A 42,080-nucleotide genomic window follows, 5' to 3' on the forward strand; every position below is an offset into this window, starting at 1 on the left:
GGAGGTGCGCACCTCCCGGGGGCCGGGTGCCGGGGCGGGGCTCACGCGCCGCAGCACGCCCCGCTGTCCGCGCCGCCGGTGAGCTGGGCACCGCTCGGCACGCCCAGCGCGGGGTTGCGGTCGAAGAACCCGACGGGCTTCAGCGCGAAGCCCGAGCGGTCGACCGGCATGACCGGCCAGTCCTCCGGCCGCGGGAAGTGGGTCAGCCCGAACGTGTGCCACAGGACGACGTCCTGGCCGTCCAGGTCGCGGTCCGCGGCCGCGTAGGCGGGCAGCCCCGCCCCGCCGGGGTTCTGGTTGACGAAGTCGCCGGCCGGGTAGCGCTCGGCCGGGTCGTAGCGGGTCACCCACAGGTGCCTGGCCGCGAACGTCGCCCGCTCGTGCACCGAGGAGGACTCGTCGGCCAGCAGCAGCGGCTGGTGCTGCGGGTGCAGCGCGTACCCCGTGGGCTGCCCCAGGCGGTTGGTCCGCTCGGTGCTCAGCACGTGCCACACCCGCCCGCGCGCGCCGTCGGCCTCCCGCTGCGCCCGCGACTCCGACGTCAGGCGCGTGGCGCGGCGCCCGAACGCGTTGCCGCGCGGGTTGCCCGGCCCGACCGGGACCCGGACGGCGTCGACCTCCTCCACGGCGTTGACGACGCCGTCGACCGTCATGTCCAGCCGGGCGGAGAACAGGTGCTGGTGGAACGGCGCGGCCAGGCCGGGGGCGATCTCGGTGGAGTGCTCCAGCCCCTCGGGCGGGTACGCGGCCGTGAACACCACCCCGGTGGCCTTGGCCTCCAGCTCGATCGTGCCGTCCAGGTACAGGTACCAGTAGAACCCGTAGTCGTAGTTGCCGATGGTCGTGAAGAACGAGATGACCATGCGCCGCTGGCGGCGGGTCTCCGACATCCCGTTGAACATGTCGGTGTGCTTCCACAGCACGCCCGCGTCCTCCTCGTGCAGGCAGATCGCCTGCGGGACCGTCTTCGGGCGCCCGTGCTCGTCGGCGAACACCGCGTCGAGGTAGTGGATCTCCCCGAGGCAGTCGCAGCCCAGCGCCAGGGAGTTCGCGAACCGCCCGAACAGGTACTCGCCGGTGTCGAAGTAGTTCTGCCACGAGCGCACCGGCGCCGGGTCGGCGTACGGGACGACCATCTCGGCGATCGAGGCGCGGTAGACGACCGGGCGGCCGTCGACGCTGAGCTGGTGCAGCGTCAGGCCCTCGCGGGGGTCGAAACCCACGCGCACGCTCCAGCCCGCCCAGGTCACCACGTCGTCCTCGACGGTGAAGCTCGGCCCGTCCGGCTGGGTGATGTCGATGCGCCGCAGCGCCGACCGGGCCGACGGCTCGCCGTCGGTGTGCGGGGCGGCGTCCCAGCGGCCGGACTCGGCCGGCACGTCGAAGCGCCGGTGGTCCAGCACGTGCAGGACCTCGCGGCGGGTGGGGTCGACGTAGGCGACCAGGCCGTCGACGGGGTGCGCCCACGGCAGGTCCTCGGGGGTGGGCTGGTGGAACCCGAAGACGCGCATGACGCGGCGGCCGGAACCGCGCGGCGCGCCGGGCACGTCGTCGTAGCTGCCCGCGGACAGCGGGACGGTCCGCACGTCCGCGGCGTCGAGCCCGCGGGCCGCCAGGGCCGCCGCCCACCGCGCGTCGGCGGGCACGACCTCGTCGACGAGCGCGAACTCCTCCTCCAGGATCGGCAGCTGACCCTCCGCGGCCCCGTCGACGGTGCGCCGGGAGACGACCCGGGAGCCGGTGAGGGACACGACGACGTCCTCGCCGGTGCCGGTGGCGGTGTCCAGCAGCAGCGCGCGCACCCGCCGGTCCACGGCGTCGCCCGGCGCGAACGCCAGCACCCGCTCCTTGGGCGGTTCCTCCAGGCCGAGGTAGGCGAACCGGGTGGCGGCGGTGACGGCGCCCGCGGCCACGAGGACCTCGCGCGCGGCGTCGACCTCCGCGGCGCTCAGGCGCGCCAGGGGGTGCGCGGGGGCGGCCGGGGCGGTGGTCGCGACGGGGGTGTCGAGCAGGCTCATCGGTCGGTCTCCGTGGTGGTGGGGGTGGTCCGGTCGGTGGGGGCCGCGGTGGCGGCCAGGGACTGCGCGGGCCCGCCCACCTGGTGCGGGACGGTCGCCACCTGCAGGTGGGCGGCGGCCGCGGCGTCCGCGCCGGGGCGCAGCGCCGCGACGAGCGGGCCGAGCAGGTACGAGCCGGCGGTGAGGACGAGGAACACGACGGCCACCGTCCAGCCGCCCACGAGCAGGTCGAAGTTCGAGGCCGTCAGCCACGCGGCCAGCGCCAGGCCGGCCACGCCCAGGGACGGGGCGACGACGGTGTTCCAGCGGCGCGCGTCCACCCGGGTGCGGCGGAAGAACACCAGCACGGCCACGCAGGTCAGCAGCATGAGCAGCACGAAGCCGAGGGTCGCGATGCCCGCCATCCACGTGTAGACCTCCATGACCGGGTCCAGCGCGAACACCGCGAACAGGACGACCATCGCCAGCGCCGAGGCGGTCTGCAGCAGCGAGGCGGTGTGCGGGGAGGAGTGCCGCGGGTGGCTGGCGCCCCAGGCGTGCGGCAGGACGCCGGTGTTCGCCAGCGAGAACACGTACCGGTTGACGACGTTGTGGAACGACAGGACGCAGGCGAACAGGCTCGTCAGCAGCAGGACCTGGACGAGGTCGCCCACGACCGCGCCCGCGAACCGGGTGGCCGTGTCCACGACCATCCCCTCGGGGTCCTCCAGCGCCGCGGCCACCGCCGGGCCGTCGCCCCAGGCGCTGACCACCGCCCACGCCGACAGCGTGTAGAACAGGCCGATCACCAGCAGCGACACGTACGTCGCGCGCGGCACCGTGCGGTCGGGGTCGCGCGCCTCGTCGCGGAACACCGCGGTCGCCTCGAAGCCGATGAACCCCGCCAGGGCGAACATCAGGCCGATGCCGGGCGCCCCGGTCGCGATCCCCGACGGGGTCAGCGCCGCCGTCGAGAAGCCCTCCGGCCCACCGCCGGCCAGCACGACCGCGGCGTCCACGACGAGGACGACGCCGATCTCGCCGACGAGCAGGACGCCGAGGACCCGGCTGGACAGGTCGATGTGCCGGTACCCCAGCACCCCGACCGCCGCGATCGACAGGCCCGCCCACACCCACCACGGCAGGTCCGGGCCGCCCAGGTCCGCGACCACCCCGCCGAGCGCGGCCCCCAGGTACCCGTACACGGCCGCCTGGATCGTCTGGTAGGTCAGCAGCGCCAGGAACGAGGCGCCCAGGCCGTGCGGGCGGCCCAGGCCCGCCCCGACGTAGGTGGAGAACGCGCCCGCGTCCGGCACGTGCCGCGTCATCGCCGTGAACCCGACGGCGAAGAAGAACAGCACCACGCCGCCGAGCGCGTACATGGCCGGGTACCCGGCCCCGTTGCCGATCGCGATGCCGAGGGGGACGCTGCCCCCCACGACGGTGAGGGGCGCCGCCGCGGCGACGACCATGAACACGATGGAGCCGACGCCGAGCCTGCCGCTCAGCCGGCGCTGTCCCGCGGGGGGAGCCGTCGCCGGCGAGCTCGTGGAGTTCGCCATGACCGCGAGCCTGGACCGCGCGGGTTTCCCTCCCGTTCCCCGCGCGTGACGTCCCGCGACCAGCGGGTGGGACGGACCCGCGCGGGCCGTCCCACCCGCGGTCGCGCGCCGGAAACACGGGGGAAACGCGCGCGTGACGCGGGGCGGTCACCGTGTGCCGGTGCCCGGACCCGCCGACCTGCGCGCCCTGCGCCGCACCTCGCCCGTCGACGGGCTGCGCCGCCGGCGCCTGGGGCCCGTGCAGGTGCTGGCGCAGTCGGTGTCGGCCACGGCGCCGGCGGCGGCGATGGCCACCGCGCCCGCCCTGGGCACCGCCGGCGGCGGCACCCCGTCCGTGCTGGCCTACGTCCTCGCCACCGCCGTCGTCCTGCTCGTCGCCTCCGGCGTGCGGCAGTTCGCCCGCCGGATGGTCGCGCCCGGGTCGCTGTACAGCTTCACCGCCAAGGGGCTCGGCCCCGTGCCCGCGCTGCTGGGCGGGACCGCGCTGGCCGTCGGCTACGCCTGCCTCGTCGCCGCCTCGCTGACCGGGGTGGCCCTGTACGCGGGGGCGCTGCTGGCCGGTGCCGCGGGCGCCGTCCCCGGCCCGGCCGCCACCGCGGCCGCCGTCGTCGTCGCGGGCGCCGCGGTGGCCGGGTGCGCCGCGCGGGGGGTGGGGCTGTCGGCGCGCCTCGTCCTCGCCCTGGAGGCGGCCTCCATCGCCGTGGTCGCCGCCGTGCTGCTCGTGCTCGTCCTGCGCGCCGGGCAGGTGGGCGCGCCGGGGCCGGTCGCGGGCGACCTGCTGGCCCTCGGCGGCGGGGACGGCGTCCTGCTGGCCGTCACGGCTTTCGTCGGGTTCGAGAGCGCCTGCTCCCTGGGCACCGAGGCCCGCCGCCCCCTGCTCGTCGTGCCGCGCGCCGTGCGCTGGACCGCCCTGGGCGCCGGCGGCCTGTACGTGGCCGCCGCGCTCGCCCAGGCCGTCGTGCTCTCCGCCGTCCCCGGGCCCGGTGGCACCCCCCTGGCGGACGTGGCCGCCGCGCGGGGCGGCCCCGTGCTCGCCGCCGCCCTGGAGGTCGGCGTCCTGGCCTCCTTCCTCGCCTGCGCCGCCGGGTCCCTCACGGCCCTGGTGCGGCTGCTGTTCAGCGCCGGGCGCGAGGGCGTCCTGCCGGCCGCGCTCGGGCGCGCGCACCCCCGCCGGGCCACCCCCGCCGTCGCGGTCGCCGCCGGCGGCGGCGCGGCCGTGACCGTCCCCGCCGTCCTCCTCCTGGCGGGGGCGGACGCGGGGGAGCTGCTGCGCGGGCTGCTCGTCGCCGGCACCTGCGGCTACGCCACCGCCTACGTGCTGGTGTGCGTGGCGGCGCCGGTCTTCCTGCACCGGATCGGGGAGCTGACCGCCTGGCCCGTGGTCGCCGGCGGTCTGGGGGCCGCCTCGCTCGTCGCGGTGCTCGCGGCCGTCGCCGGGTGGGCCGGTGGTGCCGACCGGGCGTGGCCGGCCGTCACCGCCGCCGCCGTCGCGCTGGGCGGCGCCCGCGCCTGGTGGCTGGTGCGGCGCCGGCCGGCCGTCCTGGCCGCCGTCGGCCTGTACGACGAGACGCGGCGCGAGGACGTCCTCGGCGCGGGGACGGCGTGACCCCGGACGCCGGTGGCCGGCAGCCGCGCGCCGTCGGCACGGCCCTGCGGCTGCTGGAGGAGGTCGCCCGCGCCGGGCCCGGCGTGAGCGCCGCCGAGGTCGCCGAGTCCGCCGGGGTGCCGCGCGCCACCGCCTACCGGCTGCTCAACCTGCTCGTCGCCGAGGAGCACCTCGTGCGGCTGCCGGACCTGTCCGGCTTCGCCCTCGGTGCCCGGCTGGGTGAGCTGGCGCGCGCCGCTGCGCCGCCGGTGCTGCCCACCGCGGCCCGCGACGTGCTGGCCGCCGTGCGCGGGCGGGTGCGCGCGGCGGTGCACCTGTTCGCCGTCGTGGAGACCGGCGGCGCGGCCGGTCGCGCCCTGCGGGTGGCCGACGCCGACCCCGACCTCGGCCTGCCCGTCGGCGAACGCCGCCTCAACCGCTGCCTGGCCGACTCGGCCGCCGGGCGGGCCCTGCTCACCGGCCGCCCGGCGGGGCACGAGGACGGGGTCGCGCCGGGCGTGCGGTGCTGGGCGGTGCCCGTCCTGGCACCGCCCGGCGCCCCCGTCCACGGGGTCGTGGCCGTCCTCGCCGCGTCCGCCCCCACCAGCGGCGCCCACCCGCCCGCCGGTCACGCCGAGCGGCTGGCGCGGGCGGCGGGCGCCCTGGCCCCGCTCCTCGCCTGAGCGGGGCGCGCCGCGCGCGTCAGCCGGCGGCGATCAGCCCCAGCAGGCGCGGCCCGCCGTCGGGCAGCCGCACGACCCGCCCGGTGCTCGTGCGCCACGCCCAGCTGCCGTCGGCCTGCAGGGCGCGGAAGCGCGCCCGGTACTCGCCGCCGGAGGCCAGGGCCCGCGCCAGGGCCTCGCGCACCCCGTCCCGGTCCTCCGGGTGCACCTCCACCTCCAGCTGGTGCGACAGCGGGGCGCCGGAGGTGCTGGAACCCAGCAGCTGCGCGCACCGCGCGTCCCAGGAGACCCGCCCGGTGGCCGGGTCCAGCTCCCACGCGCCGACCGCCGGGTCCAGCAGCGGCGCGGACACCCGCAGCTCGTCCCCGTCGGGCGCGTCCAGGCGGCCCAGCAGCTCCGGGGGCACGAGCTGGCGGGCGGTGGCGGCCGGGACCAGCCGCAGCAGGGCCGTCAGCGTCTCGTGCGACAGGTGGTCGCCCTGGACGACGACCCGGCGGGCCCGGCCGCCCTCGTCGTCCACGGCGACGGCGTCCTCCAGGAGCGTCAGCGCCGGGTCGGCCGTCCGGGGCAGGTCGTCGCCCCAGATGCCGCGCAGCAGGTCCGCCACCTCGCGGGCGCGCGCGGACCGCCCGTGGTGCGGCGCGTCGCCCACTGCTGACCTCCGTCACGTCGACAGGCGGAGCGCGGTGATCGTCCCACGCCCCGCTCCGGGCCGCACGCGCGCCGGGACCGCGCTCGGCGTGGCCCCCCCGGGGGGTGCAGGCGCGCTCACGCTGCGGCATGGTGGTCACCGACACACGCGGTGACGTCCGTCGAAGCGACTGCGGACGCGCGACCCGGGGAGGACGGGGCAGGGTGCGCGAGACGGACGAGCGGATGGCCGGTGCGCTGTGGCCGCACCTGCTCGACGCGGTCGCCGCTGGTGACCAGCGCGTCTACCTGGACAGCCCCCACCGCGGCCGCGTCGTCCTCGTCGCCGAGGAGGAGCTGCAGCGGCTGGAGGCCGCCGCCCGCGAGGCCGAGGCCCGCGCCGGCGGCGTCCTGCCCACCGCCCGCGAGGCCGAGGTGCTGCAGCTGATCGCCGAGGGGCTCAACGGCAGCCAGGTCGCGGGGCGGCTGGGGGTGTCCGCGCACACCGTCGCCCAGCACCTGGCCACGGTGCGCCGCAAGTACGGCGTGCGCAGCAGCACCGCCGCCGTCGACGCCGCCCGCCGCGCCGGCCACCTGCCCGGCTGACCGCGGCACCACCGCACCGGCACCGCTCTCGTCGCGCACTGTGACCGGCGTCATCCCCGCCGCTGGCGGGCGGGCCGCGGCGCGGGTCTAGGGTGCGAGGCGGCCCGGTGCCGACCCGACGCGGGGTCCCGACCCGCTCGGCCGGCACCTCCCGAGGACCGACCGACGACGAAGACGAGGGAGCTCGTGGACCTCTTCGAGTACCAGGCGCGCGACCTGTTCGCGGCGCACGGCGTACCCGTGCTGGACGGCAAGGTGGCGACGACGCCCGAGGAGGCGGTCGCCGCGGCCGAGGCGATGGGCGGCGGCACCGTCGTCGTCAAGGCCCAGGTGAAGACCGGCGGCCGCGGCAAGGCCGGCGGCGTGAAGCTGGCCCACTCCCCGGCCGAGGCGGGTGAGAAGGCCCGCGAGATCCTCGGCATGGACATCAAGGGCCACACCGTCCACCAGGTGATGATCGCCCAGGGCGCGAAGATCGCCGAGGAGTACTACTTCTCCGTGCTGCTGGACCGCTCCAACCGCACCTACCTGGCGATGGCCAGCGTCGAGGGCGGCATGGAGATCGAGCAGCTGGCCGTGGAGCGCCCCGAGGCGCTGGCCCGCGTGAGCGTCGACGCGCTCACCGGCATCGACGCCGCCAAGGCCGCCGAGATCGTCGAGGCCGCCGGGTTCGCGCCCGAGCTGCGCGACGAGGTCGCCGCCGCGATCGTCAAGCTGTGGGACGTGTTCGTCTCCGAGGACGCCACCCTCGTCGAGGTGAACCCGCTGGTGCGCACCGAGGACGGGAAGGTCGTCGCCCTCGACGGCAAGGTCACGCTCGACGAGAACGCCGAGTTCCGCCACCCCGCGCACGCCGACCTGGCCGACGCCGCCAGCGCGGACCCGCTCGAGGCCAAGGCCAAGAGCATGGGCCTGAACTACGTCAAGCTCGACGGCGAGGTCGGGATCATCGGCAACGGCGCCGGCCTGGTCATGAGCACCCTCGACGTCGTCGCCTACGCCGGCGAGGCCCACGGCGGCGTCAAGCCCGCCAACTTCCTCGACATCGGCGGCGGCGCGTCCGCGCAGGTCATGGCCAACGGCCTCGACGTCATCCTGAACGACGCGCAGGTGAAGAGCGTGTTCGTCAACGTCTTCGGCGGCATCACCGCCTGCGACGAGGTCGCCAAGGGCATCGTGTCCGCCCTCGGCATCCTCGGCGACGAGGCCACCAAGCCGCTCGTCGTCCGCCTGGACGGCAACAACGTCGAGGAGGGCCGGCGCATCCTCGCCGAGGCCGACCACCCGCTGGTCACCCTCGTCGACACCATGGACGGGGCGGCCGACAAGGCCGCCGAGCTCGCCGCGACCGGGAGGGCCTGACCCATGGCGATCTTCCTGAACTCCGACAGCAAGGTCATCGTGCAGGGGATGACCGGCTCCGAGGGGCGCAAGCACACCCAGCGGATGCTGACCTCGGGGACGAACGTCGTCGGCGGCGTGAACCCCAGCAAGGCCGGGCAGAGCGTCGACTTCACCGGAGCCGACGGCTCCACCGTCGCGGTGCCCGTCTTCGGCACCGTCGCCGAGGCCCGCGAGGCCACCGGCGCGGACGTCAGCGTGATCTTCGTGCCCGCGAAGTTCACCAAGGCCGCCGCGATGGAGGCCATCGACGCCGACACCCCGCTGGTCGTCGTCATCACCGAGGGCGTGCCGGTGCACGACACCGCCGAGTTCTACGCCCACGCGGCGGCCAAGGGCGGCGTGCGGCTCATCGGCCCCAACTGCCCCGGCCTCATCAGCCCCGGCAAGTCCAACGCGGGCATCATCCCGGCGGACATCACCCCGCCCGGGCGCATCGGGCTGGTCTCCAAGTCCGGCACGCTGACCTACCAGATGATGTACGAGCTGGCCGACATCGGCTTCTCCTCCGCCGTCGGCATCGGCGGCGACCCGGTCATCGGCACCACCCACATCGACGCGCTCCAGGCCTTCCAGGACGACCCGGAGACCGACGTCATCGTGATGATCGGCGAGATCGGCGGCGACGCCGAGGAGCGGGCGGCCAAGTACATCGAGGCCAACGTCACCAAGCCCGTCGTCGGCTACGTCGCCGGGTTCACCGCCCCCGAGGGCAAGACGATGGGCCACGCCGGCGCCATCGTGTCCGGCTCCGCCGGCACCGCCCAGGCGAAGAAGGAGGCCCTCGAGGCCGCGGGCGTGAAGGTCGGCAAGACGCCGTCCGAGACCGCCCGCCTCGCCCGGGAGATCGTCAAGAGCCTCTGAGCAGGCTCTGAGCAGGTCCTCCCGGGGCCGTCCGGGCGTGGGAGCAGCGCCCGGGCGGCCCGGTGGGAGAAGGTGGACGGCGATGTCCACGACCGTCGACCGCCCCACCGCCGCGCGCCCCACCGCCGCCGACCTGCTGCCCCTGCTGGGCGCGGCCGCGCGGGCCGTGCTGCACCTGCTCGTCCCCCTGGCCGTCGTCACGGTCGTCGCCTGGCTGTCCGCCGTGCGCTCCACGTCCTCGCTGGCCTCCGTCGTGCGCGTCGGCGCCGACCTGTGGCTGCTCGGGCACGGCGCCCCCGTGGCCGTCGTCGGCGGCGCCGTGGGCGTCGCGCCGCTGGGGCTGACCCTGCTGGCGGCGCTGGCCTGCCGCCGGGCCGTGCGCGTGTGGGTCCGCGACCAGGCCGAGTCCGAGCGGCCCGTGCCGCACCTGCCCGCCGTCGGGGTGTTCACCGCCGCGTACGGCGTGCTGGTGGGCGCGGTGGCGCTGCTGTCGCGCAGCTCCGTGGCTGCTGCGCCCGCCCTGACCGCCCTCGCCGGCGGCTGCCTCGTCGGCGCCGCCGGCGCGCTGTGGGCGCTGCACCCGCACCGCGCGCCGCTGCCGCCGTGGGTGCCCGCCCCCCTCGTGCGCGCCCTGCGCCCGGCCGGCGGGGCGCTGGCCGGTCTGCTCGGCGCCGGGGCGCTCCTGCTGGCGGTGGCCCTCGTGGCCGGGCGCGAGCGCGTCCTGCTGCTGCACACCTCCCTCGACCCCGGGCTGGTCGGCGGTGCGCTGCTGACCCTCGCGCAGGCGCTGCTGCTGCCCACCCTGGCCGTGTGGGCGGCCGCCTGGCTGGCCGGGCCCGGGTTCGCCGTGGGGGTGGGCACGTCCGTCGCGCCCGGCGGCACGAGCCTGGCGACGCTGCCGGCCGTGCCGGTGCTGGGGGCGCTGCCCGTGCAGGGCGCGATGCCCGCCGTCGCGTGGCTGGCCGTCGCGGTCCCCGTGCTCGCCGGGGCGGGGGCGCTGCTGCTGCACGAGCGGCGCGCGGCCGCCGGGCCGGAGCGGGGGCTGGGCCCGCGCTGCGCGACGGCCGGGCTGGTGGGCCTGCTGGCCGGGCTGGGCGCGGGGCTGCTGTCGGCGGCCGCCGCGGGCGGGGCGGGGGCGGGACGGATGGCGCAGCTGGGGCCGACGCCCTGGCTGGTCGGCCTCGCGGTGGCCGGGGAGGTCGCCGCCGGCGCCCTGCTCGCCGTCCTGCTGCACCGCGCGTGGCGGGCCCGGCGCCCGCAGCCGCTGCCCGTGGGCCTACCCGACGGGCCGGCCCGCGCGGGGCTCATCGGCGGGGCGCGTCCCGCCGCCGGGGCGACCGCGGCCCGCGCCGCCGCCGCGCCGGAGGGCTCCCCGGAGGAGACCGTCCCCGGGCGCCTGCGCCGCGCCGGTGGCGCCACCGCCGCCACCGCCCGCCGCGCCGCCCGGGCCCTGCGCCTGCCGGGCCGCCGCTCCTCCTGACCCCCGGGCCCCGGCCTGCTCCTCCCGGCCTCAGCCGGGCCGACCCGACCCCCGCCGTGATCATGGATGGGTGAACGCTCAGCCGTCCATGATCACGGCGGGAGGGGCGGGGGAGCGGACGGTGTGCGGGGAGAGCGGCAGCGGGAGGAGCGAGGTCAGGGGGTGCGGGTCCAGGGCAGGTCGAGCTCGCGGAACAGCGCGCGCCGGGACAGCGCCAGGGCGACGGCCTCCTCGACGCCGCGCAGGCGCCGGTGCTCGTCCCCGCCGGGCAGCGGCACCCGCTCCACGAAGCGCTCGGCGACCCGGTGCGGGGCCGGTGAGCGCGTCACGGCGTCCAGCACGGCCGTGAACGCGCCGGTGCGCTCCAGCGGCGAGAGCAGCGGCGCGCCCGTGCGCAGGTGCGCCAGCAGGTCGTCCAGCAGGTCCGCGCGCGCGTGCCGGGTGACCAGCGGCGGGCGCCCGGGCACCTCCTCCACCACGACGTCCACGGCGTAGTACAGGGTCGCCCGCCCGGCGGTGCCCTCGACGACGACGGCCGGCTCGCCGCGCTCGCCCGCGCACAGGGTGACCGCCGCCAGCAGGTCCGGGGACTCCCGCAGCCGCACCCGCAGCGAGGAGGTGTCGTCGGCCTCGACGTCGTTGACGCGGTACAGGTCCGGGTCCACCGCCAGGACGTCGCCGGCCGCCTGCCGGCCCGCCACCGCGAGCGCCGTGGCCAGCGAGTGCGCCAGCGGGTTGGTCAGGACGCCGTCGGCGACGACCCGGCCGTCCAGGACGCGCCGCCCGGCCCACGAGGAGCGCTGCCAGTAGCTGCGCGGGCGGGTCCAGCAGCCCGTCGCGGCCCAGCCGGTGACCTCGCCGAGGCGGCCGTCCGCGACGCGCCCGCGGACGTGGTCGACGGCCCGCGAGCCCAGGCTCTGGAAGCCGACCTGGCAGGGGCGCCCGGTGCGCCGGGAGGTGGCCAGCAGGGCGTCCAGCTCGGCGGGCGTGGCGGTCGGCGGCTTCTCCAGCAGCACCGCGGCGCCCGCCTCCATCGCCGCGGTCGCCAGCTCGGCGTGGGTGTGGATCGGGGTGCTCAGCACGACGACGTCGGGCACGCCCGCGGCGAGCAGGTCCTCCAGCGAGGCGTGCCGGGCCACGTCCGCGGGCACGTGGTCGGCCTCGGCGGCGCGCGGGTCGGCCACGGCCGTCAGCCGGGCCCGGCCCTCCGCCCGGGCCTGCAGGGCGCGCGCGACGTGGGAGGCGCCGTGACCGTGGACCCCCACGACCGCGACCGCGGGGACGTCCGCCGTCGAACCGGTCATGGGCGGAACCTACCGGCTCTCCGAACTGATGGACAGCGTCCACGCTGACGGACGACGTCCAGTCGAGTGGCTGGGCGGGGTCGTGGTCGGGGCGCCCCCCGCGCGAGGGCTATCGTCCGTGCACGTGCAGACCGGACCCGCGCGCGTCGTCGTCCTCGCCTCCGGCTCCGGCTCCCTGCTCCAAGCCCTCCTCGACGCCGGCGACCCCGCCTTCGCGGTCGTCGCCGTCGGCTCGGACAAGCCCGCCGCCCCCGCGCTGGAGCGCGCCCGCGCCGCCGGGACCGCCGCCTTCGCCGTCCCGCCCCGCGAGCACCCCGACCGCGCCGCCTGGGACGTCGCGCTGGCCGCCGCCGTCGCCGCCCACGAGCCCGACCTCGTCGTCCTCGCCGGGTTCATGCGCGTGGTCGGCGCGCCCCTGCTGGAGCGCTTCGGCGGCCGGCTGGTCAACTCCCACCCCGCGCTGCTGCCGTCCTTCCCCGGCGCCCACGGCGTGCGCGACGCCCTCGCCCACGGGGTGAAGGTCACCGGCTGCACCGTCCACCTCGTCGACGCCGGGGTGGACACCGGCCCGATCCTCGACCAGGTCGCCGTGCGCGTCGCCGACGACGACGACGAGGCGAGCCTGCACGAGCGCATCAAGGTCGCCGAGCGCCGCCTGCTCGTCGACGTCGTCGCGCGCCTGGCCCGCGGCGCCGCCGCGACCACCACGACCGACCCGACCGCCCCCGCCGCCCCGCAGGAGAGGACCAGCCCGAGCTGATGGCCGAGCAGACCACGACCGTGCCCGTGAAGCGCGCCCTGGTGAGCGTGTACGACAAGACCGGGCTGGAGGAGCTGGCCACCGGGCTGCACGCCGCCGGCGTCTCGATCGTCTCCACCGGCTCCACCGCCGCGCGCATCGCGGCCGCCGGGGTGCCCGTCACCCCCGTCGAGGAGCTCACCGGGTTCCCCGAGTGCCTGGACGGGCGGGTGAAGACGCTGCACCCGCGCGTGCACGCGGGGATCCTCGCCGACCGGCGCCTGGACGACCACGTGCGCCAGCTCGCCGACCTCGGTGTCGAGCCGTTCGACCTCGTCGTCGTCAACCTCTACCCGTTCGCCGCCACGGTCGCCTCCGGCGCCGGGTTCGACGAGGTCGTCGAGCAGGTCGACATCGGCGGGCCGTCCATGGTGCGCGCCGCGGCGAAGAACCACCCCAGCGTCGCCGTCGTCGTCGACCCCGCGCGCTACGGCGACGTCCTGGACGCCGTGCGCGCCGGGGGTTTCGACCTCGCCCAGCGCCGCCGCCTGGCCGCGGCCGCGTTCGCGCACACCGCCGCCTACGACACCGCCGTCGCCGGCTGGTTCGCCGAGCAGACCTTCGAGGACGCCGACGCCGGCTGGCCCGCCGTCACCGGCGTGGCGCTGGAGCGCGCCGACGTCCTGCGCTACGGCGAGAACCCCCACCAGCGGGCCGCCGTCTACGTCGACCCGACGTCGGCGCCCGGCATCGCCCAGGCCGTCCAGCTGCACGGCAAGGCCATGTCGTACAACAACTTCGTCGACGCCGACGCCGCCCTGCGCGCCGCCTTCGACCACGACGCCCCGGCCGTGGCGGTCATCAAGCACGCCAACCCGTGCGGGATCGCCGTCGGCGAGGACGTCGCCGCCGCGCACGCCGCCGCGCACGCCTGCGACCCCGTCTCCGCCTACGGCGGCGTCATCGCCGCCAACCGCGTCGTCACCCGCGCGATGGCCGAGCAGGTCGCGCCCGTGTTCACCGAGGTCGTCGTCGCCCCCGGTTTCGAGCCGGAGGCGCTGGAGGTGCTGCGGGAGAAGAAGAACGTGCGTCTGCTGCAGCTGCCCGAGGGGTACGGGCGCGGCGGCGCCGAGTGGCGCTGGGTCTCCGGCGGCGTGCTCGTGCAGGACCTGGACCGCCTCGACGCCGACGGCGACGACCCGGCCGGCTGGACCCTGGCCGCCGGCGAGCCCGCCGACGAGCGCACCCTGGCCGACCTCGCGTTCGCCTGGCGCGCGGTGCGCGCGGTGCGCTCCAACGCGATCCTGCTGGCCCGCGACGGCGCTTCCGTCGGCGTCGGCATGGGCCAGGTCAACCGCGTCGACTCCTGCCGCCTGGCCGTCTCCCGCGCCGGCGCCGAGCGCGCCCGCGGCGCGGTCGCGGCCTCCGACGCGTTCTTCCCCTTCGCCGACGGCGCGCAGATCCTCCTGGACGCCGGGGTGCGCGCGCTCGTGCAGCCGGGCGGCTCGATCCGCGACGCCGAGGTCGTCGAGGCCGCGGCCGCCGCCGGCGTGACGATGTACTTCACCGGCGCCCGCCACTTCGCGCACTGAGCGGACGCGCGCGGTCCGCGGGGCTCAGCCCCCGCGGACCGCGCGCAGCACCTCCTCGGCGACCACACCCGCGTGCCGCTCGGGCAGCCAGTGCCCGCCGTCCACCGTCACGTGCCGGTAGGCGCCGCGCACGTGCGCGCCCGTCCCGGCCACCGAGGAGCGGGCGAAGAACGGGTCGCGCGCGCCGGAGACGAACGTCACCGGCACGTCCGCGGGCACCGGCCCGGTCGCCCGCCCCGCCCACGGCAGCGCCCGGTACCAGCCCAGCCACGCGCTCAGCGCCCCCGGCTCGGCCGCGCGCACCGCGTAGCGCTGCGCGTGCGCGGGCGGCAGCCCCGTGGCCTCCAGCCGCCGCCGCAACCGGTCTCCGCCCAGCAGCGCCTCCGGCACGCGCGGCAGCTGGAAGAACCCCACGTACGACGAGCGCGCCACCTGCGCCGGGCTGCGCCCCGGCAGGCCCGCCGGGTGCGGCGTGGACACCGCCGTCAGCGACGCCACCCGGTCCGGGTGGTGCGCGGCCACCCGCCACGCCACCGCGCCGCCCCAGTCGTGCCCCACCAGGTGGCAGCGGCGCGCGCCCACCGCGTCCAGCAGCGCCAGCACGTCGCCGACCAGCTCGTCCAGCGCGTACGCGCGCCGGCCCGCCGGGCGCGCGCCGGGGGAGTACCCGCGCTGGTCCGGGCGCAGCACCCGCAGCCCGTGCGGGACCAGCAGCCCGGCCACCTCCGTCCACGACGTGCGGTCGGCGGGGAAGCCGTGCAGGCACACCACCGGCTCGTGGCCAGGTCCGCTCGACAGCCCGCCCGCCGGCGCGCCCACCGGCCCGGAGTCGTCCACGTCGAAGACCAGCCGCCCGGCCGCGCCCGTGCGCTCGTACCGCTCCAGCCGTCCGTCCCCGGCTCCCCGCCCGCTCACCCGGCCACCCTCGCCCGCGGCCGCCGGGCGCGCACCCGGGCCCGCGCCCGCCCCGCTCGGCGCGCCCGGCTCGGTAGGGTTGGCGCCGTGCCGCAGCGGACCCGACAGACCGCCGCCGCGGGCACCCCCCGCCCGCCCGGCGCCGCCGTCCTCGGCGCCCTCGTCGCCGGCGCGGCGCTCGCCCTGCTCGTGACGCTCGTCGCCGGCGCCACCGCCGGCGGGATCGTCCTGGCCGCCGACCTGGCCCTGGCCGCCGTCCTGCGCCTGGTCCTGCCCGTGCGGGTGGCCGGGGCGCTGGCCGTGCGCTCGCGCGCCGTGGACGTCGCCGTCCTGCTGGTGCTGGCCGCCGGCTGCGCCGGGCTGGCCTGGCTGCTCCCGTACGCCCGCTGACGCGGGTACGCTCTCCGGGACCATCCAGAGCGACCGAGAGACCTGGCTCGACGACGTCGCAGCAACCCCGTGGGGGTGCTACCGCCAGGACCGATGGGAGTGAGCATGTCCGTCAGCCCTGCCCCCGCGCCCGTGAAGTTCGCGTACTGGGTGCCCAACGTCTCCGGCGGCCTCGTCGTCTCCACGATCGAGCAGCGCACCAGCCACGACCCCGCGTACAACGTCGAGGTCGCCCGCGCCGCCGAGCGCGCCGGCTTCGAGTACGCACTCACCCAGGTGCGCTACCTCGCCTCCTACGGCGCCGACGCCCAGCACGAGTCCACCTCCTTCTCGCTGGCGCTGCTGCTGGCCACGCAGCGGCTGAAGGTCATCGCGGCCGTGCACCCGTACTTCTGGCACCCCGGCGTGCTCGCCAAGTTCGCCGCCACCGCCCAGGACCTCACCGGCGGACGGCTCGCGCTGAACGTCGTCTCCGGCTGGTTCAAGGACGAGGCCGTGCAGCTCGGCGTCGACTGGCCCGAGCACGACGAGCGCTACCGGCAGTCCGAGGAGTTCATCCGCCTGCTGCGCGGCGTGTGGTCGCAGGACGGCTACTCGCAGCGGGGCGAGTACTTCTCCGCGCGCGACATCACCTTCCGCCCGCAGCCGGCCGTGCAGCCGGAGCTGTTCCAGGGCGGCAACTCCACCGCCGCGCAGGCCATGGCCGGCCGCGTCAGCGACTGGTACTTCATGAACGGCAAGTCGATCGCCGGCGCCGCCGAGCAGGTGCGCGACGTGCGGGCCCAGGCCGCGCTGGCCGGGCGCTCGATCCGCTTCGGGCTCAACGGGTTCGCCGTCGTCCGCGACACGCGCGAGGAGGCCGTCGCCGTCCTGGAGGAGATCGTCGCCAAGGCCGACGCCACCAAGGTCGAGGGGTTCCGCGCCGCCGTGCAGGAGGCCGGCAACGCCACGCGGGACCGCAAGGGCATGTGGTCGGACAGCTCCTTCCGCGACCTCGTGCAGTACAACGACGGCTTCCGCACCGGCCTGGTCGGCACCCCCGACGAGGTCGCCCGCCGCGTCCTGGCCTACCGCCTCGTCGGCGTCGACCTGCTCCTGCTCGGGTTCCTGCACGTCAAGGAGGACATCGAGGCGTGGGGCGAGCTCGTCGTCCCGCGCGTGCGCGAGCTGGAGCAGCGCCTCGTCGACGGCGAGGACCTGCAGCTGGGCGCCGAGCTGGACGAGGCCGTGCGCACCGCGACCGAGCCGGTCCCCGCCTGAGCCTCCCGAGCGCCTCCTCGCGCGGACGGCGCCCCGCCACGTACGGTGCCCCGGTGAGCGCGACCACCGGGACCACCGACGTGGCGGGCACCGCCGCCGCCGAGCTCGTCGTCCTCCTCGCCGAGGACGGCACGCCGTGCGGCACCGCCCCCAAGGCGGAGGTCCACCACGCCGACACCCCCCTGCACCTGGCGTTCTCCTGCTGGGTGCTCGACGGGGCCGGCCGCACGCTGCTCACCCGGCGCGCCGACGCCAAGAAGACCTGGCCCGGGGTGTGGACGAACTCCTTCTGCGGCCACCCCGGCCCCGGGGAGAGCCCCGCCGAGGCGGTGCTGCGCCGCGCCGGCGACGAGCTGGGCGCCGACGTCACCGCCGTGGCCGCCGCCCTGCCCGACTTCCGCTACCGCGCCGTGATGGCCGACGGAACGGTGGAGAACGAGGTGTGCCCCGTCTTCACCGCCTCCCTGGCCGACCCCGGTGCGCCGCTGGCGCCCTCCCCGCTGGAGGTGGGCGACTGGCGCTGGGTCGACGTCGCCGAGCTGCGCGCGCAGGTCGCCCGCGACCCGCGCCCGTTCAGCCCGTGGATGCTGCTGCAGCTGCCGCAGCTGCGGCTGCCGTGAGGGCGCGCCCCGCCCGCCCGGTCCCGCCCGCACCGCCCCCGTCCGCCCGGTGACGCGCCGCCGCCTGGCCACGGTCGCCGGGCGCCTGCTGGTCCTCGCCGTCACCGTCGCCGCCGTCGTCGTCCTGGCCCGCACCGTCGACGGCGCCGACCTGGCGCAGCGCCTGCGCGAGGCCGACCCCCGCTGGATCGCCGCCGCCGCCCTCGCCTCGCTCGTGCCGATCGCCGGCAACGTCGCCTCGATGACCGCCCTGACGCCCGTGCGGCTGCCCGTCGGCTGGACGACGCTGGTGTGGCTGGCCACCAGCTTCGCCAACCTGCTCACCCCCTCCAGCACCGGCGGGGTCGCCCTCACCGTGCGCTACCTGCAGCAGCGGGGGATGGCGGTGGCCGCGGCGCTGGCCACCATCGGCGTCGTGCAGAGCACCTCGGCGCTCGTCAGCGGCGCCCTCGTGCTCGGCGGGCTCGTCACGGCCGGGCGGGCGCTGGCCCCCGCGGAGGTGCCCTGGCCGGTGCTGCTGGTCGTCGTGCTGGCCGCCGCCGCGCTCGCCGGCGTGCTGCGCGCCTCCCGCCGCGCGCGCGAGGTCGTCCGCGCGCGGGTCGTCGCGCCGCTGCGCGAGCTGTGGCCGCGGATGCGGCGCGTGCTGACCTCCCCGGGCCGGCTCCTGGTCGCGCTGGCCGGGCACGTCGCCGTCCCCCTCGGGTTCGCCGTCACCCTGGCCTGCGCGGTGCGCGCCGCGGGGGAGGCCTCCCCGCCGCTGCTGCTCCTGGTCCTCGTCGTCGTCGGCTCCTCGGCCGTGACCGTCGCCGTGCCGGTGCCCGGCGGGGTCGGGGCCTCCGAGGCCGCGCTGACCGCCGGTCTCGTCGCCGTCGGCGTCGCCCCCGCCGCGGCCCTGTCCGCGGCGCTGCTGCACCGCTTCCTCACCTTCTGGGTGCGGGTGCCGCCGGCGTGGGCGGCCCTGCTGTGGCTGCGGCGGCGCCGCTTCGTCTGAGCCGCCCCGCGCCGCTCAGTGCGACAGGCGCACCACCGTCGCCGCCGGCACCGAGGAGTGCACGCCCGGCCCGGGCGCCATGACCAGCACCTGCGCGGGCGGGGCGACGAGCCCCAGCACCGCGCCCAGCCGCCGCAGCCGCTCGGGGTCGGAGTGGCCCAGCGCGTCGTCCAGCACCACCGGCACGCCGTCCTCGGGCGAGACCAGGCTGGCGCACGCCAGCCGGACCAGGACGGCCAGCTGCTCGCGCGCACCGGTGGACAGCTGCTCCCAGCGCACCGTGCGGCCGTGCAGCTCGCGCGAGGCCACCCGCAGGTCGTCGTCCAGCTCGACGTCGAAGGTGTCGCCGAAGACGAGCCGCCCCAGCGTGCGCAGCTTGTCCCGGAACGGGGCGACGTAGCGGCGCCGCGCCGCCGCGCGGTGCCGCGCGAGGACCTCGTGCAGCAGGTCCGCCGCGGCCGCCCGCCGGGCCAGCGCCGCGTGCTCGGCGGCCAGCGCCTCCACGGTGGTCTCGACGGCGTCCAGCGCCGCCTGCCGGCCCTCGCGCCCGACCAGCTCCAGGCGCACCGTCAGCGTCGCCAGGTCCGCCTCGGTGCGGCGCAGGTCCTCGTCGGCGCGGGCCAGGACGGCCTCGGCGTGCGCGAGGAGGGTGTCGGCGGCGCCGCGCTCGCGGGCGTCCAGCTCGGCGCGGGCGCCGGACAGCTGCGCGCGCGCCTCCTCCAGGGCTGCCGCGGCCGCCGCGGCCGCCTCCGCCAGCGCCTCGTCCGGGGCGCCGTCGCGGTCGCGGGCCAGCTGCCCGGCGGCGCGCTCGGCCTCCTCGGCGACGACCCGCAGGGTCGCCTCGCCCCCGCGCACCCCGGCCGCCAGGCCCTCCCGGCGGGCGCGGGCCTCGGCCACCGCCGCCCGGGCGCCGTCCAGCCGCCCCCGGGCCTCCTCCTCCGCCGCGCGGGCCGCCCGCTCGGCCTCGCGGGCCGCGCCCACGTCGCCGGGCGCCGCCGCGCTCCCGTCCCGGCCCCCGTCCCCGTCCCCGCCGTCGTCCTCACCGGCGGTCGCACGCTCGGCGAGCAGGCGCTCGTGCTCGGCGCGGTCCTGCGCCACGTCGCCCACCGCGGCGTGCCGCTGCCGGGCCAGGGCCAGGGCCCCTTCGGCCGCGCGGCGCTCGGCCGCCGCCCCGCGGGCCGCGGCGGCGTCCGCCACACCGGCCTCCGCCAGGACGGCGCGCAGCCCGCGCTCGGCGCCGGCGACCGTCTCGGCCAGGTCCCGCGCCCCGCCGCCGGGCACCACCCGCACCCGCACGAGACCGTCGACGGCCACCTCCAGCTCGCCGGTCGCCGTCGCCTCGCGGGTCCCGGCGGGCAGGACCTCCCCGGCCAGCAGCACCCGCCCGTCCGCCAGGGCCTCGACGACGACCCGGGGCGCGGCGGCCTCGGCCGCCGCGCGCGCCACCCGGACCGCCTCGTCGGCCTCCTCGACGCGGCGCAGCAGGGCCTCGCCGACCAGCAGGCCGCCCAGGGCCGCGCGCGCGGCCGCGACGTCGCGCTCGGCGGCCTCGTGCGCGGCCAGGCGGGCGGCCAGCCGCCGCAGGGTCTCCGCGTCCTCCGCCGCGCGGGCCGCCGCCCGCGCCCGCGACCACGCCGTCCGCGCGGCGTCGGCGTCCTCGCCCGCCGCCGCGCGCGCCTCCTCCAGCCGCGCCGTCAGCGCCGCGGCCTCCTCCTCGGCGGCGCGCAGCCGCACCAGCTGCTCCTCCTGGCGGGCCAGCTCGCCCGCGCGGCGGGCCGCGTCCTCGGCCCGCTCGCGCCGGCGCTCCACGGCGGCGCGGGCCTCCTCCGCGGCCCGCGCGCGCTGCGCGACGACCTCGTCACCGGCGCGGACGCGGGTGCGCAGCTCCTCCAGCGCCGCCACCGCGGCGCGCTGGCCGTCCGCCTCGGCGGCCGTGCGGTCGCGGTGCTCGCGCAGCCGCGCGCGCTCGGCGACCAGGGCGGCGTGCCGCTCGACGTCGGCGGCGACCTCCGCCAGCGCCCGCGCGGCCGCGTCGCGCTCGGCGACGGCGCGCTCCAGCTCCTCCCCGCACGCCCGGAAGCGGGCGGTGGGCCGCCCCGAGGCGGTGAGGAACTCCGCCCGCCGGGCCGCCACCCGCTCCAGCAGGTCCTCGGCCCCGTCCGCGCCGTCGCCGCGGTCCCCGCCCGAGGAGCCGCCCGCCGCGGCGTCCAGCGCGGCGGCCAGCGCGGCGCTGCCGGCCACCGACGTGTCCAGGGGTGCGCCCTGCAGCAGGCGCAGCGCCCGCCACAGGCCCTCGTCGAGGGTCTCGGCGAGGATCGCCAGGACGCGGGCGTGCGCCTCCTCGCCCGTCAGCTGCTCGCGGCGCGGCGCCGAGACCGTCAGCGCGGTCGCCGGCCGCGAGTGCCACTGCTTGCGGTAGGTGAAGCGGTACGGGCCGCATGACAGCTCCGCCTCGACGCAGGTGGGCGCGTCCCGGTGCACCGGCTTGACGGCCAGCACCGAGCTCTTGCGCGAGGAGTGCTTCTCCGTCAGCAGCATGTCGAGGGCCTCGACCACGGACGTCTTGCCGACCTCGTTGGCGCCCTCCAGGACCACCACGCCGGCCTCGGGAAGGTGCAGCTCGCGGTGCTCCACGCCGCGGAAGTCCTTCAGGAGCAGGCGGTGCACCTTCACGCGCGCGACCCCCCGCCCGCCAGCCGGTGCAGCAGCGCCAGCGCGTCCCGGGCCACCAGCGGGTCGGCCCCCGCACCGGTCCCGCCACCCCCGCCGCCCCCGCCGCCGCCGGGGTCCGCCCGGCCGGCCAGCTCCGCCAGCTCGGCGACGGCGCCGTCGGCCCAGCCGCCCAGGCCCAGGTCGCTCAGCTCGGCGTCGGCGGGCAGCACCACCAGGTCGGTGTGCCGCTCCCACTCCTGCACGCCCGCGAACAGGTGCCGCTGCGCCTCCAGCAGGTCGTCCAGCTCCGCCTTCTGCGCCAGCGTCAGCGTGCCGGTCAGGCTGAGCGTGACGACCGTGCGGTCCTTGGCGGGCAGCGCCGTCAGCCGCTCGCGCAGCGCGGCCAGCGACTCGTCGGAGTCCAGCTCCGCGCGCACCAGCGGGAACGCCCACGTGCCCACCCGCACCGGCTCCACCCTCGCCGGCGAGCTGCCGTCCAGCTCCACGACGAGCACGTTGCCCGGGTCCACCTCGCGCCGGTCGGTGACCTCCGGGGTGCCCGCGTACCAGACGGCGCCCGAGGTCCCGACCCGCGTCGTGGAGTGCCGGTCGCCCAGCGCCACGTAGTGCAGCCGCCCCGCGGCCAGGGCCTCCTCCAGCGGCGCCAGCGCGATGCGGGCCGGGTCGTCGCGGTCGGGGGACAGCGCGTCCACCGCGCCGTGCCCGGCCACCACGCGCAGGGTGCCGTCGGCCGGCAGCCCCGCCACCGCCCGCGCCACCAGGTCCTCCAGGGGGCGCTTGGACGTCCACGGGGCGGCCACCAGCTCCACGCCCGGGCGCACCTCGTGCGGGCCGGGGGCGTCCAGCACGTGCACGCCCGGCGCCGAGCGCACCTCCGGCGAGCGCAGCACCGAGGAGGCGTCCAGCGGGTCGTGGTTGCCCGGCAGCAGGTAGACCGGCACCCCGCCGTCGGCGAGGGCCTCCAGCGCCCGCGCCACCACCCGCGGGCCGACGGCGTTGGACTCGAACACGTCGCCGCACACGAGGACGAACTCCGCGCCGCGCTCGCGGGCCAGCTGCCCCGTGCGGCGCACCGCGTCGGTGCGGGCGGCGGTGTAGCGCGGTTGCGCGTCGGCGTCCAGGAAGTGCCGGGTCATGCCCAGCTGCCAGTCGGCGGTGTGGACGAACCGGAGCGGTGGTGCCATGCCCCCGACGCTAGGTCAGGGCGCCGACACCGCCGGCACCGGCGCGTCCGGGCGTGCCGCGCGGCGGGTGCTCAGGCGCCGGCGCGGGGCAGCGCGCTGGCCCGCCAGCCGCCCGGTCCCGGGCGCGGCGGCAGGCCCAGCACGTGCCGGCGGTCGGCCCAGCGCGAGCGCGGCGCCTCCGCGCCCACCCCCGTCCCGGCCGCGGGCTGCGCCGCGGCGGTGCTCAGCGTGCTGGTGAGCACGACGGTCAGCGCCGCCAGCTCCTCGGGTTCGGGGTGGCCGCGCTCGATCCGCAGCGAGCCCAGCAGTTCCGCGGCCTCCAGCGCCACGCGCGCCTCCTCGTCGTCGTCGTCGTCCCGGTCCTCCCGGTCGTCCCGGTCGTCCCGCCCCGGCCCGCCCGTCGCGGCCGGGCCGGTCGTGCTCACAGCGGGATGTTCCCGTGCTTCTTGGCGGGCAGGACCGCCCGCTTGGTCGCCAGCGCCCGCAGCGCGCGCGTCACCTGCACGCGGGTCTCCGAGGGCGCCACGACCGCGTCGACGTACCCGCGCTCGGCGGCCACGTACGGGTTGGCCAGCTCCTCCTCGTACTCCTCCACGAGCTGCCGGCGGCGCTCCTCGACGTCCTCGCCGGCCTCGGCGGCCGCCTTCAGCGTCGCCCGGTGCAGGATGTTCACCGCGCCCTGCGCGCCCATCACGGCGATCTGCGCGGTGGGCCAGGCCAGGCACACGTCGGCGCCCATCTCCTTGCTGCCCATGACGATGTACGCGCCGCCGTACGCCTTGCGCGTGATGACGGTGACCAGGGGGACGGTCGCCTCGGCGTAGGCGTACAGCAGCTTCGCGCCGCGGCGGATGATGCCGCCCCACTCCTGGTCGGTGCCGGGCAGGAAGCCGGGCACGTCGACGAACGTCAGGACCGGGACGTTGAACGCGTCGCACAGGCGCACGAAGCGGGCGGCCTTCTCCGAGGCGTCGATGTCCAGGGTGCCGGCCAGCTGCTGCGGCTGGTTGGCCACGACGCCGACCGAGCGGCCCTCCACGCGCCCGAACCCGCACAGCACGTTGGGCGCGAACAGCTCGTGGACCTGCAGGAACTCGCCGTCGTCGAGGACGCCGGTGACGACCTGGAGCATGTCGTACGGCTGGTTCGCGGCGTCGGGCACGACCGTGTCCAGCAGCAGGTCGTGCTCGTCGACCTCCAGGCCCGCCGGCTCCTCGGCCGGCACCACGGGCGCCTCGGACAGGTTGTTCGAGGGCAGGTAGGACAGCAGCTCGCGCACGTAGGCGATCGCCTCGTCCTCGTCGAGGGACAGGTGGTGCGCCACCCCCGAGCGCGTCGTGTGCGTGCGCGCCCCGCCCAGCTCCTCGAAGCCGACGTCCTCGCCGGTGACCGTGCGGATGACGTCGGGGCCGGTGACGAACATGTGCGAGGTCTCGTCGACCATCACCGTCACGTCGGTCAGGGCGGGGGAGTACACCGCGCCGCCCGCGCACGGGCCGACGATGAGGGAGACCTGCGGGACCACGCCGGAGGCGTGCACGTTGCGCCGGAAGATGCGCGCGTACTGCACCAGGGAGGCCACGCCCTCCTGGATGCGCGCGCCGCCGCCGTCGTTGATGCCGATGACGGGGCAGCCGGTCGTGGCCGCGAACTCCTGCAGCTTGGCGATCTTGGCGCCGTGCACCTCGCCCAGCGAGCCGCCGAAGGCCGTGAAGTCCTGCGCGAAGACCGCGACGGGGCGCCCGTCGACGGTCGCGTAGCCGGTGACGACGCCGTCGCCGTCGACGTGCTTGGCGGCCATCCCGAAGGCCGTGGCCGTGGAGCGGGCGAAGCCGTCCAGCTCGACGAAGGAGCCCTCGTCGACCAGCGCGGCGATGCGCTCGCGGGCCGTCTTCTTGCCGCGGGGGTGCTGGCGGGCCGCGGCGCGCTCGTCGGCGGCGGCGACGGCCTCGTGGGCGCGCCGGTGCAGCTCGGCCAGCCGCCCGGCGGTGCTGCGCGGGTCGGGCCCGTCCGGGGCCGACCCGGCCGCGGGGGCCGCGGGATCGGCGGGGGACTCCACGGGCGCCTGGGGACTGCTCACGGGGCGGCAGCGTAACGGCCGGGCCCGCGCGCGGGCAGCCGTCGGCGCCCCGGGCGGCCGGTGCCGTCGGCCGTCCGGGTAGCTTGACGTCGAGGGAACGGCGCGCGCACCGCTTGACACCCCCTCCGCCCGCCGGGTGGAGTCCGGGGGTCGGCGCGCGCGCCGGCGAGGACGCGCAGTCACCGACCACCGACGGCGGTGGCACCCGGAGGAGGGGGAGCAGTGGCCAAGATCAAGGTTCAGGGACCGGTCGTCGAGCTCGACGGCGACGAGATGACCCGGATCATCTGGCAGTTCATCAAGGACCGCCTGGTGCACCCGTACCTGGACGTCGACCTGGAGTACTACGACCTCGGCGTCGAGAGCCGGGACGCGACCGACGACCAGATCACGATCGACGCCGCCAACGCGATCAAGAAGGCCGGCGTCGGCGTCAAGTGCGCCACCATCACCCCCGACGAGGCCCGCGTCGAGGAGTTCGGCCTGAAGAAGATGTGGCGGTCCCCGAACGGGACGATCCGCAACATCCTCGGCGGCGTCATCTTCCGCGAGCCCATCATCATCTCGAACATCCCGCGCCTGGTGCCGGGCTGGACCAAGCCGATCATCGTGGGCCGCCACGCCTTCGGCGACCAGTACCGCGCGACCGACTTCCGCTTCCCCGGCGAGGGCACGCTGACCGTCACCTTCACCCCGAAGGACGGCTCGGAGCCCATCGAGCACGAGGTGTTCCAGGCCCCCGGAGCCGGTGTCTCGCTGTCGATGTACAACCTCGACAGCTCGATCGTCGACTTCGCCCGCGCGTCGCTGAACTACGGCCTGGCCCGCGGGTACCCGGTCTACCTGTCGACGAAGAACACGATCCTCAAGGCCTACGACGGCCGCTTCAAGGACATCTTCGAGGAGGTGTTCCAGAGCGAGTTCAAGGAGAAGTTCGCCGAGGCGGGCATCACCTACGAGCACCGCCTCATCGACGACATGGTCGCCGCCTCCCTGAAGTGGGAGGGCGGCTACGTGTGGGCCTGCAAGAACTACGACGGCGACGTGCAGTCGGACACCGTCGCGCAGGGCTTCGGCTCGCTGGGGCTGATGACGTCCGTGCTGACCACCCCGGACGGCTCGGTCGTCGAGGCGGAGGCCGCGCACGGCACCGTGACGCGCCACTACCGCCAGCACCAGCAGGGCAAGCCCACCTCGACCAACCCGATCGCCTCGATCTACGCGTGGACGCGCGGGCTGGCCCACCGCGGCAAGCTGGACTCCACCCCCGAGGTCACCGGCTTCGCCGAGACCCTCGAGGACGTCGTCGTCAAGACCGTCGAGAGCGGCAGGATGACCAAGGACCTCGCCCTGCTCGTCGGCCCGGACCAGGCCTGGCAGACCACCGAGGAGTTCCTCGCCACGCTCGACGAGAACCTGGCCGCGCGCCTGCGCTGACCGGCGCGCCGGCCCGGCGCGCCTCACCCCGACGGCCCCCGTCCCGCCCGGGACGGGGGCCGTCGCGCGCCCGGGCCCGCAGCGGTGACGGCCCGTGCCGGGCGGGTGACGGCACGTCCGGGTGGCTGTCGCAGCGTCCCCGAGCGGGCATCATGGGCGGTTCCGCCGGAGGCCGCCGAGCCCGCGCACGCCCCGGCCCGTGCCGCAGGGACCTGACTGGAGGACCGTGAAGATCGTCTACTACAGCTTCGGGGGGCGCTACGCCGACAACCCCCGGGCCCTGCACCAGCGCCTGCTGGCGCGCGGGGACGTCGACGCCGAGCACGTCTGGCTCGCCGGCCCCGGCAGGACGTTCCCGGCCGGCACGGCCACCGCGGCCTGGGGCGGGGACGAGACGGTCCGGGCGCTGGAGAGCGCCGACCTCGTGGTCGCCGACAACCACCTGCCGGCCTTCCGCAAGAAGCCCGGCGCCACCTACCTGCAGACCTGGCACGGCACCCCGCTCAAGCGCATCCACCGCGACGCGGTCTTCACCCAGCCCGACGGCGAGGACGTCATGCGCCGCCTGGACGACGACGTCACCCGCTGGGACGTCCTGCTCGCGCCCAGCGACGCCGCGCACGGCCCGCTGACCGGCGCCTTCCGCTACACCGGGCACGCCCCCGTCACCGGCTACCCGCGCAACGACGCCCTCGTCGGCGAGCGCGCGGCCCGCCGCCGCGAGGAGGTGCGCGAGCAGCTGGGCATCCCCGCCGGGCGCACCGCCGTCCTGTACGCGCCGACCTGGCGCGACGACGAGCGCTTCGGCGACGGCCCCGACTTCCGCCTCGCCCTGGACCTGGACCGCTTCCACCGGCGGCTGGGCGGCGACGCCGTCCTGCTGCTGCGCCTGCACTACCTCGTCGCCGGCGCCCTGGGCACCGTGGACGCGCCGGGCGTGCTGGACGTGTCGGCCCACCCCGACATCAACGACCTGTACCTGGCCGCCGACGTCCTCGTCAGCGACTACTCCTCCGCGCAGTTCGACTTCGCCGTCACCGGCAAGCCCGTCGTGTCGTACGTGTACGACATCGAGCGCTACCGCGACAGCCTGCGCGGCTTCTACTTCGACCCGTACGCGATCGCGCCCGGGCCGATGCTGACGACGACCGAGGAGGTCCTCGACGCCGTCGCCGACCTCGACGCCCTGCGCGCCGAGCACGCCGAGCGCTACCGGGTCTTCCGGCAGCGGTTCTGCCACCGCGAGGACGGCCGCTCGGCCGACCGCGTGCTCGACCTCGTCCTGTCCCCGGCACCCGCCCCGATGGAGGTGCGCTCGTGAACGACGTCCCCACCACCCCCACCGACGTCCAGGCCGTCGTCCTGGCCGCCGGTCTCGGCACCCGGCTCGGCCGGCCGCTGCCGAAGTCCCAGACCGTCCTGCGCGACGGGCGCACGATCATGCGCCAGCAGGTCGACAACCTGCGCGCGGTCCTCGGCCGGATCCCGGTCACGGTCGTCGTCGGCTTCAAGGCGACAGTGATCATGGAGGCCCACCCGGACCTGCTGTTCGCCTACAACGAGCTGTTCGACTCCACCAACACCTCCAAGAGCCTGCTGCGGGCGCTGGTCCTGTCCCAGCACGGCGGCGTGCTGTGGATGAACGGCGACGTCGTCTTCGACCCGCGGGTGCTGCAGGCGGTGCGCCCGCACCTGGAGCGCGACGAGACGTTCGTGTGCGTCAACACGGCCGCCGTCGGCGAGGAGGAGGTCAAGTACACCGTCGACGACGACGGGTACGTGCGGGAGCTGTCGAAGACCGTCGTCGGCGGGCTCGGCGAGGCCGTCGGCATCAACTACGTGTCCTCCACCGACAAGGCGCTGCTGCGCGAGGAGCTGCGCGCCTGCGCCGACACCGACTACTTCGAGCGCGGCATCGAGACGGCCATCGCCCGCGGGATGCGGGTGCTGCCCGTGGACGTGTCCGCCTACGACGTCGTCGAGGTGGACTTCGAGGAGGACCTGCAGCGCGCCGACCGCATCGACGCGGAGAACCTGCGGCTGGGCAGCCACCGGCGCTGAGGCCGGGACGGCCCGGGCGGGCCGTCCCGCGGGTCAGCGGAAGACGACGGTGCGGTGGCCGTCGAGCAGCACCCGCTGCTCGGCGTGCCAGCGCACCGCGCGCGCCAGCGTGCGCGCCTCCACGTCCTGCCCCACGCGGACCAGGTCGGCGGGGGAGTGGCGGTGGTCCACCCGCTCGACCTCCTGCTCGATGATCGGGCCCTCGTCCAGGTCGGCCGTCACGTAGTGCGCGGTCGCGCCGATGATCTTCACGCCGCGGTCGTGGGCCTGGTGGTACGGCTTGGCGCCCTTGAAGCTCGGCAGGAACGAGTGGTGGATGTTGATGGCCCGCCCCGCCAGCCGCCGGCACAGCCCGTCGGAGAGCACCTGCATGTAGCGGGCCAGCACCACCAGCTCCACGTCCAGCTCGCCCACCAGCTCCAGCAGCCGCGCCTCGGCGCGCTCCTTGGAGGTCGCGTCGCCCGTGAGGACCGGCACGTGGTGGAACGGCACGCCGTAGAAGTCCGCCAGGGGCGCCAGGTCGGTGTGGTTGGAGACCACGGCCGCCACCTCCAGCGGCAGCCCGCCCGAGCGCACCCGGAAGAGCAGGTCGTTCAGGCAGTGGCCCTGCTTGGAGCACATCACCAGGGTGCGCACCGGCTCGTCGGCCGGGCTCATCCGCCAGTCCAGGTCGAAGCGCGAGGCCACGACCGCCAGGTTCGCCCGCAGCGCCTCGTCGCTCGCGCCCGCGTCGAAGGCCACCCGCATCGAGAACAGGCCGCTGTCGGGGTCCCCGAACTGCTGGCTCTCGGTGATGTTCGCGTCGAGGGCGACCAGCGCCCCCGTCACGGCGTGGACGATGCCGGGGCGGTCGGGGCAGGACAGGGTCAGGACCCTCGGGCGCGTGCTCACGCCGTGAAGCCTAGGCTTCGGTCCGTGCCCGAACGACCGACGGCCCCCGGCCCCGACGGCGCCGGGCCGCCGTCCGTCTTCGCCGGCGCCAAGGAGGTCCTGCGCCAGACCGGACCCCGGCCCCTGGTGCCCGGCGGCAGCGGCCTCGCCCAGCTGAAGGCCGTCGTGAGCACCCTGGAGCGCGACGAGGACCCGGACACGATCGTCCTGGGCGCCGTCCCCTTCGACCTGGCGCAGCCCGGCGCGCTGCGGGTGGGCCCGGCCGAGCGCAGCCAGGGACCGCTGCGCGGGGCGCCCGGTCGCCGTCCCACCGTGGCCTCCAGCCGGCCCGTGCCGCCGCCGCAGGTGTACGCCGAGGAGGTGCGCGTCGCGCTGGAGCGCATCGGCGCCGGGGAGGCGGAGAAGGTCGTCCTGGCCCGCTCCCTGGAGCTGACCGGCCTGGAGGAGTGGTCGGTGCCCGACCTCGCCGCCCGCCTGGCCGGGCGCAACCCCGCCGCCACCGCGCTGGCCGTGCCGGTCGACGACCCCGCCCGCGCCGACGCCCGCTGGCTGGTCGGGGCCAGCCCCGAGCTGCTGCTGCGCCGGCGCGGGCCCAGCGTCCTGCTGCGCCCCCTGGCCGGGTCCATCCCGCGCTCGCCCGAGCCGACGGAGGACCTGCGCCGCGCCGAGGCGCTCATGGGCAGCGAGAAGGACCGCCGCGAGCACGCCTACGTCGTCGAGGCCGTCGTCGAGGGCCTCAAGCCGTTCTGCCGCACCGTCAGCGCCCCCGAGCCGGAGCTGCTGGCCACCCCCGCCGTGTGGCACCTGGCCACCCGGGTGACCGCGCTGCTCACCGACCGCAGCACCACCTCGGTGGACCTCGTGGCCGCCCTGCACCCCACCCCCGCCGTCGGCGGCACCCCGCGCGCCGGCGCCCTCGCGGTCATCCGCGACGTGGAGCAGCTCGAGCGCGGCCTGTACGCCGGGGCGGTGGGCTGGCAGGACGGCGACGGGGACGGCGAGTGGGTCGTCGCGGTGCGCTGCGCGGAGGTGCGCGGCCGCTCCCTGCGCATCTTCGGCGGCGCCGGCATCGTCGCCGGGTCCGTGCCCAGCGCCGAGGTGGCGGAGACGGCCGCCAAGATGCGGACCGTCCTGGACGCGGCCGTCGGCTAGCCTGGTCGGGCCGCGACTGGCGCGGGTGGGGAACCACCGGGGAGCGGCAACGGGTGCGCACCGGCCGGGTGCGCCGCCCGCCGTGCACGGGGTCGTCCGCCTGGGCCTCGCGTCGTCCCCCGCCGCCTCCCGAGGAGCGAACGTGACCGACGTCCTGCCCCAGACCACCGCCCCCGGCGTCACCGACCGGCCGCTGGCCGAGGTCGACCCCGAGATCGCCGCCGTCCTGGACGCCGAGCTCGGCCGCCAGCGCGACACCCTCGAGATGATCGCCAGCGAGAACTTCGCCCCGCGCGCGGTCCTCGAGGCGCAGGGCTCGGTGCTGACGAACAAGTACGCCGAGGGGTACCCGGGCAAGCGCTACTACGGCGGCTGCGAGCACGTCGACGTCGCCGAGGAGCTGGCCCGCACCCGCGCCAAGGAGCTGTTCGGCGCCGAGCACGCCAACGTGCAGCCGCACTCGGGCGCCACCGCCAACGCGGCCGCCATGCACGCCCTCATCCGCGGCGGCGACGGCATCCTGGGCCTGGAGCTGGCCCACGGCGGCCACCTCACCCACGGCATGAAGATCAACTTCTCGGGCCGCATGTACGACGTGTCCGCCTACGGCGTGGACCCGACGACCTTCCGCGTCGACATGGACGTCGTGCGCGCCACCGCGCTGTCCGCGCGCCCCAAGCTGATCATCGCCGGCTGGTCGGCCTACCCCCGCCAGCTCGACTTCGCCGCCTTCCGCGAGATCGCCGACGAGGTCGGCGCGTACCTCATGGTCGACATGGCCCACTTCGCCGGCCTGGTCGCCGCCGGGCTGCACCCCAACCCCGTCCCGCACGCGCACGTGGTCACCTCCACCGTGCACAAGACGCTGGCCGGCCCCCGCTCCGGCGTCATCCTCACCACCGCCGAGCACGCGAAGAAGATCGACTCCGCGGTCTTCCCCGGCCAGCAGGGCGGCCCGCTCATGCACGCCGTGGCCGCCAAGGCCGTCGCCTTCAAGGTCGCCGCGGGCGAGGAGTTCCGCGAGCGCCAGGAGCGCACCCTGGAGGGCGCGCGCATCATCGCCGAGCGCCTGACCGCCGCCGACGCCCGCGAGGCCGGCGTGTCCGTGCTCACCGGCGGCACCGACGTGCACCTGGTGCTGGTGGACCTGCGCGAGTCGCAGCTGGACGGCCAGCAGGCCGAGGACCGCCTCCACGAGGTCGGCATCACCGTCAACCGCAACGCGGTGCCCTTCGACCCGCGCCCGCCGATGGTCACCTCCGGCCTGCGCATCGGCACCCCCGCGCTGGCCACCCGCGGCTTCGGCGCCGAGGAGTTCACCGAGGTCGCCGACGTCATCGCCCAGGCCCTCAAGCCCGGCTTCGACGCCGCGTCCCTGCGCGCGCGGGTGGCGGCGCTGACCGAGCGCTTCCCGCTGTACCCCTCCGCGCAGGCGCACGCGTGAGCGCCGTCGTCCTCGACGGGAAGGCCGCCGCGGCGGCCGTCAAGGCGGACCTCGCGCAGCGCGTCGCCGCGCTGCGCGAGCGCGGGGTCGTGCCCGGGCTGGGCACCGTGCTGGTCGGCGACGACCCCGGCTCGGCGTCCTACGTGCGCGGCAAGCACCGCGACTGCGCCGAGGTGGGCATCGCCTCGATCCAGGTGGAGCTGCCCGCCAGCGCCACCCAGGGCGAGGTCGAGGCGGAGGTCGCGCAGTTGAACGCGAACCCGGACTGCACCGGGTTCATCGTCCAGCTGCCGCTGCCGCGCGGGATCGACGCCAACCGGGTCCTGGAGCTCGTCGACCCGGCCAAGGACGCCGACGGCCTGCACCCGACGAACCTGGGCCGGCTCGTGCTGCGGGTGGGGGAGGAGATCACCTCCCCGCTGCCGTGCACGCCGCGCGGGGTCATCGACCTGCTGCAGCGGCACGACGTGCCGCTGAAGGGTGCCGAGGTCGTCGTCGTCGGCCGCGGCGTCACCGTCGGGCGGCCCATCGGGCTGCTGCTGACCCGCCGCGGGATCGACGCCACCGTCACCCTGTGCCACACCGGCACGAAGGACCTGGCCGCGCACCTGCGCCGCGCCGACGTGGTCGTCGCGGCCGCGGGCGTGCCCGGGCTGGTGACCGCCGACGCCGTCAAGCCCGGTGCCGCCGTCCTCGACGTGGGCGTCTCGCGCGTGCCGGACCCGGAGACGGGAAGGTCGAAGCTCACCGGCGACGTCGCGCTCGACGTGGCCGAGGTCGCCGGGTACCTGGCGCCCAACCCCGGCGGGGTGGGGCCGATGACCCGCGCGCTGCTGCTGACGAACGTCGTCGAGAGCGCCGAGCGGGCCGCCGGCCTGCGCTGACCCGCCCCCGTCGACCGGCTCCTGGCGCGTTCTCCACCCCTCCCGCGCCCGGGAGGGGTGGAGAACGCGCCAGGAGTCGTGCTGTCGGGGCCGCCGGTGCGTCAGCGCGTGCCGCGCAGGACGTGCGCACCGCGCACGCCCCACGCCAGGAACAGCGGCAGCATCCCGAAGCTGTTGTGGCCGAGGACGGTGCTGAGCACCAGGGCCAGCGGCAGGGCCGCCGCCAGCCACCAGGCCGCGGCGCGCGGCGCCCAGCGCGAGCGCAGCAGCGACACGCCCAGCACCGTCGACCCGGTCAGCACCAGCAGCTGTCCCGGCAGCATCAGCGACAGGTAGGCGAGGTCCACGACCGGACTCCCGGTGGGGTCCGCGCTCAGCACCCCGCCGACCAGTGCGACACCGGCGAGGGACAGGCCCGCGCCGACGACCACGACCACCCACGACCCGCGCTCCACCCGCGTCGCCGGCCGTCGCTCGCGCCGGGCGCTGACCACGGACACCAGCACGGCCGGGAACAGCACCGCCGCCGCGACCAGCCACGTCGCGTACACGCGCGCGGGGCTGCCGAAACCGAGCAGCGGTTCCAGCAGCCGGTCCGCCGGCTCCGCCCACCACGTCACCGGAGGCACCAGCGCCGGCGCCCCGTCCGGTGTCCGGAACCACGACAGCGCCAGCAGCGGCACGACGACGCACGCCCCCGCCGCGGCGACCACCGCCCACCGGGCGACGGCCCGCCGCCACCTCGTCGCACCCGCGACGTCCTCGACCACCACGTCGACCACCACGCCACCCCCTCCTCAGCGGGCCGCACCGCCTGCGGTCCACCCGCAGGTTCCGCGGGCGCGGTGGTCGGCGTCGTCGACCCGTGGCGGTCGGCGGGTACCGCAGCGGGTTGATGCGGGCGGCGCCGCCGCGGCGCTACCGTCCCGGGATGGACCCCGGTCCGCGGCACGCGCTGCGCGACCTGCCCCGCGGCGATGCCGTCCTGCCCGCCGCGCTGGGGATCGTCGCGACCGCCGAGCACGTCCTCAGCGGCTACGGGCCGCTGTGGGCCTCCCTCGGTGCCGTCTGGTGCGCGTGCCTGGTCCTCGCGGTGCGCCGCCTCGCCGGGGAGCTGGCCTCACCCGCCGTCGCGGTCCTGTACCTGGCCCCGGCGCTGGCGGGCGTGCCGATCGGGGAGCCGGCGTCGCCCGTGCTGATGATGTCCCTGGCCGCCTACAGCGCCGGCCGCTACCCGCGGTGGGGAGCGGTGTGGCCCGGTGCCGCCGCGGTCTCGGCGGCCCTCGCGATCACCCTGCTGGTGATGGGAGCGCTCGACGGGATCGACCCCAGCGCGGTGTTCGGGGCGGTCTTCAGCTACCCGCCGTGGCTGATCGGCGTCCTGCTGCGGCGCGAGCTGCGGCGCAGCGCCGACCTGGCGGTCGAGGCCGAGCGCGCCCGGGCTCGGCACGAGCGGGAGCTGCTGCAGGTCGCCGCGGCCGAGCGGCGCCGCCTCGCCCTCGAGGTGCACGACGTCGTCTCCCGCTCGCTGGCCATCGTCCTCGTGCAGGCCTCGGTCGCCGAGGACGCCGTCGACCGGGACCCGCAGGGGTGCCGGCGGAGCCTGCGGCACGTGCAGGACTGCGCCCGCACGGCCGTGGGGGAGACCGGGCGGCTGCTGCGCCTGCTGCGCGACGAGACCGGCGAGCTGGGCGCCCTCCCGCGCGCCGACCTCGAGGCGCTGACGGACCTGGTGCGGGAGGTCGAGGGCACGGGGGTGCCCGTCGACCTGGTCGTCGCCCCGGAGGACCTGCGGCGGGTGGCGCCCGAGGTGCGAGCGGGGGCCTGCGCGGTGGCCGCCGAGGGCCTGACCAACGTCGTGAAGCACGCCCCCGGAGCGGGCGCCGCCGTGACCCTGGCCCTCCGCGGCGACGACCTCGCGGTCACCGTCACCAACGGCCCCCCGACCCGCCCGCCGCGAGCGGTGGGTCCCGGTGGTCACGGGCTGCAGGGGCTGGCCGAGCGCGTCGCCGCCCTGGGCGGGGTCCTGAGGTACGGCCCGACCGCCGCCGGCGGTCACCACCTGAGCGCGCACCTGCCGGTCCGCGGCGCCGCAGGAGGTGGCTGAGCGGTGGTGTCCGTGGTCCTCGCCGACGACCAGGAGCTCGTCCGCACCGGGTTGCGGGCCCTGCTGGAAGCTCGGGGCGTCGACGTGCTCGCCGAGGCCGCCGACGGCGTCGAGGCGGTCGAGGCGGTCGCCGCGACGGACCCGGACGTCGTCCTGCTCGACCTGCGGATGCCGCGCCTGGACGGCATCCGGGCCACTCGCCGGCTCGTCGAGCGCGGGGTGCGCTCACGCGTGCTCGTCCTGACCACCTACGACCTCGACGAGCACGTCTACGCCGCCCTGCGGGCGGGTGCCGCCGGCTTCCTCCTCAAGACCTGCCCGGCGGACCGCCTCGCGGACGGTGTACGCGTCGTGGCCGCGGGTGAGGCGCTGCTGGCCCCGGTCCTGACCCGCCGGCTCATCGAGGCGCACGTGCAGCGCCCGCCGCCGGGAGCCGACCCGCCTGAGCTGCGGGTCCTGACGGGGCGGGAGCGGGAGGTCCTGACCCTGGTGGCCCGCGGCCTCACCAACGCTGAGATCGCGTCGGAGCTGTCGCTGAGCGAGGCCACCGTCAAGACGCACGTGAACCGGCTGCTCGCGAAGACCGGTGTGCGCCACCGCGCCCACGCCGTGGTGCTGGCGTACGAGACGGGTCTCGTCGTGCCCGGCGCGCGCGGGGTGCTCGGGGCGTGAGGCCCCGCCCGGGTAGCGTGCCCGCCCGTGCCTGCGCAGAGGGAGTCCACGGTCGTCGCGACGGTCAACGTCAACGGGGTGCGCGCGGCGGTCCGCCGCGGGATGCACCCGTGGCTGGCCGAGCGCTCCCCGGACGTCCTGCTGCTGCAGGAGGTCCGCGCCCCCGACGACGTGCTGCGCGAGGCCCTGCCCGACCACCCGCACGTCGCGCACACCGAGGCCGCCGCCAAGGGCCGCGCCGGGGTGGCCGTGGCCTCGCGGCACGAGCTGACCGCCGTGCGCGTCGGGTTCGGCGGCGACGAGGAGTTCACCAGCAGCGGCCGGTGGGTGGAGGCCGACCTGGAGGCCGCGTGCGGGCCGCTGACCGTCGTCAGCGCCTACGTGCACTCCGGCGAGGTCGGCAGCCCCCAGCAGGACGCGAAGCACCGGTTCCTGGACCTGGTGGACGCGCGGCTGGCCGAGCTGGCCGAGCAGGCGCGCGCCACCGGCCGCGAGGCCCTCGTCGCCGGGGACCTGAACATCGGCCACACCGAGCGCGACATCAAGAACCACAAGGGCAACCGCGGCAAGGCCGGGTTCCTGGAGGACGAGCGCGCCCACTTCGACCACTGGTTCGACGAGCTGGGCTGGGTGGACGTGCAGCGCCGCGCTGCCGGCGACGTGGACGGCCCCTACTCCTGGTGGAGCTGGCGGGGACAGGCCTTCGACCGCGACACCGGCTGGCGCATCGACTACCAGCTCGCCACCCCCGGCCTCGCCGAGCGCGCCGGCGACGTCGCCACCGACCGCGCCCCCAGCTACGCCGAGCGCTGGTCCGACCACGCCCCCGTGGTGGTCACCTACCGCGCCTGAGCGGCCGGCCGGGGCCCGCGGCGTGCGTGTCGCGCACGACGCCCAGCCACCACGACCGCTGGTGCACGACCTGCCGCCAGTCGAAGCGCAGCACCACGTGGCCCAGCCGGGTCAGCTCCGCGTCGCGGCGCAGGTCCTCGCGCCGCTGCCCGGCCGAGGAGTGGAACGCGAACCCGTCGACCTCCACGACCAGCCAGCCGTCGACGACGAGGTCGACGCGGCCGGCCGGTTCCAGGACCCGCTGCGTGCGCACCGCGTACCCCTCGTCGAGCAGGTCGACGCGCGCGACGGTCTCCAGCGCCGACCCGCTGGCCGGGTCCGCCATCCGCAGCAGGCCGCGGCGGGGGTCGCGCCGGTTCAGCCGCGAGGCCGCGGCCAGCAGGTCGTCCACGTCCAGCAGGCCCCGCCGCAGGGCGCTGTCGACCGGGACGAGGGCCGTGCGCCGGGGCAGGCACCGCAGGCAGTCCAGGCAGGTCGTGAGCACGTCGGTGCACCCGTCCAGGTCGGCGACGTCGCGCCGGTGCACGACGGCGCCGGCGCGGACGGCGCGGGTGCCGGGGCGGGCCGTCACGTGCGGCGCCCCGAGCGGGTCGACGAGGTCGAGCCCGAGGGCGGTCGCCGCGGTGTGGCAGGAGCGGACCCCGCCGACGGCGGTGGCGGCGAGGACGTCGGCCGGGCACCCGGGCAGCGCGTAGAGCCCCGGTGCTGGCCGCAGCACCTCGCCGCGACGCACGGCGGCGGCCAGCTCGCGGCGGGCGACGAGCCGCTCCAGGCGGGCGAACCGGGCGGCGCCGCCGCACTCCGTCAGGGCCGTCAGCGCGTCCACGGGCGCCGAGGGTGCCCGCCACGTGCTGCGTGACGCTGCGTCGCTGTGGACGAGCGGGCAGGGCGTACGGGATCGCGACCGTCATCGCACGACACGCCGACCGGGCCCGCCACTGGTGCGGCGTGTCGCGCGATGACGGTCGCGATCCCGTACGCCTCAGCGCGACAGCTGCTCGTGCAGCGAGCACACGGCCGGGTAGATCGCCTCCGACCAGGTGGGGAAGGCCCGCACGTGCCGGGTCAGCAGCTCCACGTCCAGGCGGGCGCGCACCGCCAGCGCCAGCTCCGCGCCCCAGGAGTCCGCGTCGGGACCCACGCAGGAGGCGCCCACGAGGACGCCGGTCGCGGCGTCGGCGAACACGACGACGTGCCCGGTGACCTCCGCGGGGCGGCTCAGGCGCACCAGGCGCGCCCGCGCGACGTCGCCGACGCCGAAGGACGCGGACACGGTGCCCTCGCCGCCGGAGACGTCGCCGACGCTGAAGACGGTCGGGTCGGTGTAGACGGCCCGCGGCACGGCGGAGTGGTCGGCGTCGTAGCCGCGGCCCAGCAGGTCGGCGGCGACGACGCGCGCCTGGTGGTTGGCGGCGTGGGTGTACGTGGCGATGCCGTTGACGTCGCCGACGGCGTACAGGCCGGGCGCGGCCCGGCAGCGGGCGTCGACGAGGACCCGCCCGTCCTCGCCGAGGCGCCCGCCGGCCTCCTCGACGCCGAGGCCGCGGGTGGCGGGGGCGCGACCGGTGGCCAGCAGGAGCCGGTCGAAGCCGACGGTCGTGCCGTCGGACAGCTCGGCGAGGCCGCCGTCGCCGTCCGGGCGCACCCGCGCGAGGGTCACGCCGGTGCGCACGTCGACGCCGTCGGCGCGCAGCGCGGCGGCCAGGCACTCGCCCACGGCGCGCGGCTCGCGCGCCAGCAGGGTGGCGCTGCGCTGCACCAGGACCACCCGCGAGCCGAGCCCCCGGTAGGCCTGCGCGGACTCGCAGGCCACCGCGCCGCCGCCGAGGATGAGCAGCCGGGCGGGCAGCTCGGGCGCGGCGAGCATCTGCTCCGACGTCCACGTCGGCACCTCGTCCAGGCCCTCCACGTCCGGGCGCACGGGGGTGCTGCCGGTGCCGACGACGACGGCGGGCGCGGTGAGGACGTCGGCGCCCACGACGACCCGTCCGGGGCCGGCCAGCCGCGCGCGCCCGCGCACGACGCGGATCCCCTCGCCGGTCAGCTCGGCGGCCGCCGCGGAGTCGTCGCGGTAGGAGGCGGCCTCGTCGCGCACGGCGACGGCCGCGGTCCACGGCAGGTGGGCGCGCGCCGACAGCAGCAGCGACTTGGCGGGCACGCACGCCAGGTACGGGCAGTACCCGCCGACCAGGCCGTCCTCGACGGCGACGACGGAGCGCCCGGCGCGCGCCAGTTCCAGGGCGGCGATCTTCCCGCCGGAGCCGGTCCCGATCACCACGACGTCGCTGTCCACGCCCGCGAGCTTCACCGAAACTCCGACGACCCGCCCCCCGAAGGACCGACCCCGCCGGCCCCGCGGCGTGGTTGGGTCGCTGCGTGAGCTCCCCACCCCCCGACGCCGCCGCGCTGGAGTGCCGCGGCCTGTCGAAGCGGTTCGGCCAGGTGCAGGCCCTGGACGCGCTGGACGTCGTCCTGACCGCCCCCGCCACCGGTCTGCTGGGCGCCAACGGCGCCGGGAAGTCGACGCTGCTGCGCACGGCGCTGGGGCTGACCCGCCCCGACGCGGGCCGCCTGGCGGTGCTGGGCCTGGACGCGGTGGCCCAGCGCGCGGAGGTGCGCCGGCGGGTCGGCTTCATGCCCGAGCACCCGTGCCTGCCGGCGGACCTGAGCGCGCAGGACGTGTGCGTGCACCTGGCGCGGATGCGCGGGCTGGGGCGCCGGGACGCGGTGCGCCGCACCAGCGAGGTGCTGTTCGCGGTGGGCCTGGAGGAGGAGCGCCGCCGCCCGGTGGGCAGCTACTCCCTGGGCATGCAGCAGCGCACGAAGCTGGCGCAGGCCCTCGTGCACGGCCCGGACCTGGTGCTGCTGGACGAGCCGACGTCGGGCCTGGACCCGGCCGGGCGCGAGGAGATGCTGCGGATCGTGCGGCGGCTGTCCACCGAGCTGGGGATCCGGGTGGTGACCAGCTCGCACGTGCTGGACGACATCGAGCGCACGTGCGACGAGGTCGTGGTGCTGCGCTCGGGCCGCCTGGCCGCGCAGCGGCCGGTGCAGGTGGCGGGGGCGGGCGCCGGTCCGGTGCGCGTGCAGGTGACGGGGGACGTGCCGGCGTTCGCGGCGGCGCTGGAGGCGGTCGCGGCGCCGCTGGGGGCGCGGCTGGCGCCGGCCCCGGACGGCGCGCTGGTGCTGGACCGCGGCACGGACGAGGTGCTGGACGCGGTGCGGGACCTGGCCGTCGAGCGCGGGGTGGGGCTGGCGCGGGTGGCGCCGGCCGGGCGCGGTCTGGAGGACGTGGTGCTCGACGCGATGCAGGGCGCCGAGCAGGGCGCGGAGCAGGAGGCCGAGCGGGCGGGGCAGGAGGTGGCGACCGGTGAGCGCTGAGACGACGGCCGGCGAGGGGGCCGCCCCGCGCGCGGTGCTGCACGACATCCGCTACTCGCGCTGGAGCGGGACGCTGCGCCCGCGCCGCTCGGCCGTGGCCGCCTTCGTGGCCTCGGGGGTGCGCCGGCCGCTGGGCCTGCGCCGCAGCGCGGGCGCGAAGGTGTGGCCGTTCCTGCTGCTGGGCGCGGCGTACCTGCCGGCGCTGGCGGTGGTCGCGGTGCCGCTGCTGGTGCCGGCGGTGCCGGTGCAGCCGACGGAGCTGATCTCCTACCCGCAGCTGCTGGCGACGAACGCGGTGGTGCTGCTGGCGTTCACGGCCACGTCCGTCCCCTCGATGCTGACCCGCGACCGGCGCGACCGGGTCCTGTCGCTGTACTTCGCGACCGCGCTGTCGTGGCTGGAGTACGTCACGGGGGTGGTGCTGGCGGCGCTGGCGCTGCTGGCGATCATCGTCCTCGGCCCGATGCTCGTGCTGTTCGTGGGATCGGTGGCCACGGCCGACGAGCCGCTGCGCTGGCTGGGCGACACCGCGGGCGAGCTGCCGCGGATCGTGGCGGCGGCCGCGCTCGTGGCGGCGTTCCACGCCGCGCTGGGGCTGGCGGCGGGGTCGCTGACCTCGCGGCGGGTGTTCGCCGTCGGCGGCTACCTGGCGGTGGTGCTGGTCGGGCCGGCGCTGGCGAACCTGCTGGCGGCGGTGACGGGGGAGGAGTGGCCGCTGGCGTTCGACCCGGCGACCGGCCCGGTGCGGCTGGCCACGAGCGTGCTGGACGGCACGGCCGGGACGGGCGCACTGGGCTGGGCGGTGTGGGCGGCGGTCGTCGTCGCCGGCTGCGCGGTCCTGGCGCTGAAGTACGGGCGGGGGAGCGACGCGTGAGCGCGGTGGTGGAGCTGGACGCCGTCAGCAAGTGGTACGGCGACACGGTGGCCCTGTCGGACGTCAGCGTCGCGCTGGGGCCGGGGGTGACGGGCCTGCTGGGCCACAACGGCGCGGGCAAGTCGACGGCGCTGTCGCTGCTGGCCGGCGCGGTGCGCCCCAGCCAGGGCCGGGTGCGGGTGCTGGGCCTGGACCCGCACGCCGATCCGTCGGTGCACCGCGGGCTGGGGGTGGTCGCCGACGGGGAGGGGACGTGGGCGCACGCCACCGCGACCGCGCAGGTGGAGTTCCTGGCCCGCCAGCGGGGGGTGCGCGACCCGCGTTCGGCGGCGCGCGCCGCGCTGGCGCGGGTGGGCCTGACGCAGGCCGCCGACCGGCGGGTGGGCGGCTACTCCAAGGGCATGCGGCAGCGGGTGAAGCTGGCGCAGGCCCTCGTGCACGACCCGCAGGTGCTGCTGCTGGACGAGCCGCTGAACGGCCTGGACCCGGCGCAGCGGCGCGCGGACGTGGACCTGGTGGCGGCGCTGGGCGCGGAGGGGCGCACGGTCCTGGTGTCCTCGCACGTGCTGGGCGAGGTGGAGCGGATGGCGCAGCGGGTGCTGGTCGTCGTCAACGGCCGCCTGGTCGCCGAGGGCGAGCCGGCGGGCATCCGGGAGCTGCTGGTGGACCGGCCGCGCTCGGTGCGCCTGGCCGGGCCGGCGGTGCGCGAGCTGGCGGGGGCGCTGCTGGCGGACGGGCTGGTGAGCGCGGTGCGGGTGGAGGAGCACGACGTGGTGGTGGAGGCGCCGCGAGCGGTGGCGCTGGCGGAGGCGCTGCCGGCGGCGGCGCGGCGCGCGGGCGCGACGCTGCGGCGGGTGGAGCCCGTCGGGGAGGACCTGGAGAGCACGTTCGCGCACCTGGTGCGCGCGGCGAGGGGAGCGGGCCGGTGAGCGCGTGGTCGGCGACGTCGACGACTCTGTACGGGTTCTCGCTGCGGGTGGTGCTGCTGCGCGGGCGCACGGCCGCGTTCGCGGTGCTGCCGCTGCTGGTGGCGCTGGTGGCCGTCGCGGTGATCGCGACGACGAGCGTGCCCTCGCGCTACGGGGTGACCTCGACGGTGACGGCGGGGATCGTCACCGGTCTGGTGGTGCCGGTGGTGGCGCTGGTGCTGGGCACGGGCGCGTTCGGCGACGAGCGGGACGCCCGCACGCTGCCGCTGCTGCGCGGCACGGCCCGCCCGCGCTGGCACGTGGTGCTGTCGCGGTGGGCGGCGGCGTGGACGGCGACGGTGCTGCTGTGCCTGCCGGCGGCGGCGGGCGCGGCGGCGCTGGGCGTCTCGGTGGACCGCCCGGTGGGGCGGGTGCTGGCGGGCACGCTGCTGGCCACGGTCCTGACGGCGGCGGCGTACACGGCGGTGTTCGTGCTGCTGTCGCTGCTGACGAGCCGGGGCCTGCTGGCGGGGCTGGCGTACGTGGTGGTGTGGGAGACGTTCCTGGCGGGGCTGGCGCCGGCGCTGCGGGGGCTGTCGATCGGCTCGTACGGGCGGCGCGTGGCGACGCTGGCGCTGCCGGCGGACGTGCCGGTCGCGACGGTGGCGACGACGTCGGTGGCGGTGGCCGCGGTGGTCCTGGCGCTGGTGGCGGCGGTGGCCGTGGCGCTGGCGTCGCTGCGGCTGCAGCGGATGGACGTGGGGGGGGGGCGCACCCCCGGTGCGCGCCGGGGGGGTGCTGGGGGGCCTCAATGAGCGCCCACGCGGTGGGGATGTGGGGGCGCATGGTGTGCGCGTCGAG

The 42,080-nt window shown here is 77.2% G+C and carries 38 protein-coding genes and 1 riboswitch; of the genes, 25 read left to right on the plus strand and 13 right to left on the minus strand.

Annotated elements, in window-relative coordinates:
* Positions 1-41: 41 nt before the first annotated feature.
* On the minus strand, positions 42-2,018 hold the full coding sequence (locus AB8M62_RS16635; RefSeq protein ID WP_369051865.1) for a primary-amine oxidase: 1,977 nt from the start codon (positions 2,016-2,018) through the stop codon (positions 42-44).
* The gene (locus AB8M62_RS16640; RefSeq protein ID WP_369051866.1) at positions 2,015-3,559 is read right to left on the minus strand and encodes an APC family permease; all 1,545 of its coding nucleotides are present in this window, start codon (positions 3,557-3,559) and stop codon (positions 2,015-2,017) included. Before AB8M62_RS16640 ends, AB8M62_RS16635 begins: the two co-directional genes overlap by 4 nt.
* A gap of 160 nt (positions 3,560-3,719) precedes the next feature.
* Here AB8M62_RS16640 and AB8M62_RS16645 point away from each other — a divergent pair, with 160 nt between their 5' ends.
* On the plus strand, positions 3,720-5,165 hold the full coding sequence (locus AB8M62_RS16645; RefSeq protein ID WP_369070259.1) for an APC family permease: 1,446 nt from the start codon (positions 3,720-3,722) through the stop codon (positions 5,163-5,165).
* On the plus strand, positions 5,162-5,827 hold the full coding sequence (locus AB8M62_RS16650; protein WP_369051868.1) for a helix-turn-helix domain-containing protein: 666 nt from the start codon (positions 5,162-5,164) through the stop codon (positions 5,825-5,827). Before AB8M62_RS16645 ends, AB8M62_RS16650 begins: the two co-directional genes overlap by 4 nt.
* 19 nt (positions 5,828-5,846) lie before the next feature.
* Here AB8M62_RS16650 and AB8M62_RS16655 read toward each other — a convergent pair whose 3' ends face one another.
* Complete coding sequence (locus AB8M62_RS16655; RefSeq protein WP_369070261.1) at positions 5,847-6,479, minus strand: PAS domain-containing protein; 633 nt, start codon at positions 6,477-6,479, stop codon at positions 5,847-5,849.
* A gap of 203 nt (positions 6,480-6,682) precedes the next feature.
* Between AB8M62_RS16655 and AB8M62_RS16660 the strand changes: the two genes are divergently transcribed.
* From AB8M62_RS16660 to AB8M62_RS16675, 4 genes are all read left to right on the plus strand, one after another.
* On the plus strand, positions 6,683-7,063 hold the full coding sequence (locus AB8M62_RS16660; protein ID WP_369051870.1) for a response regulator transcription factor: 381 nt from the start codon (positions 6,683-6,685) through the stop codon (positions 7,061-7,063).
* Between the two features lie 186 nt (positions 7,064-7,249).
* Positions 7,250-8,425: an ADP-forming succinate--CoA ligase subunit beta gene (gene sucC / locus AB8M62_RS16665; RefSeq protein WP_369070262.1), complete on the plus strand. Its 1,176-nt coding sequence runs from the start codon at positions 7,250-7,252 to the stop codon at positions 8,423-8,425.
* A gap of 3 nt (positions 8,426-8,428) precedes the next feature.
* Positions 8,429-9,328, plus strand: a complete 900-nt coding sequence (gene sucD, locus AB8M62_RS16670) for a succinate--CoA ligase subunit alpha (RefSeq protein WP_369070263.1) — start codon at positions 8,429-8,431, stop codon at positions 9,326-9,328.
* A gap of 82 nt (positions 9,329-9,410) precedes the next feature.
* A complete protein-coding gene (locus tag AB8M62_RS16675; RefSeq protein WP_369070264.1) occupies positions 9,411-10,808 on the plus strand; it encodes a cell division protein PerM in 1,398 nt (465 codons plus the stop codon).
* 155 nt (positions 10,809-10,963) lie between these two features.
* Here AB8M62_RS16675 and AB8M62_RS16680 read toward each other — a convergent pair whose 3' ends face one another.
* Complete coding sequence (locus AB8M62_RS16680; protein ID WP_369070265.1) at positions 10,964-12,112, minus strand: Gfo/Idh/MocA family protein; 1,149 nt, start codon at positions 12,110-12,112, stop codon at positions 10,964-10,966.
* Between the two features lie 124 nt (positions 12,113-12,236).
* Between AB8M62_RS16680 and purN the strand changes: the two genes are divergently transcribed.
* Entirely contained in the window at positions 12,237-12,872 is a 636-nt protein-coding gene (gene purN / locus AB8M62_RS16685) for a phosphoribosylglycinamide formyltransferase (RefSeq protein ID WP_369051875.1), read from the plus strand.
* Positions 12,872-14,443 carry a bifunctional phosphoribosylaminoimidazolecarboxamide formyltransferase/IMP cyclohydrolase gene (gene purH, locus AB8M62_RS16690; RefSeq protein WP_369070266.1) on the plus strand — a complete coding sequence of 524 codons (1,572 nt, stop codon included), beginning with the start codon at positions 12,872-12,874 and terminating at the stop codon, positions 14,441-14,443. The genes purN and purH overlap by 1 nt, the downstream gene beginning before the upstream one ends.
* A gap of 24 nt (positions 14,444-14,467) precedes the next feature.
* Here the strand turns inward: purH and AB8M62_RS16695 are convergent, their stop codons facing one another.
* Positions 14,468-15,358 carry an alpha/beta fold hydrolase gene (locus AB8M62_RS16695; protein ID WP_369051877.1) on the minus strand — a complete coding sequence of 297 codons (891 nt, stop codon included), beginning with the start codon at positions 15,356-15,358 and terminating at the stop codon, positions 14,468-14,470.
* A gap of 87 nt (positions 15,359-15,445) precedes the next feature.
* Between AB8M62_RS16695 and AB8M62_RS16700 the strand changes: the two genes are divergently transcribed.
* The 4 genes from AB8M62_RS16700 to AB8M62_RS16715 all read left to right on the plus strand — a co-directional run bounded on the left by AB8M62_RS16700 (position 15,446) and on the right by AB8M62_RS16715 (position 18,619).
* The gene (locus tag AB8M62_RS16700) at positions 15,446-15,748 is read left to right on the plus strand and encodes a DUF3017 domain-containing protein (protein WP_369051878.1); all 303 of its coding nucleotides are present in this window, start codon (positions 15,446-15,448) and stop codon (positions 15,746-15,748) included.
* 17 nt (positions 15,749-15,765) lie between these two features.
* Positions 15,766-15,848: riboswitch (SAM riboswitch) on the plus strand.
* A 5-nt stretch (positions 15,849-15,853) separates the two neighbouring features.
* Positions 15,854-17,008: a dimethylsulfone monooxygenase SfnG gene (sfnG, locus tag AB8M62_RS16705; protein WP_369070268.1), complete on the plus strand. Its 1,155-nt coding sequence runs from the start codon at positions 15,854-15,856 to the stop codon at positions 17,006-17,008.
* Positions 17,009-17,061: 53 nt separating this feature from the next.
* Complete coding sequence (gene idi, locus AB8M62_RS16710; protein ID WP_369070269.1) at positions 17,062-17,628, plus strand: isopentenyl-diphosphate Delta-isomerase; 567 nt, start codon at positions 17,062-17,064, stop codon at positions 17,626-17,628.
* Between the two features lie 49 nt (positions 17,629-17,677).
* The gene (locus tag AB8M62_RS16715; RefSeq protein ID WP_369070270.1) at positions 17,678-18,619 is read left to right on the plus strand and encodes a lysylphosphatidylglycerol synthase transmembrane domain-containing protein; all 942 of its coding nucleotides are present in this window, start codon (positions 17,678-17,680) and stop codon (positions 18,617-18,619) included.
* 15 nt (positions 18,620-18,634) lie between these two features.
* Here the strand turns inward: AB8M62_RS16715 and AB8M62_RS16720 are convergent, their stop codons facing one another.
* The 4 genes from AB8M62_RS16720 to AB8M62_RS16735 form a co-directional block, all read right to left on the minus strand.
* Positions 18,635-21,292 (minus strand): AAA family ATPase, encoded by a 2,658-nt coding sequence (locus AB8M62_RS16720; RefSeq protein ID WP_369070271.1) that lies wholly within the window; start codon positions 21,290-21,292, stop codon positions 18,635-18,637.
* Positions 21,289-22,476, minus strand: a complete 1,188-nt coding sequence (locus AB8M62_RS16725) for a metallophosphoesterase family protein (protein ID WP_369070272.1) — start codon at positions 22,474-22,476, stop codon at positions 21,289-21,291. Before AB8M62_RS16725 ends, AB8M62_RS16720 begins: the two co-directional genes overlap by 4 nt.
* Positions 22,477-22,547: 71 nt before the next feature.
* On the minus strand, positions 22,548-22,901 hold the full coding sequence (locus AB8M62_RS16730; RefSeq protein WP_369070273.1) for an acyl-CoA carboxylase subunit epsilon: 354 nt from the start codon (positions 22,899-22,901) through the stop codon (positions 22,548-22,550).
* Positions 22,898-24,535, minus strand: a complete 1,638-nt coding sequence (locus AB8M62_RS16735; RefSeq protein ID WP_373694976.1) for an acyl-CoA carboxylase subunit beta — start codon at positions 24,533-24,535, stop codon at positions 22,898-22,900. The genes AB8M62_RS16730 and AB8M62_RS16735 overlap by 4 nt, the downstream gene beginning before the upstream one ends.
* 243 nt (positions 24,536-24,778) lie before the next feature.
* On the opposite strand from AB8M62_RS16735, the gene AB8M62_RS16740 reads away from it, so the two are divergent.
* The 3 genes from AB8M62_RS16740 (at position 24,779) to AB8M62_RS16750 (ending at position 28,054) form a co-directional block, all read left to right on the plus strand.
* Positions 24,779-25,993, plus strand: coding sequence for an NADP-dependent isocitrate dehydrogenase (locus AB8M62_RS16740; protein ID WP_369051885.1), 1,215 nt, complete (start codon positions 24,779-24,781; stop codon positions 25,991-25,993).
* 199 nt (positions 25,994-26,192) lie between these two features.
* Complete coding sequence (locus AB8M62_RS16745) at positions 26,193-27,314, plus strand: CDP-glycerol glycerophosphotransferase family protein (RefSeq protein WP_369051886.1); 1,122 nt, start codon at positions 26,193-26,195, stop codon at positions 27,312-27,314.
* Complete coding sequence (locus tag AB8M62_RS16750; RefSeq protein ID WP_369051887.1) at positions 27,311-28,054, plus strand: phosphocholine cytidylyltransferase family protein; 744 nt, start codon at positions 27,311-27,313, stop codon at positions 28,052-28,054. Before AB8M62_RS16745 ends, AB8M62_RS16750 begins: the two co-directional genes overlap by 4 nt.
* A gap of 33 nt (positions 28,055-28,087) precedes the next feature.
* Here AB8M62_RS16750 and purU read toward each other — a convergent pair whose 3' ends face one another.
* Complete coding sequence (purU, locus tag AB8M62_RS16755; RefSeq protein WP_369070275.1) at positions 28,088-28,945, minus strand: formyltetrahydrofolate deformylase; 858 nt, start codon at positions 28,943-28,945, stop codon at positions 28,088-28,090.
* A gap of 24 nt (positions 28,946-28,969) precedes the next feature.
* Between purU and AB8M62_RS16760 the strand changes: the two genes are divergently transcribed.
* The 3 genes from AB8M62_RS16760 to AB8M62_RS16770 all read left to right on the plus strand — a co-directional run bounded on the left by AB8M62_RS16760 (position 28,970) and on the right by AB8M62_RS16770 (position 32,425).
* Positions 28,970-30,097: an isochorismate synthase gene (locus AB8M62_RS16760; protein WP_369051889.1), complete on the plus strand. Its 1,128-nt coding sequence runs from the start codon at positions 28,970-28,972 to the stop codon at positions 30,095-30,097.
* Between the two features lie 142 nt (positions 30,098-30,239).
* Entirely contained in the window at positions 30,240-31,541 is a 1,302-nt protein-coding gene (gene glyA, locus AB8M62_RS16765; RefSeq protein WP_369051890.1) for a serine hydroxymethyltransferase, read from the plus strand.
* Complete coding sequence (locus tag AB8M62_RS16770) at positions 31,538-32,425, plus strand: bifunctional methylenetetrahydrofolate dehydrogenase/methenyltetrahydrofolate cyclohydrolase (RefSeq protein ID WP_369051891.1); 888 nt, start codon at positions 31,538-31,540, stop codon at positions 32,423-32,425. Before glyA ends, AB8M62_RS16770 begins: the two co-directional genes overlap by 4 nt.
* Positions 32,426-32,526: 101 nt before the next feature.
* On the opposite strand, the gene AB8M62_RS16775 is transcribed toward AB8M62_RS16770, so the two are convergent.
* Entirely contained in the window at positions 32,527-33,210 is a 684-nt protein-coding gene (locus AB8M62_RS16775; protein ID WP_369070276.1) for a hypothetical protein, read from the minus strand.
* 146 nt (positions 33,211-33,356) lie between these two features.
* Here AB8M62_RS16775 and AB8M62_RS16780 point away from each other — a divergent pair, with 146 nt between their 5' ends.
* The 3 genes from AB8M62_RS16780 to AB8M62_RS16790 are packed head-to-tail and all read left to right on the plus strand — an operon-like array spanning position 33,357 to position 36,056.
* Positions 33,357-34,532, plus strand: coding sequence for a sensor histidine kinase (locus tag AB8M62_RS16780; RefSeq protein ID WP_369070278.1), 1,176 nt, complete (start codon positions 33,357-33,359; stop codon positions 34,530-34,532).
* 3 nt (positions 34,533-34,535) lie between these two features.
* Positions 34,536-35,204: a response regulator gene (locus AB8M62_RS16785; protein ID WP_369070279.1), complete on the plus strand. Its 669-nt coding sequence runs from the start codon at positions 34,536-34,538 to the stop codon at positions 35,202-35,204.
* A 27-nt stretch (positions 35,205-35,231) separates the two neighbouring features.
* The gene (locus tag AB8M62_RS16790) at positions 35,232-36,056 is read left to right on the plus strand and encodes an exodeoxyribonuclease III (protein ID WP_369070281.1); all 825 of its coding nucleotides are present in this window, start codon (positions 35,232-35,234) and stop codon (positions 36,054-36,056) included.
* On the opposite strand, the gene AB8M62_RS16795 is transcribed toward AB8M62_RS16790, so the two are convergent.
* Positions 36,040-36,882, minus strand: coding sequence for a DUF559 domain-containing protein (locus AB8M62_RS16795; RefSeq protein ID WP_369070283.1), 843 nt, complete (start codon positions 36,880-36,882; stop codon positions 36,040-36,042). The two genes, AB8M62_RS16790 and AB8M62_RS16795, sit on opposite strands and share 17 nt — an antisense overlap.
* A gap of 156 nt (positions 36,883-37,038) precedes the next feature.
* On the minus strand, positions 37,039-38,349 hold the full coding sequence (locus AB8M62_RS16800) for a dihydrolipoyl dehydrogenase family protein (protein WP_369070284.1): 1,311 nt from the start codon (positions 38,347-38,349) through the stop codon (positions 37,039-37,041).
* Between the two features lie 83 nt (positions 38,350-38,432).
* Here AB8M62_RS16800 and AB8M62_RS16805 point away from each other — a divergent pair, with 83 nt between their 5' ends.
* From AB8M62_RS16805 to AB8M62_RS16820, 4 genes are read left to right on the plus strand one after another with little or no spacing between them, the layout of a single operon-like run.
* A complete protein-coding gene (locus AB8M62_RS16805) occupies positions 38,433-39,437 on the plus strand; it encodes an ABC transporter ATP-binding protein (RefSeq protein ID WP_369051894.1) in 1,005 nt (334 codons plus the stop codon).
* Positions 39,427-40,311, plus strand: a complete 885-nt coding sequence (locus AB8M62_RS16810) for a hypothetical protein (protein ID WP_369051895.1) — start codon at positions 39,427-39,429, stop codon at positions 40,309-40,311. The genes AB8M62_RS16805 and AB8M62_RS16810 overlap by 11 nt, the downstream gene beginning before the upstream one ends.
* Positions 40,308-41,240: an ABC transporter ATP-binding protein gene (locus AB8M62_RS16815; protein WP_369051896.1), complete on the plus strand. Its 933-nt coding sequence runs from the start codon at positions 40,308-40,310 to the stop codon at positions 41,238-41,240. The genes AB8M62_RS16810 and AB8M62_RS16815 overlap by 4 nt, the downstream gene beginning before the upstream one ends.
* On the plus strand, positions 41,237-42,034 hold the full coding sequence (locus AB8M62_RS16820; RefSeq protein ID WP_369070285.1) for an ABC transporter permease: 798 nt from the start codon (positions 41,237-41,239) through the stop codon (positions 42,032-42,034). The genes AB8M62_RS16815 and AB8M62_RS16820 overlap by 4 nt, the downstream gene beginning before the upstream one ends.
* The last annotated feature ends 46 nt before the right edge of the window (positions 42,035-42,080 follow it).

The sequence above is a fragment of the Kineococcus terrestris genome (assembly GCF_041020755.1).
GTDB lineage: Bacteria > Actinomycetota > Actinomycetes > Actinomycetales > Kineococcaceae > Kineococcus > Kineococcus terrestris.

Excerpts from the sequence above, each read along its gene's own strand:
- AB8M62_RS16635 (WP_369051865.1), bottom strand. The coding sequence starts at position 2,018 with ATGAGCCTGCTCGACACCCCCGTCGCGACCACCGCCCCGGCCGCCCCC.
- AB8M62_RS16640 (WP_369051866.1), bottom strand. The coding sequence starts at position 3,559 with ATGGCGAACTCCACGAGCTCGCCGGCGACGGCTCCCCCCGCGGGACAG.
- sucD (WP_369070263.1), top strand. The coding sequence starts at position 8,429 with ATGGCGATCTTCCTGAACTCCGACAGCAAGGTCATCGTGCAGGGGATG.
- AB8M62_RS16675 (WP_369070264.1), top strand. The coding sequence starts at position 9,411 with ATGTCCACGACCGTCGACCGCCCCACCGCCGCGCGCCCCACCGCCGCC.
- AB8M62_RS16680 (WP_369070265.1), bottom strand. The coding sequence starts at position 12,112 with ATGACCGGTTCGACGGCGGACGTCCCCGCGGTCGCGGTCGTGGGGGTC.
- purH (WP_369070266.1), top strand. The coding sequence starts at position 12,872 with ATGGCCGAGCAGACCACGACCGTGCCCGTGAAGCGCGCCCTGGTGAGC.
- sfnG (WP_369070268.1), top strand. The coding sequence starts at position 15,854 with ATGTCCGTCAGCCCTGCCCCCGCGCCCGTGAAGTTCGCGTACTGGGTG.
- AB8M62_RS16725 (WP_369070272.1), bottom strand. The coding sequence starts at position 22,476 with ATGGCACCACCGCTCCGGTTCGTCCACACCGCCGACTGGCAGCTGGGC.
- AB8M62_RS16780 (WP_369070278.1), top strand. The coding sequence starts at position 33,357 with ATGGACCCCGGTCCGCGGCACGCGCTGCGCGACCTGCCCCGCGGCGAT.